The 57,123-nt window shown below is 71.3% G+C and carries 56 protein-coding genes and 4 tRNA genes (1 of these 60 only partly in view); 42 read left to right on the top strand and 18 right to left on the bottom strand.

Annotated features, from left to right (window positions below):
- Window positions 1-332, bottom strand: the 5' portion of a protein-coding gene (locus VFC33_17375) for a sulfotransferase (GenBank protein HZR15011.1). Its footprint begins 292 nt before the window's first position; only the first 332 of its 624 coding nucleotides appear in the window; it begins with the start codon at window positions 330-332; the stop codon falls past the left edge of the window.
- Window positions 333-492: 160 nt separating this feature from the next.
- Between VFC33_17375 and VFC33_17370 the strand changes: the two genes are divergently transcribed.
- The 4 genes from VFC33_17370 to VFC33_17355 all read left to right on the top strand — a co-directional run bounded on the left by VFC33_17370 (window position 493) and on the right by VFC33_17355 (window position 4,103).
- Window positions 493-1,215, top strand: coding sequence for an SDR family oxidoreductase (locus VFC33_17370; protein HZR15010.1), 723 nt, complete (start codon window positions 493-495; stop codon window positions 1,213-1,215).
- Window positions 1,212-2,276, top strand: coding sequence for an S-adenosylmethionine:tRNA ribosyltransferase-isomerase (locus tag VFC33_17365; protein ID HZR15009.1), 1,065 nt, complete (start codon window positions 1,212-1,214; stop codon window positions 2,274-2,276). Before VFC33_17370 ends, VFC33_17365 begins: the two co-directional genes overlap by 4 nt.
- 62 nt (window positions 2,277-2,338) lie before the next feature.
- Complete coding sequence (locus VFC33_17360; protein ID HZR15008.1) at window positions 2,339-2,965, top strand: helix-turn-helix domain-containing protein; 627 nt, start codon at window positions 2,339-2,341, stop codon at window positions 2,963-2,965.
- 160 nt (window positions 2,966-3,125) lie between these two features.
- Window positions 3,126-4,103, top strand: coding sequence for a sigma-70 family RNA polymerase sigma factor (locus tag VFC33_17355; protein HZR15007.1), 978 nt, complete (start codon window positions 3,126-3,128; stop codon window positions 4,101-4,103).
- Window positions 4,104-4,113: 10 nt separating this feature from the next.
- Here VFC33_17355 and VFC33_17350 read toward each other — a convergent pair whose 3' ends face one another.
- Window positions 4,114-4,431, bottom strand: a complete 318-nt coding sequence (locus tag VFC33_17350; GenBank protein HZR15006.1) for a hypothetical protein — start codon at window positions 4,429-4,431, stop codon at window positions 4,114-4,116.
- 9 nt (window positions 4,432-4,440) lie between these two features.
- Between VFC33_17350 and VFC33_17345 the strand changes: the two genes are divergently transcribed.
- From VFC33_17345 to VFC33_17330, 4 genes are all read left to right on the top strand, one after another.
- On the top strand, window positions 4,441-4,752 hold the full coding sequence (locus tag VFC33_17345; GenBank protein HZR15005.1) for a hypothetical protein: 312 nt from the start codon (window positions 4,441-4,443) through the stop codon (window positions 4,750-4,752).
- A gap of 69 nt (window positions 4,753-4,821) precedes the next feature.
- The gene (locus VFC33_17340; protein HZR15004.1) at window positions 4,822-5,424 is read left to right on the top strand and encodes a TetR/AcrR family transcriptional regulator; all 603 of its coding nucleotides are present in this window, start codon (window positions 4,822-4,824) and stop codon (window positions 5,422-5,424) included.
- Between the two features lie 33 nt (window positions 5,425-5,457).
- Window positions 5,458-6,312, top strand: coding sequence for an LLM class F420-dependent oxidoreductase (locus VFC33_17335; protein ID HZR15003.1), 855 nt, complete (start codon window positions 5,458-5,460; stop codon window positions 6,310-6,312).
- Between the two features lie 65 nt (window positions 6,313-6,377).
- On the top strand, window positions 6,378-7,298 hold the full coding sequence (locus tag VFC33_17330) for an SDR family oxidoreductase (protein ID HZR15002.1): 921 nt from the start codon (window positions 6,378-6,380) through the stop codon (window positions 7,296-7,298).
- Between the two features lie 12 nt (window positions 7,299-7,310).
- Here VFC33_17330 and VFC33_17325 read toward each other — a convergent pair whose 3' ends face one another.
- The gene (locus tag VFC33_17325) at window positions 7,311-7,706 is read right to left on the bottom strand and encodes a DUF1801 domain-containing protein (protein HZR15001.1); all 396 of its coding nucleotides are present in this window, start codon (window positions 7,704-7,706) and stop codon (window positions 7,311-7,313) included.
- Between the two features lie 19 nt (window positions 7,707-7,725).
- Window positions 7,726-7,799 (bottom strand) — tRNA-Gly (locus VFC33_17320).
- Between the two features lie 78 nt (window positions 7,800-7,877).
- On the opposite strand from VFC33_17320, the gene dcd reads away from it, so the two are divergent.
- Window positions 7,878-8,453, top strand: a complete 576-nt coding sequence (gene dcd / locus VFC33_17315; GenBank protein ID HZR15000.1) for a dCTP deaminase — start codon at window positions 7,878-7,880, stop codon at window positions 8,451-8,453.
- Window positions 8,440-9,024: a DNA-3-methyladenine glycosylase I gene (locus VFC33_17310; GenBank protein HZR14999.1), complete on the top strand. Its 585-nt coding sequence runs from the start codon at window positions 8,440-8,442 to the stop codon at window positions 9,022-9,024. The genes dcd and VFC33_17310 overlap by 14 nt, the downstream gene beginning before the upstream one ends.
- Before the next feature lie 52 nt (window positions 9,025-9,076).
- Here the strand turns inward: VFC33_17310 and VFC33_17305 are convergent, their stop codons facing one another.
- From VFC33_17305 to VFC33_17295, 3 genes are all read right to left on the bottom strand, one after another.
- On the bottom strand, window positions 9,077-10,228 hold the full coding sequence (locus VFC33_17305; protein HZR14998.1) for a hypothetical protein: 1,152 nt from the start codon (window positions 10,226-10,228) through the stop codon (window positions 9,077-9,079).
- A 122-nt stretch (window positions 10,229-10,350) separates the two neighbouring features.
- Window positions 10,351-12,579 (bottom strand): 4Fe-4S dicluster domain-containing protein, encoded by a 2,229-nt coding sequence (locus VFC33_17300; GenBank protein HZR14997.1) that lies wholly within the window; start codon window positions 12,577-12,579, stop codon window positions 10,351-10,353.
- A gap of 104 nt (window positions 12,580-12,683) precedes the next feature.
- Window positions 12,684-13,109 carry a cyclic nucleotide-binding domain-containing protein gene (locus tag VFC33_17295; GenBank protein HZR14996.1) on the bottom strand — a complete coding sequence of 142 codons (426 nt, stop codon included), beginning with the start codon at window positions 13,107-13,109 and terminating at the stop codon, window positions 12,684-12,686.
- Between the two features lie 216 nt (window positions 13,110-13,325).
- Here VFC33_17295 and dnaK point away from each other — a divergent pair, with 216 nt between their 5' ends.
- From dnaK to pyrE, 12 genes are all read left to right on the top strand, one after another.
- Window positions 13,326-15,191, top strand: coding sequence for a molecular chaperone DnaK (gene dnaK / locus VFC33_17290; protein HZR14995.1), 1,866 nt, complete (start codon window positions 13,326-13,328; stop codon window positions 15,189-15,191).
- Window positions 15,192-15,193: 2 nt separating this feature from the next.
- Window positions 15,194-15,757, top strand: coding sequence for a nucleotide exchange factor GrpE (locus VFC33_17285; GenBank protein ID HZR14994.1), 564 nt, complete (start codon window positions 15,194-15,196; stop codon window positions 15,755-15,757).
- Between the two features lie 153 nt (window positions 15,758-15,910).
- A complete protein-coding gene (dnaJ, locus tag VFC33_17280) occupies window positions 15,911-17,077 on the top strand; it encodes a molecular chaperone DnaJ (GenBank protein ID HZR14993.1) in 1,167 nt (388 codons plus the stop codon).
- A 78-nt stretch (window positions 17,078-17,155) separates the two neighbouring features.
- Complete coding sequence (locus tag VFC33_17275) at window positions 17,156-17,545, top strand: helix-turn-helix transcriptional regulator (GenBank protein HZR14992.1); 390 nt, start codon at window positions 17,156-17,158, stop codon at window positions 17,543-17,545.
- Window positions 17,546-17,663: 118 nt separating this feature from the next.
- Window positions 17,664-20,246 carry an ATP-dependent chaperone ClpB gene (gene clpB, locus VFC33_17270; GenBank protein HZR14991.1) on the top strand — a complete coding sequence of 861 codons (2,583 nt, stop codon included), beginning with the start codon at window positions 17,664-17,666 and terminating at the stop codon, window positions 20,244-20,246.
- A gap of 131 nt (window positions 20,247-20,377) precedes the next feature.
- Window positions 20,378-21,670, top strand: coding sequence for an adenylosuccinate synthase (locus VFC33_17265; protein ID HZR14990.1), 1,293 nt, complete (start codon window positions 20,378-20,380; stop codon window positions 21,668-21,670).
- A gap of 3 nt (window positions 21,671-21,673) precedes the next feature.
- A complete protein-coding gene (purD, locus tag VFC33_17260) occupies window positions 21,674-22,963 on the top strand; it encodes a phosphoribosylamine--glycine ligase (GenBank protein HZR14989.1) in 1,290 nt (429 codons plus the stop codon).
- Window positions 22,960-24,285 (top strand): adenylosuccinate lyase, encoded by a 1,326-nt coding sequence (gene purB, locus VFC33_17255; protein HZR14988.1) that lies wholly within the window; start codon window positions 22,960-22,962, stop codon window positions 24,283-24,285. Before purD ends, purB begins: the two co-directional genes overlap by 4 nt.
- Entirely contained in the window at window positions 24,282-25,166 is an 885-nt protein-coding gene (locus VFC33_17250; GenBank protein HZR14987.1) for a phosphoribosylaminoimidazolesuccinocarboxamide synthase, read from the top strand. Before purB ends, VFC33_17250 begins: the two co-directional genes overlap by 4 nt.
- A 53-nt stretch (window positions 25,167-25,219) precedes the next feature.
- The gene (purS, locus tag VFC33_17245; GenBank protein HZR14986.1) at window positions 25,220-25,486 is read left to right on the top strand and encodes a phosphoribosylformylglycinamidine synthase subunit PurS; all 267 of its coding nucleotides are present in this window, start codon (window positions 25,220-25,222) and stop codon (window positions 25,484-25,486) included.
- The gene (gene purQ, locus VFC33_17240; GenBank protein ID HZR14985.1) at window positions 25,483-26,169 is read left to right on the top strand and encodes a phosphoribosylformylglycinamidine synthase subunit PurQ; all 687 of its coding nucleotides are present in this window, start codon (window positions 25,483-25,485) and stop codon (window positions 26,167-26,169) included. The genes purS and purQ overlap by 4 nt, the downstream gene beginning before the upstream one ends.
- A complete protein-coding gene (pyrE, locus tag VFC33_17235; protein HZR14984.1) occupies window positions 26,166-26,714 on the top strand; it encodes an orotate phosphoribosyltransferase in 549 nt (182 codons plus the stop codon). The genes purQ and pyrE overlap by 4 nt, the downstream gene beginning before the upstream one ends.
- Before the next feature lie 17 nt (window positions 26,715-26,731).
- Here the strand turns inward: pyrE and VFC33_17230 are convergent, their stop codons facing one another.
- A complete protein-coding gene (locus VFC33_17230; GenBank protein ID HZR14983.1) occupies window positions 26,732-27,121 on the bottom strand; it encodes a hypothetical protein in 390 nt (129 codons plus the stop codon).
- A 113-nt stretch (window positions 27,122-27,234) separates the two neighbouring features.
- Here VFC33_17230 and purL point away from each other — a divergent pair, with 113 nt between their 5' ends.
- Entirely contained in the window at window positions 27,235-29,481 is a 2,247-nt protein-coding gene (gene purL, locus VFC33_17225; protein HZR14982.1) for a phosphoribosylformylglycinamidine synthase subunit PurL, read from the top strand.
- Between the two features lie 53 nt (window positions 29,482-29,534).
- Here the strand turns inward: purL and VFC33_17220 are convergent, their stop codons facing one another.
- Window positions 29,535-30,377 (bottom strand): PHP domain-containing protein, encoded by an 843-nt coding sequence (locus tag VFC33_17220; GenBank protein HZR14981.1) that lies wholly within the window; start codon window positions 30,375-30,377, stop codon window positions 29,535-29,537.
- Window positions 30,374-30,910 carry an adenylyl-sulfate kinase gene (gene cysC, locus VFC33_17215; protein ID HZR14980.1) on the bottom strand — a complete coding sequence of 179 codons (537 nt, stop codon included), beginning with the start codon at window positions 30,908-30,910 and terminating at the stop codon, window positions 30,374-30,376. The genes VFC33_17220 and cysC overlap by 4 nt, the downstream gene beginning before the upstream one ends.
- A gap of 90 nt (window positions 30,911-31,000) precedes the next feature.
- Here cysC and purF point away from each other — a divergent pair, with 90 nt between their 5' ends.
- The 6 genes from purF (at window position 31,001) to VFC33_17185 (ending at window position 38,026) form a co-directional block, all read left to right on the top strand.
- Window positions 31,001-32,464, top strand: coding sequence for an amidophosphoribosyltransferase (purF, locus tag VFC33_17210; GenBank protein ID HZR14979.1), 1,464 nt, complete (start codon window positions 31,001-31,003; stop codon window positions 32,462-32,464).
- A 1-nt stretch (window position 32,465) separates the two neighbouring features.
- Window positions 32,466-33,524: a phosphoribosylformylglycinamidine cyclo-ligase gene (gene purM, locus VFC33_17205; protein HZR14978.1), complete on the top strand. Its 1,059-nt coding sequence runs from the start codon at window positions 32,466-32,468 to the stop codon at window positions 33,522-33,524.
- 327 nt (window positions 33,525-33,851) lie between these two features.
- Entirely contained in the window at window positions 33,852-34,052 is a 201-nt protein-coding gene (locus VFC33_17200; protein ID HZR14977.1) for a BldC family transcriptional regulator, read from the top strand.
- A 513-nt stretch (window positions 34,053-34,565) separates the two neighbouring features.
- Window positions 34,566-37,100 carry an SEC-C metal-binding domain-containing protein gene (locus tag VFC33_17195; GenBank protein ID HZR14976.1) on the top strand — a complete coding sequence of 845 codons (2,535 nt, stop codon included), beginning with the start codon at window positions 34,566-34,568 and terminating at the stop codon, window positions 37,098-37,100.
- 132 nt (window positions 37,101-37,232) lie between these two features.
- Window positions 37,233-37,514: a DUF1778 domain-containing protein gene (locus tag VFC33_17190; GenBank protein HZR14975.1), complete on the top strand. Its 282-nt coding sequence runs from the start codon at window positions 37,233-37,235 to the stop codon at window positions 37,512-37,514.
- A gap of 188 nt (window positions 37,515-37,702) precedes the next feature.
- Entirely contained in the window at window positions 37,703-38,026 is a 324-nt protein-coding gene (locus VFC33_17185; GenBank protein HZR14974.1) for a GNAT family N-acetyltransferase, read from the top strand.
- A 242-nt stretch (window positions 38,027-38,268) separates the two neighbouring features.
- On the opposite strand, the gene VFC33_17180 is transcribed toward VFC33_17185, so the two are convergent.
- The 3 genes from VFC33_17180 to VFC33_17170 all read right to left on the bottom strand — a co-directional run bounded on the left by VFC33_17180 (window position 38,269) and on the right by VFC33_17170 (window position 38,610).
- Window positions 38,269-38,344 (bottom strand) — tRNA-Phe (locus VFC33_17180).
- A gap of 79 nt (window positions 38,345-38,423) precedes the next feature.
- Window positions 38,424-38,498: transfer RNA gene (locus VFC33_17175), tRNA-Asp, on the bottom strand.
- A gap of 39 nt (window positions 38,499-38,537) precedes the next feature.
- Window positions 38,538-38,610 (bottom strand) — tRNA-Glu (locus VFC33_17170).
- A 164-nt stretch (window positions 38,611-38,774) separates the two neighbouring features.
- On the opposite strand from VFC33_17170, the gene VFC33_17165 reads away from it, so the two are divergent.
- The 3 genes from VFC33_17165 (at window position 38,775) to VFC33_17155 (ending at window position 40,614) form a co-directional block, all read left to right on the top strand.
- Window positions 38,775-39,188, top strand: a complete 414-nt coding sequence (locus tag VFC33_17165; GenBank protein ID HZR14973.1) for a hypothetical protein — start codon at window positions 38,775-38,777, stop codon at window positions 39,186-39,188.
- Window positions 39,189-39,306: 118 nt separating this feature from the next.
- A complete protein-coding gene (locus tag VFC33_17160; protein ID HZR14972.1) occupies window positions 39,307-40,176 on the top strand; it encodes a mechanosensitive ion channel family protein in 870 nt (289 codons plus the stop codon).
- A gap of 81 nt (window positions 40,177-40,257) precedes the next feature.
- The gene (locus VFC33_17155; GenBank protein ID HZR14971.1) at window positions 40,258-40,614 is read left to right on the top strand and encodes a hypothetical protein; all 357 of its coding nucleotides are present in this window, start codon (window positions 40,258-40,260) and stop codon (window positions 40,612-40,614) included.
- Here VFC33_17155 and VFC33_17150 read toward each other — a convergent pair.
- From VFC33_17150 to VFC33_17140, 3 genes are all read right to left on the bottom strand, one after another.
- Window positions 40,575-42,236, bottom strand: coding sequence for a diguanylate cyclase (locus VFC33_17150; GenBank protein ID HZR14970.1), 1,662 nt, complete (start codon window positions 42,234-42,236; stop codon window positions 40,575-40,577). The genes VFC33_17155 and VFC33_17150 overlap by 40 nt on opposite strands.
- A gap of 63 nt (window positions 42,237-42,299) precedes the next feature.
- On the bottom strand, window positions 42,300-43,076 hold the full coding sequence (locus VFC33_17145; GenBank protein ID HZR14969.1) for an SDR family oxidoreductase: 777 nt from the start codon (window positions 43,074-43,076) through the stop codon (window positions 42,300-42,302).
- Between the two features lie 33 nt (window positions 43,077-43,109).
- Window positions 43,110-43,601 (bottom strand): pyridoxamine 5'-phosphate oxidase family protein, encoded by a 492-nt coding sequence (locus tag VFC33_17140; GenBank protein HZR14968.1) that lies wholly within the window; start codon window positions 43,599-43,601, stop codon window positions 43,110-43,112.
- 65 nt (window positions 43,602-43,666) lie between these two features.
- Between VFC33_17140 and VFC33_17135 the strand changes: the two genes are divergently transcribed.
- The gene (locus tag VFC33_17135; GenBank protein ID HZR14967.1) at window positions 43,667-44,644 is read left to right on the top strand and encodes a WYL domain-containing protein; all 978 of its coding nucleotides are present in this window, start codon (window positions 43,667-43,669) and stop codon (window positions 44,642-44,644) included.
- Window positions 44,641-45,567, top strand: coding sequence for an SDR family NAD(P)-dependent oxidoreductase (locus VFC33_17130; GenBank protein ID HZR14966.1), 927 nt, complete (start codon window positions 44,641-44,643; stop codon window positions 45,565-45,567). Before VFC33_17135 ends, VFC33_17130 begins: the two co-directional genes overlap by 4 nt.
- Before the next feature lie 18 nt (window positions 45,568-45,585).
- On the opposite strand, the gene VFC33_17125 is transcribed toward VFC33_17130, so the two are convergent.
- A complete protein-coding gene (locus tag VFC33_17125; GenBank protein HZR14965.1) occupies window positions 45,586-47,154 on the bottom strand; it encodes an MFS transporter in 1,569 nt (522 codons plus the stop codon).
- Window positions 47,155-47,356: 202 nt separating this feature from the next.
- Between VFC33_17125 and VFC33_17120 the strand changes: the two genes are divergently transcribed.
- The 7 genes from VFC33_17120 (at window position 47,357) to VFC33_17090 (ending at window position 55,348) form a co-directional block, all read left to right on the top strand.
- Window positions 47,357-47,917: an LPXTG cell wall anchor domain-containing protein gene (locus VFC33_17120; GenBank protein ID HZR14964.1), complete on the top strand. Its 561-nt coding sequence runs from the start codon at window positions 47,357-47,359 to the stop codon at window positions 47,915-47,917.
- Complete coding sequence (locus VFC33_17115; protein ID HZR14963.1) at window positions 47,914-49,611, top strand: serine/threonine-protein kinase; 1,698 nt, start codon at window positions 47,914-47,916, stop codon at window positions 49,609-49,611. Before VFC33_17120 ends, VFC33_17115 begins: the two co-directional genes overlap by 4 nt.
- An 84-nt stretch (window positions 49,612-49,695) precedes the next feature.
- On the top strand, window positions 49,696-50,577 hold the full coding sequence (locus VFC33_17110; protein HZR14962.1) for a hypothetical protein: 882 nt from the start codon (window positions 49,696-49,698) through the stop codon (window positions 50,575-50,577).
- 89 nt (window positions 50,578-50,666) lie between these two features.
- Complete coding sequence (locus VFC33_17105; protein HZR14961.1) at window positions 50,667-51,872, top strand: ABC transporter substrate-binding protein; 1,206 nt, start codon at window positions 50,667-50,669, stop codon at window positions 51,870-51,872.
- A 43-nt stretch (window positions 51,873-51,915) separates the two neighbouring features.
- Complete coding sequence (locus VFC33_17100; GenBank protein ID HZR14960.1) at window positions 51,916-52,800, top strand: branched-chain amino acid ABC transporter permease; 885 nt, start codon at window positions 51,916-51,918, stop codon at window positions 52,798-52,800.
- On the top strand, window positions 52,797-54,617 hold the full coding sequence (locus VFC33_17095) for a branched-chain amino acid ABC transporter ATP-binding protein/permease (protein HZR14959.1): 1,821 nt from the start codon (window positions 52,797-52,799) through the stop codon (window positions 54,615-54,617). The genes VFC33_17100 and VFC33_17095 overlap by 4 nt, the downstream gene beginning before the upstream one ends.
- Window positions 54,614-55,348 carry an ABC transporter ATP-binding protein gene (locus tag VFC33_17090; GenBank protein HZR14958.1) on the top strand — a complete coding sequence of 245 codons (735 nt, stop codon included), beginning with the start codon at window positions 54,614-54,616 and terminating at the stop codon, window positions 55,346-55,348. Before VFC33_17095 ends, VFC33_17090 begins: the two co-directional genes overlap by 4 nt.
- 5 nt (window positions 55,349-55,353) lie before the next feature.
- Here the strand turns inward: VFC33_17090 and VFC33_17085 are convergent, their stop codons facing one another.
- A complete protein-coding gene (locus VFC33_17085; protein HZR14957.1) occupies window positions 55,354-56,538 on the bottom strand; it encodes an HAD family hydrolase in 1,185 nt (394 codons plus the stop codon).
- A gap of 418 nt (window positions 56,539-56,956) precedes the next feature.
- Between VFC33_17085 and VFC33_17080 the strand changes: the two genes are divergently transcribed.
- Window positions 56,957-57,123, top strand: a 167-nt coding sequence (locus VFC33_17080; protein ID HZR14956.1) for a DNA cytosine methyltransferase, incomplete at its 3' end; no start/stop codon positions are given.

Here is a 57,123-nt window from a genome sequence, read left to right as displayed (position 1 = left end):
CGCATCACCTCGAAGATCGTGTTGTCCGCGCTGCGCCACCAGCCGTCGGCGTCGCGCGTCGACAGCAGCACGATCGCGTCAGGGTTCGCGGTTGCGAGCTCCGACCAGAACGACGCGGCGGGCCAGTCGACCGTCGCGCCGTACCCCGACGGGAACGCGTCCCAGTCCGGCGGTACGCCGTCGGCCGCGCCGTGCCACACCTCGATGTCCTCGGGGCGGCCGAACACCTCGATCATGTGGTAGCAGGGCTCGCCGAGGAGCCGCTCGAGCGCGAACTTCAGCGAGTTCGTCCCCGTCCGACCCAGACCGGCCCCGACGACGCGCAGCGCCACCTCGCACCCCCTGCCTCGACGGCTGCGAGCGGGGAGCCTCCCACAGTTCCCGGCCGCTCGCCGCCGCACGCCGGGCATAAGAACAAGTAGTACCTTGTTCTTTGCTCCACCCGGCGAAGACGGGACCAAGGCAAGGCGGGCAGAAGGCAAGGAGGGCGACATGGCAGGCTCCGATCGCACCCGACCGGTCGCGGTGATCACCGGTGGCTCCCAGGGCCTCGGCCTCGCGCTGGCAGACGCGCTCGCCGATCGGGGGTGGGCGCTCGTCGTCGACGCCCGCCGTTCCGACCGGCTCGACGCCGTAGTCGGGCAGCTCGCGACGCGCACCGCGGTCGTCGGCGTCGCGGGTGACGTCACCGATCCCGGCCACCGTGCCGCGCTCGTCGACGCGGCCACCCACCTCGGCGACGTGCGCGTCCTCGTCAACAACGCGAGCACGCTCGGCCAGAGCCCGCTTCCCGCGTTGAGCGACGTCGACGCGTCGGTGCTGCGGCGCGTGTACGACGTGAACGTCGTCGCTCCGATCGCGCTCGTGCACGATCTCGGTGACGCGCTCCGCGCCGGGGCCGCCGTGGTCAACATCACGTCCGATGCCGCGGTCGAGGCGTACGAGGGTTGGGGTGCGTACGGGTCGTCGAAGGCGGCGCTCGAGCACGCGAGTCGCGTGCTCACCGTCGAACGTCCCGACCTGCGCGTGCTCGTCGTCGATCCCGGCGACATGCGCACCGAGATGCACCAGGACGCGTTCCCGGGCGAGGACATCGGTGACCGTCCGCTCCCCGAGGTCAGCGTTCCCGGCATCGTCGCGCTCATCGAGGGCGAGCAGCCGAGCGGACGGTACGAGGCGCGCGCGGTCGCGCGGTCGTTGGAGACGGTCCGATGACGCCGGTCGCCGGCGCCCCCGCGGTCGCGTCGCTGCGGTTCACGCTCGATCCCGCGCACGAGGCCCACGAACCGCCGGAGGCGCGCGGCATCACACGCGACGCGGTGCGCCTCCTGGTGTCGGACGGCGACGCACCTCCGGTGCACACCTACTTCGCGAACCTCGCGTCGTACCTCCACGCGGGTGACGTGCTCGTCGTGAACACGTCGGCGACGATCCCGGCCGCGCTCGACGCGCGGCTCCCGGGCGGCGATCCGGTCGTCGTACACCTGTCGACCGAGATGCCGGGCGGTGTGTGGCTCGTCGAGGTGCGCCAACCCGATGCCGGCGCGACCGTCCCGTTGCGGCTCGACGCGGCCGTCGACGTCGCGCTCCTTGGGGGAGGCGACGCCCACCTGCTCGCTCGCTTCGACGGCTCGACGCGGCTGTGGCTCGCCGAGCTGCGCATCGGCGCTCCGGTGCTGGAGTACGTCAGCCGTCACGGTCGCGCGATCCGGTACGCGCACGTGGAGCGGGACTGGCCGATCAGCTCGTACCAGACCGCCTTCGCGCTCGAGCCCGGGAGCGCGGAGATGCCGAGCGCGAGCCGGCCGTTCACGGACCGGCTGGTCGCCGACCTCGTCCGGCGGGGCGTGCTCATCACGCCGCTGGTGCTGCACACGGGAGTGTCGTCGCTCGAAGGCGGGGAACGGCCGTATCCCGAGCGTTACCGCGTGCCCGGGACGACCGCTGACGTGATCAACGCGGCGCACGCGCGCGGCGGTCGCGTCGTCGCGGGCGGCACGACGGTCGTGCGCGCGCTCGCGACCGTGACCGACGAGCAGGGCACGGTGCACCCCGGGCACGGGTGGACCGACGTCGTCGTCACGCCCGACTCCGCGCTCCCGTCGATCGACGGCCTGCTGACGGGATGGCACGAGCCCGAGGCGTCGCACCTCTGGATGCTGCAGGCGATCGCGCCGGCGCACGTCCTCGACGACGCGTATGCCGCCGCGCTCGAACATGGTTACCTGTGGCACGAGTTCGGCGACAGCCACCTCCTGCTGCGTGCACGACGATGACGCCCAAGACGACCAGCCCGTCCTCGCGAACGTCTCCGACGCTGCCCGGCGGGCGTCGCGCCGTGCTGTACGCCGTGCGGCGCCGCGGCGAGGCGACCGCCGAGCAGGTCGCGGAGCAGCTCGGGATGACAGTGAGCGGCGCGCGCCAGCACCTGAGCGCGCTCGTGCGCGACGGCCTGGTCGCCGCGAACGACACCGGACCCCGTGAAGGCGCGCGCGGTCGCCGCGCGTTGCTGTACGCCACCACACCCGCCGCCGACGCGCTGTTCCCGAAGGCGTACGGCGAGCTCACCAACGAGCTCCTCGGCTATCTCTCCGACCGCGATCCGGCGATGGTCGACGGCCTGTTCGAGCGGCGACGCGAGCACCGCATCGAGAACGCCCGCGCCCGCCTCGCGAAGAAGCGCGGGCTCGCTGCGAAGGTCGCCGAGCTGACCGCGATCCTCGACGCCGACGGCTACCTCGCGACCTGGGAGAAGGCGGGCGCGGACCTCTATCGGGTCATCGAGCACAACTGCGCGATCTGGGCCGTCGCCCAGCGGTACGGGCAGGCGTGCACGAGCGAGATCGACTTCATCCGCGCCGTGCTGCCGGAAGCGGAGGTCGAGCGCGTCAAGCACATGGTGGCCGGCGCGCCGCACTGCGCGTACGAGATCCGGCGGCGCACGCGGGCACGCGCCACCGGCTGATCGGCTCGCGCCGACTGCCGGCACCGGCATCGCGCGGTTCGTCGTGGGCCGTGCACACCGCGGCGCACACGACTCACACGTCACCCTGAAGCGGCGCGATGAGTTCGCGACCGCGGGGCCGTCGTATCCGACGATGGGACTCCTCGTAGACTCGACGGTCATGCCCGCTCGCTCCGACGCCGCCACCCGCGAGATCGGCTTCGACGATCTCGAGCCGTACCGCCGGGAGCTGACCGGCTACTGCTACCGGATGCTCGGCTCGGGGTTCGAGGCCGACGACGCCGTCCAGGAGACGCTGGTGCGCGCGTGGCGCGCCATCGACGGCTTCGAGGGCCGGTCCACGGTCCGGTCGTGGCTGTACCGGATCGCGACGAACGTGTGTCTCGACATGCTGCGCGGCCGCCAGCGCCGCGCCCGGCCGATGGAGATCGGCCCCGCGTCGACGACGGACGCGTTCGACGGCGCGCGGCTTCCCGAGCACTCCTGGGTCGGCCCGATCGCGGACGACCGCGTGCTGGACCTCGACGACGATCCTGCCGAGGTCATGGCACAGCGCGAGACGATCCGCCTCGCGTTCGTCGCCGCGCTGCAGCATCTGCCGGCCCGCCAGCGCGCGGTGCTGATCCTGCGCGAGGTGTTGCGCTGGCAGGCGAGCGAGGTCGCGGAGCTGCTCGACACGAGCGTCGCGTCCGTCAACAGCGCGCTCCAGCGCGCCCGCGCCACCCTCGCGAACCACGACGCCGAGACGTCGCCGTCCGACCTCGTCGACGTCCAGCAGCGAGAGCTGCTGGCGCGTTACGTCGACGCCTTCGAGCGCTACGACGTCGAGCGACTTGTCACGCTGCTGCACGAGGACGCCGTCCAGTCGATGCCGCCGTACGTGCTCTGGCTGCAGGGTGCGGACGAGATCGGCCGCTGGCTGCTCGGCCCGGGCAGCGGCTGCGCCGGGTCGAAGCTCGTCCCGATCGTCGCCAACGGTTGCGCCGCGTTCGGCCAGTACCGCTCCGACGGCAAGGGTGGGCACACGCCCTGGTCGATCGTCCTCGTCGAGACGACCGGCGAGCGCATCACCGCGTTGCACAACTTCGTCGACGACCCGTCGCTCTTCGCGGCGTTCGGTCTGCCGCCGACCCTGTAGCGGCCGGTCGTCAGCGCTCCGCGTCGGTCAGGACGTCCGCGAGGCCTGCGAGCGTGATGAGCTCACGCAGGTCGTCGCAGACGTCGCGGAGCCGCAGGTCGCATCCGAGCGCGAGCGCGTGCAGGCGCAGGCGCGCGACCTCGTCCACGAGCGAGAGATCGATCGGTGCCACGCGGCAGAGCTCCCAGCGCGTCAGCTCCGCCCCGTCGCGCGTCATGACGACGGTCGCGAAGCGTGTCGGTTGGTACACGCAGCTACGACGACGGCCGCATCCGGGAATCATCGAGTCGTGGCGGAGCGGCGCGAACGGCGCGGCCGAATCGGTCATGCTCGGGACATGACGGACGTCGTGCACGGCGACCTGCTCGCGCGGATCGAGACCATCCCGGCCGGTGACGGGGCCGCCGACGAACGGCGCCGGCAGGTCGACGAGCTCGTCGAGTGGTCCCACGGTGACCGGGTCCCGCTCGAGCGGCTCGCCGACCGCTACCTCGCGCGTCTCTACCAGGACTCGGACGACTTCCGGGCGACCGAGGCACTGCGCGTGGTCAACGCCGCGCTCGCGCGGATCCCGCAGCCCGAGCGGCTGTTCGCCTGGCAGGGCCGGGAGCGCAGGCGGCGGGCGCCGCGACGCCGCTCGCGGCGGTAGCCTGATCCGCTATCCGACCGACCGTCGGTCGACGGGAGCCGTGGAGGGTCGCGGTCCAGGAGCGAGCCGGTGAGCAGGCGGGCCGAGCAGAGCCGTACGACGCGCGAGCACCTCGTCGAGGTCGCGACGGGCCTGTTCGCGGCCAGGGGCTACGAGGGCACGTCGATCGAGGCCGTCCTCGAGGAGGCCGGCGTCAGCCGCGGCGCGCTGTACCACCACTTCAAGGGCAAGGACGCGCTGTTCGACGCCGTACTCGCGAGCGTCGAGCTGCGCATCGCCGAGGAGACGCTCGCGGCCGTCGCGGACGTGACCGATCCCGCACACCCGGATCCCGTCGCGGGGCTGCGGGCCGGGTCGCTCGCGTGGATCCGTCTCGCCGGCGATCCCGTCGTCCGCCGCATCGTCCTGATCGACGCGCCCGCGGTGCTCGGCTGGGAGCGGTGGCGCGAGATCGAGGAGGAGAACGCGCTCGGCGGCGTGAAGGCGGTCATGCAGACGGCGGCCGACGCCGGGCTCGTCCCGGCCGAGCTCGCCGACCTCTTCGCGCACATGCTCCTCGCGAGCGTGAACGAGCTCGCGCTCGTCGTCGCGCGCTCGGACGACCGTGCGGCCGCCCAGGACACGGCGGAGAAGGCGGTCGACGCGCTGCTCGCGCGCCTGCTGCGCGGATGACGGTGTGTCACGGGTACCGGGCATGATGCACGGGTGAACCTGACGGGAACCGGTGTGTGGTCGCACGAGCTGCGCTACGGCGACCCGGGCGCGATCGCCGAGGCGGTCGAGGAGCTCGAGTCCGTCGGGTACAGCGCGGCGTGGATCCCCGACGTCGGCGGCGACGTCTTCACGTCGCTCGACCGCCTGCTCGCGTCGACGTCGACGTTGACGGTGGCGACCGGCATCCTCAACATCTGGATGCACACACCGGCCGACGTCGGCGCGTGGCACCGCGGGCTCGACGACGACCGGCGGTCCCGGTTGCTGCTCGGGCTCGGTGTGAGCCACGGTCCGTTGATCGACGCGCAGCCGGGCATGTCGTGGACGCGACCGGTCGCGACGATGCGCGCGTACCTCGACGGGCTCGACGACCACGGCGTCGCACCCGATGAGCGCTGCCTTGCCGCGCTCGGGCCTCGCATGTTGGAGCTCGCGCGTGACCGGTCGCTCGGTGCCCACCCGTACCTCGTCACGCCCGAGCACACGGGGTTCGCGCGTTCGATCCTCGGCGAGGATGCGAGGCTGCTCGTCGAGCAGGGAGTCGTGCTCGAGCGTGACGCAGGACCCGCGCGCGAGATCGCACGGCAGGCCCTCGAGGTCTACTGCAACCTGCCGAACTACGTGAACAACTGGAAGCGTCTCGGCTTCAGCGACGACGACGTCGACTCCCGCAGCGACCGCCTCGTCGACGCGCTGGTGGCATGGGGGGACGACGACGCGATCGCGGCGCGCGTTCGTGAGCACCGTGACGCGGGCGCGGACCACGTCTGCATCCAGGTGTTGCGCGCGGCGGGATCCGGGATGCCGCTCGACGCGTGGCGCGCGCTCGCACCCGCGGTCACGTGACGATCAGCGCGTGACGCGGAACCGTTGCCGTCCTCGTGCTCCTTCGACGTGCCAGAGTCCGCTCGATGCCTTGGTCACCGGATCCTGACGCGTTGCGCGGGCGCGTCGCGGTCGTCGCCGGTGCGACGCGGGGCGCGGGCCGCGGGATCGCGGCCGCGCTCGGGGAAGCGGGTGCGACCGTCGTCTGCACCGGCCGTACGACGCGGACCCGCCGCTCGGAGTACGACCGGCCCGAGACGATCGAGGAGACCGCGGACCTGGTGACCGCGCTCGGCGGCGTCGGGATCGCGATCCCGGTCGATCACCTCGACCGCGCGCGGGTGGCGGCGCTCGCGGAGCGGATCCGCGCCGAGCGCGGACACGTCGACGTCCTGGTGAACGACATCTGGGGTGCCGAGCGTCTCAAGGGCGGTCCCGCCGAGTGGAACACGCCCATCTGGGAGCACGACCTCGACACCGGGCTGCGCATCCTGCGCCTGGGCGTCGAGACACACCTCGTCACGTCGCATCATCTCTTGCCGCTGGTGATCGACGCGCCCGGTGGGTTGGTGGTCGAGATCACGGACGGCACGACGGAGTACAACGCGTCGAACTACCGCATCTCGGTGTTCTACGACCTCGCCAAGGTCGCGGTGAACCGGCTCGCGTTCTCGCAGGGCCACGAGCTCGCGCCCTTCGGCGGTGCTGCGGTCGCCGTCACGCCCGGCTGGTTGCGGTCGGAGATGATGCTCGAAGGCTTCGGCGTCACCGAGGAGACCTGGCGCGACGCGCTCCGCGCCGATCGCGGGGGCCTTCGGCCGACGGCGCCGCCCGGGTTCGCCGCGTCCGAGTCACCGCGTTACGTCGGGCGGGGGATCGCGGCGCTGGCCGCGGATCCGGACCGCGCCAGATGGAACCAGCGGTCCGTCACCGCGGCGGACCTGGCCCGGGAGTACGGCTTCACGGACGTCGACGGGACGCAGCCCGACGCGTGGCGCGACCTCTGAAGCCTGGGCGCGCTACTTGCCCTTCGCGTTGAGCGCCACCGCTTCTCGGACGAGAGCCTTCAGCGCACGTGCGTCGATCTTGTCCGCTTCCTTGATGTCGATCGCCCGCCTGACCTTGCCCTGGAGACTGGAGTTGAACAGCCCCGACGGATCCTTCAGCGTCGCTCCCTTGAAGAACGTGAGCTTGACGACGTTCTTGTAGGTCTCGCCGGTGCAGATCCCGCCGTTGTGCGACCAGACCGGCGTACCGGGACTGGTGGCCTTGGCCCACTTCCACTCTTCGACGACGTCGGGGTCGGCGTCCTTGATGATCGCTCGCACCGCGCCGAGCGTCTCACCCCGCCAGTCGCCGAGCTCCCTGATCCGCTTGTCGATGAGCTTGGAAGCGTCGGTCTTCGGGTCGGCCATCGAGCAACACCTCACGTCGTGGAGCGGGTGACGGGAATCGAACCCGCGTTCTCAGCTTGGGAAGCTGATGTTCTGCCTCTGAACTACACCCGCGAGACAGCCGCGAACCCTAGCAACCGGCCCGTCGCGGCTTCGCGGCGCGCGTGAGCGCACCGCGTAGGCTCCGAGCCCGTGATCCTGTCGGACCGGACGATCAAGGAAGAGCTCGCGGCCGGCCGCGTCGTCATCGAGCCGCTCGCCGAGGGGTCGGTGCAGCCCAGCTCGGTGGACCTGCACGTCGACCGCTACTTCCGTGTGTTCCGCAACGACACGACGCCGTTCATCGACCCGAAGGAACCGCAGGAGGACCTGACCGAGCTCGTCGAGGTCCCCGACGGCCGCACGTTCATCCTCCATCCCAGCGAGTTCGTGCTCGGCTCGACGCTCGAACGCGTCGCGCTGCCCGACGACCTCGTCGCGCGCCTCGAGGGCAAGTCGAGCCTCGGCCGTCTCGGCCTCCTCATCCACAGCACCGCAGGATTCGTCGACGCAGGCTGGGACGGGCACCTGACCCTCGAGCTGTCGAACGTCGCCAACCTCCCGATCGCGATCTACCCGGGCATGAAGATCGGGCAGATCTCGTTCCTGCGCATGACGACGCCCGCCGACAGTCCGTACGGGTCGAAGCAGACGGGCTCGAAGTACCAGGGCCAGCGCGGTCCGACGCCGAGTCGCTACTACCTCAACTTCCCGCGTGGCGCGGGCTGAGGGCGGCGCCGCACGCTGCGCCTGGGCGGGCAGCGACCCGCTCATGGTCGCCTACCACGACGACGAGTGGGGCGTCCCACACCACGACGATCGCGCGCTGTTCGAGCTGCTCGTGCTGGAGGGCGCGCAGGCCGGGCTGTCGTGGTCGACCATCCTGCGCAAGCGCGCCGGGTACCGCGACGCGTTCGCCGACTTCGACGTCGTGCGAATCGCGCGCTTCGGCGACGACGACCGCGCCCGCCTGCTGTCCGACGCGCGCATCGTGCGCAACCGTCAGAAGATCGACGCCGCGATCACGAACGCGCGTGCCACGCTCGCGCTGCGCGACGAGACCGGCGACACGCTCGACGCCTACCTGTGGTCGTTCGTCGACGGCGCACCGATCGTGAACCGTCCACGCGACGAGCGTGACGTCCCGGCGGTCAGCGACATCTCGACGCGCCTGAGCAAGGACCTGCGCGCCCGCGGCTTCAAGTTCGTCGGCCCGACGATCGTCTACGCGTTCATGCAGGCGGCGGGTCTCGTCGACGACCACGTCGCCCGCTGCTTCAAGTCGCCCACCGTTCCGTGAAGCGTCATGCACATGGTGTGTGCATGACGCTTCACAAAAGGAACTCGTGGGCTCAGTCCTGACGCAGCAGGAAGGCCACGTTGTCGCCGAACAGGCCCGGCTCGCTCGTCGCGTCGACGTTCCCGTGCCCGAGCGCGCCGTACTCGTCGAGCGCGTGGTCGGTGCCCTCGGAGTGCGGCCAGTCGCTGCAGCACATGAACACGTCGCCGGCGGCGCGCGCGAGGTGGTGCGGCTGCTCGTACGAGAACGCGGCGATGCGCACCTGGCGGCGCACGTACTCGCTCGGTGCCATCTCGAGCTCGGCGTGCTCGCTGCCCGCGAGCCGCGACGTGAACCGGTAGCCGCCGTCCATGAACTGGAAGAACATCGGTACCCACACCGCGGCGAGCTCCATCACGCCGACGCGGAGGTCGGGATGGCGTGCAAGCACGCCGTTGAGCGCGAGGTCGGCGAGCGCGAGCGCGGGCGCGGCCCAGATGAACACCGACGTCAGCAGGAGGTTGTTCGGATCGGGGTCGCTCTCGTTCTCGTACCACGGCTCGGGGAACGGCCGGACGCTGCTCGCGATGTGGAACACCGGTGTGACGCCGTGGTCGGCGAACGCGGCCCACGCGCGGTCGAGATCGGGGTGCGACAGCGGCCGGCCGTCGACGAGGCCGGGCGGGATCATCGCGACGCGGATGCCGGCGCGTGACAGCGTGTCGAGCTGATCCTCGAGCCACGCGACGTCGCGCAACGTCAGGTGCGCGACGGGATGCAATCGCCCCTTCCCCTCGTGCGCGACGGTCGCGCACCAGCGGTTCCACGCGCCGAGGTTGACGAGCGTCGCGTGGAGGTCGCGCGCGAGCGCGTGCTCCCACACGAGCCCGTAGTTGGGGAAGAGCACCGCTGCGTCGAACCCGAGCGCGTCCACACGGTCGCGGCGAGCAACCGGGTCCCAGTAGTCACGGGGCAGGACGTCGTCGTAGTGGTGCTCCGGCGGGAGCCCGGCTCGCGCCCGGGCCTGCTGGCGCCCGACGTCGTCCGGATCACCCGGGGTCGTGACGTGCGCGAGCGAGATCCGCTCGCCCCGCCAGCTGACCCACGCGTTGCCGACCTCGTCGTCGACGATCGCCAGCGCGTCGTCGCGGTCCGCCGGGTCGGCGTGGTCACGCCACAGCGACCGCGACTCGAACAGGTGCTGATCGGCATCGATGATCGCCATGACGCGATTGTGCCCACAGCTGACACGCGTGTCACCCGGCTGCGGGTGCGGATCGCGTTGCGCGACTGGTCGTGGTGTTGGCAGGGGAGCGGCGAGCCTGCGAGCGCGACCGGAGGCGCAGCTCAGATCCCGGGCTGGAACGAGGGCGTCTCCGGGACGCTGCTCGGCGTGGCGACCGCCGCCGTGCCGTCACCTCGCTCGATCGCGTCGACGAGGATCTCGGCGATGTCCTGCACCTTGACGTCCTCGTCCGCGCTCTTGCCCTTCACGCCGTCGTCGAACATCACGTAGCAGAACGGGCACGCCACCGCGATCCGCTGCGCACCGGTGGCGAGCGCCTCCTCCGTGCGCTCGTCGTTGACCTTCTTGCCGATGCGCTCCTCCATCCACATGCGCGCACCGCCCGCGCCGCAGCACATCCCGCGCGTGCCGTTGCGCGGCATCTCGACGACGTCGATCCCCCCGAGCGAGCCGATGACCTTGCGCGGCGCGAGGTACACGTCGTTGTGCCGTCCCAGATAGCACGAGTCGTGGTACGTGACGCGCTCGTCGAGCGACGCGCCTGCGAGCGACAGCCGGCCCGTCTCGATGAGCTGCATCAGCAGCTGCGAGTGGTGGACGACCTCGTAGTCGCCGCCAAGCTGCGGGTACTCGTTCTTGAGCGTGTTGAAGCAGTGCGGGCACTGGGTGATGATCTTGCGCACGCCGAGCCCGTTCAGGGTCTCGACGTTCTGCATGGCGAGCATCTGGAAGATGTACTCGTTGCCCGATCGACGGGCCGGGTCACCGGTGCACAGCTCGCTCGGCCCGAGGATCGCGAAGTCGATCCCGGCCCGCTGCAGCAGGGTCGCGATCGCGCGGCTGGCCTTCTTGTTGCGGTCGTCGAAGCTGCCCGCGCACCCGACCCAGTACAGGTACTCGTGGTCGAGGGTGCCCGTCGGCTCGATGATGTCGACGCCGTCGAGACTCGCGGCCCAGTCGGCGCGGTCACCCTGGTTCATGCCGTAGACGTTGGAGCTGTTCTCCATCGAGCGGTAGGTGTTCCCGAGCTCGGTGGGGAAGTCGCTCTCCATCAGCGACTTGTACCGGCGCATGTCGAGGATCTTGTCGAGGATCTCGATGTTCACCGGGCAGATCTCGTCGCACGCCTTGCACGACGTGCACGCCCACAGCTCCTCGCTCGAGACGCGCTCGAACAACGAGTCCGCGGTGACGGTGATCTCGGGGACCGTACCGACGGGGGGTGACACCGCAGGCGTCCCCGTCGCCGCCATGACCTCGCCGACCTTCAACACGATCTCGCGGGGGTCGAGCGGCTTCCCGGTCTTGTGCGCGGGGCACACCGACGTGCACCGCCCGCAGATCGTGCACGCGTCGGTGTCGAACAGCTGCTTCCAGGTGAAGTCCTCGACGGTCGACGCGCCGAACGTCTCGAGCTCCGTCTCCATGAGGTTCGGCATGGGCTTCATCGCGCCCTTGGGCCGCTCACGGTCGCGCAGGTACATGTTCATCGGCGACGTGATCATGTGACGCAGCTTCGTCGTGGGCAGCACCAGCAGGAACCCGAGGAACAGCACGAAGTGCGCGCCCCACAACCACCGGTGCAGGTCGCTCAGCGTGTGCGCGTTCCATCCCGAGAACCAGCCCGAGATCGGGTAGCCGACGAGTGACCAGCGCTCGAAGCCGGGACGGCCGACGAGCGCGATCCGGAACGCCTCGACGAAGAAGCCGGTCACACCGATGAGCAGGAACGTGCCGAGGATGAACGCGTCCTCGGGCTTGGTCTTGATCCGGATGCGGTACGGCCGGATGACGTAGCGCCGCACGATCGCCCAGCCGATCCCGACGACGAACGCGACCCCCGCGAGGTCGGACACCGAGGAGTACGCCATGTAGGTATGGCCGTGGAGGAACTTCCACGAGCTCGGGAGCTGATGGTCGATCTCGAGGATCACCGTGGCCATGAACAGCCCGATGAAGCCGAAGTAGATGAGCGAGTGCATCACGCCCGCGGACGGGTCGCGCAGCAGGGTGCGCATCCAGACGCCCGCGCGGAAGTCCTCCATCCGCTGCTTGACGTTGCTTCGCCGCGTCCGCCGGTCGTCGGGTTGGCCCCGCTCGTAGTTCTGCACGCGCAGCGAGACGAGCCACGCGACGACGAACAGCATGATCGCGACCGCGAAGTAGAAGGCGACCTCGACCGGCCCCGGGATGTCGCCGAACACCCGGCGGGCGACGCGCGAGTGGTCCTCCCAGTGGGTCAGGTTCGGTACCAGTCCGGACGCGAGCGCGCCGAGCGCGGCGAGCACGCCGATCCACAGCACGACCTGATGGGGCTTGGGCCTCCGCACGCGCCGCCTCCGCACACTGTCCCGCTCCGGGAGCGCGAAAAGCTACCGCGGGGTCACCTCGCCATCCCGGTTCGACGCGGGCCCGATGCGCGGGCCCGATGCGCCTACTGGACGCTCTTGGCGTCGTACTCGCGCAGGCGATGGGCGAGGCCCGCGAGGAGCTTGCGCGAGAAGCCGGGGACCTCGTCGATGATCCCCGCGAACTCGCGCTGGCCGAGCACGACGACCTCCATCGGCGTCTCCGCGACGACCGTCGCGTTGCGGGGTGCCCGGTCGAGCAGGGCGAGCTCGCCGAAGGCGTCCCCGGGTCCGAGCGTCGCGACCTTGCGACCCTTGCGGGTGACCTTGGCGGTGCCGTCGACGATCACGAAGAACTCGGAGCCGGGCGCGCCCTCGCTCACGAGGACCTTGCCCGCGTTGACCTTCACGTCCTCGGCCCGCCGGGCGACGAGGCCGAGCTCCTTGCGGGACAGGGCGGAGAACAGGGACACCTGACGAAGGTGGTCCAGGAACACATCGCCTCGGGGCATGGCGGGAAATCTACCGACGGGGTGCCGCCTTGTCTCGGGGCATTCCGGCGCAGGTCGGGCCGGGCGGGAATGCGGCAGCGAGCAGCGAAGTTGACAGCACTGCACTCAAAGTTCTAGCGTGCGGCGCAGGCAACGCGGTCCCACGGGACCGGTGCGCCGCACCTTCCCCGAATCTCAGCCAACCAGATCTCACCCAACCACACGGAGGCAACCCCCATGCCCAAGGCCGTCGGCATCGACCTCGGCACCACCAACTCCGTCGTCTCGGTGCTCGAGGCGGGCGAGCCGGTGGTGATCCCCAACGCCGAGGGTTCCCGCACGACACCGTCCGTCGTCGCCTTCTCGAAGACCGGCGAGGTGCTGGTCGGCGAGGTGGCGAAGCGCCAGGCCATCACGAACCCCGATCGCACGGTCCGCTCGGTCAAGCGCCACATGGGCACGAGCTGGACGATCGACGTCGACGGCAAGGCGTACCGGGCCCAGGAGATCTCGGCCCGCATCCTGCAGAAGCTGAAGCGGGACGCGGAGTCGTACCTGGGCGACACCGTCAGCCAGGCGGTCATCACCGTTCCCGCGTACTTCGACGACGCGCAGCGCCAGGCCACCAAGGAGGCCGGCGAGATCGCGGGCCTCGAGGTGCTGCGCATCATCAACGAGCCGACCGCGGCGTCGCTCGCGTACGGGCTCGACAAGGAGAACGACCAGACGATCCTCGTGTTCGACCTCGGCGGCGGCACGTTCGACGTGTCCGTGCTCGAGATCGGCGAGGGCGTGTTCGAGGTCAAGTCGACCGCCGGCAACACCCACCTCGGCGGTGACGACTGGGACCAGCGCGTCATCGACTGGATGGTGACCGAGTTCAAGAACGCGCACGGCGTCGACCTGTCGGCGGACCGGATGGCGACGCAGCGTCTGAAGGAGGCCGCGGAGAAGGCGAAGATCGAGCTGTCCTCGCTCGCGGAGACGTCGATCAACCTGCCGTTCATCACCGCGACGAGCGACGGCCCGCTGCACCTCGAGCTCAGCCTGTCGCGCGCCAAGTTCCAGGAGCTGACGGCCGACCTGCTCGAGGCGTGCCGCGGTCCCTTCGAGCAGGCGATCCGCGACGCGGGGCTGAGCAAGGGCCACATCAATCACGTCGTGCTCGTCGGCGGCTCGACGCGCATGCCCGCCGTCCAGGAGCTCGTGCGCGAGCTGTCCGGTGGCGAGCCCGAGAAGGGTGTCAACCCGGACGAGGCCGTCGCGGTCGGCGCCGCGATCCAGGCCGGTGTCCTCAAGGGCGACGTGAAGGACATCCTCCTGCTCGACGTCACGCCGCTGTCCCTCGGCATCGAGACCAAGGGCCAGATCATGACGAAGCTCATCGAGCGCAACACGACGATCCCGACCAAGCGCTCCGAGGTCTTCACGACCGCGGAGGACAACCAGCCCAGCGTCGAGATCAAGGTGCTGCAGGGCGAGAGTGACATGGCGTACCGGAACAAGCTGCTCGGCACGTTCCAGCTCGTCGGCATCCCGCCCGCACCGCGTGGTGTCCCGCAGATCGAGGTGACGTTCGACATCGACGCGAACGGCATCGTGAACGTGTCCGCCAAGGATCTCGGCACGGGCCGCGAGCAGGCGATGACCATCACGGGCGGTACCGCGCTCGGCAAGGACGAGATCGACCGCATGGTCCGCGAGGCCGAGGCACATGCCGAGGAGGACCGGAAGCGGCGTGAGGAGGCCGAGACGCGCAACGCGGCCGACTCGCTCGTCTTCCAGACCGAGAAGCTGCTCAACGAGCAGGGCGACAAGGTCCAGCCCGAGGAACGCACCAAGATCGAGGACGCGCTCAAGGCGCTGAAGGACGCGCTGGCCGGTCCGGACGTCGAGGCCGTCCGCCGTGCCCACGAGGGCCTGATCACTGCGAGCCAGGAGTTCGCGCAGCGGCTGTACGCGGCCGCGCAGCAGGCCCAGGCGGGCGCGGGCGGACCCGGACCCGAGGGCGGGCCGACCACCGGCGCACCCGGCGGCGCGGGCCCGTCGTCCGACGACGAGGTCGCCGACGCGGAGATCGTCGACGACGAGCGGAGCGCGTGACGATGGACGGCAACGACGACGTCCGTCACGAGACGGGTGCGGCGGAGGACGCCGCACCCGTCGCCGCGGACGAGGAAGCGCGTGACGCGCGCGAAGAGGAAGCCGTGACGCTCGAACTCGACGAGCTGTCGCGCGCGCGTGCGGAGCGCGACGAGTACCTCGAGCTCGCGCGGCGCGTGCAGGCGGAGTTCGAGAACTACCGCAAGCGCATCACGCGCGAGCAGACGGCGTTGATCGAGCGTGCGACCGAGCGGCTCGTCGAGGAGCTGCTGCCCGTGCTCGACGCGTTCGAGCTCGCGCTGCTCAACCTCGAGGGCGACGAGCGCGTCCAGAAGGGCGTCGAGCTGGTCTACGCGGAGCTGCTCGGCGTGCTCGAGCGCAACGGGTTGAAGCGCATCGGCGAGCCGGGCGAGGAGTTCGACCCCAACGAGCACGAAGCGGTGATGCAGGAAGAGCGCGCTGCGGGTGCCGACGAGGGGCCGCCCGTGGTCGCGGACGTCATGCGCGCGGGCTACCGCGTGAAGGGACGCGTCCTGCGTCCCGCGATGGTGAAGGTCGCGAGGTGAGCGAGCGAGCCGCTAGGCGAGCGGAAGCGTGGCCCCGGGAGCGGCGAGCGTCTGCGAGCCGGGTATCCCGCGCGAGCAGCGAGCGCGACCACGGGGATCACCCGGCGCCGAAGGCGCCAAGAGCGAAGACGACGTAAGGCGGAGAGGTAGCGCGTGGCGCCACAGCGCGAATGGTTCGAGAAGGACTACTACGCGGAGCTCGGCGTGTCGAAGGACGCGTCCGAGAAGGACATCTCGCGCGCCTACCGCAAGCTCGCCAAGCAGTTCCACCCCGACGCGAACCAGGGGAACGCGCAGGCCGAGGAGCGCTTCAAGGAGGTGTCCGCGGCGTACGACGTCCTCGGCGACGCGGAGAAGCGCAAGGAGTACGACCAGGTCCGCGAGATGGTCGCGTCCGGGGTCGGCGGACCGGGCGGCTTCGGCGGCTTCGGCGGTGCGGGTGGCTTCCCGGGCGGCGGATTCGGTGCCGGCGGCCAGACGATCAACTTCGAGGACATCGGCGGGTTCTCGGACCTGCTCGGCGGCCTGTTCGGGCGCGCTGCGGGCCGGCGCGGCGGGCGCGGAGCGGCACGTGGGCCGCGGCGCGGGCAGGACCTCGAGGCCGAGCTGTACCTCGACTTCCTCGACGCGGTGCACGGCGTGACGACGACCGTGAGCTTCACCGCGGACGCGGTGTGCTCGACGTGCGGTGGCTCGGGTGCGAAGCCGGGGACGATGCCGGAGCGCTGCCCCGAGTGTGGCGGCGTCGGGATGATCGCCCGCGACCAGGGCCCGTTCTCCGTGTCCGAGGTGTGCCCGCGCTGCGGCGGCAGCGGCCAGCTGATCAAGGAGCGGTGCCCGACCTGCAAGGGCCACGGCATCGAGGTCCGTCACCGTGACGTGAAGGTGCGCATCCCCGCGGGTGTCGACGACGGACAGCGCATCCGCGTGAAGGGACGCGGCGGCGCGGGCGGGAACGGTGGCCCGCCGGGTGACCTGTACGTGATCGTGCACGTGCGCCCGCACGCCGTGTTCGGGCGCAAGGGCCACGACCTGACGGTGCGACTGCCGGTCACGTTCCCGGAGGCGGCGCTCGGCGCGCAGGTGAAGGTGCCGACGCTCGACGACCCGGTCACGGTGAAGGTCCCCGCGGGGACGCAGAGCGGCAAGACCGTGCGTGTGCGCGGCCGCGGCATCCCTCGTGCCAAGGGATCGCCCGGCGACCTGCTCGTCACCTTCGACGTGTCGGTCCCGACCGAGCTCGAGGACGGCGCGCGCGAGGCCGTCGAGAAGCTCGCGCAGGCGTTGCCCGGGAACCCGCGCGCGCACCTGGGAGTGTGAGTGTGACCATGAACGACGGAACGGCGAACGTCCCGAAGGGCAGCGGGCGGGTATCCCGCCCGCTGAGTGAGTGTGACCATGAATAACGACGAGCGCGCGCTCTACATCATCTCGGTCGCCGCCGAGCTCGCGGGCGTGCACCCGCAGACGCTGCGCATCTACGAGCGCAAGGGGCTGATCGAGCCGGCGCGCACGCAGGGGCGCAGCCGCCGGTACTCCGAGCGCGACGTCGCGCTGCTGCGTCGCATCCAGGAGCTGACCAACGACGGCGTGAGCCTCGCCGGCGTGAAGAAGATCCTCGAGCTCGAGGCCGAGCTCGACGACGCGCGCGCCGAGATCGAGCAGCTGCGCGACGACCTGCAGGCGGCCTACGACGAGGCCCGCGAGGCCGTCGACCGCGTCCACCGCCACTACCGCCGCGACCTCGTCCCCGTCAGCAAGGCCGTCGTCCGCCTGAGGCGCGGCTGACCCCCGCTCCGTCGGGACAGAGACTCGTCCCATGGTCGAGAAAACGTCCCCACGGGGAATGAAGTTGAGCGCGGGATTGTCAACTCTGGTGACATCCCACTCCGAGGTGACCTGACCCATGCCCCTGGACCCCAACCGCTTCACCCGCAAGACCGGCGAGGCCATCGGTGCCGCGCAAGCCCTCGCGCGCGACCGCAACCACTCGCAGGTCACGCCCGAGCACCTGCTCGCCGGCCTCCTCGGCCAGCCCGAGGGTGTCGTGCTGCCCGTGCTCGAGCGCATGGGCGTCGCGCCGAAGACGCTGCGCGACCGCGTCGACGAGGCGCTCGCGAAGCTCCCGCAGGTGTACGGCGCGCAGCAGCAACCCGCGTTGTCGCCCGACGCGTACCGCGTGCTCGAGTCGGCGGACGAGGAGCGCAGCGGCCTGAACGACGACTACCTGTCGACCGAGCACCTGCTGCTCGCGATGGCCGCCGTGCCGGGTGGCGTCGGCGACCTCCTGCGGTCGCTCGGTGTGACGCGCGAGGCCGTGCTCGACGCGTTGAAGGCCGTGCGCGGATCGCATCGCGTCACGAGCGAGAACCCCGAGGAGCAGTACCAGGCGCTCGAGAAGTACGGGCGCGACCTCACCGAGGAGGCCCGCAAGGGGAAGCTCGACCCGGTCATCGGTCGTGACGACGAGATCCGCCGCGTGATCCAGGTGCTGTCGCGGCGCACGAAGAACAACCCGGTGCTCATCGGCGAGCCGGGCGTCGGCAAGACCGCGATCGTCGAGGGGCTGGCGCGCCGCATCGTGGAGGGCGACGTCCCCGAGGGTCTGCGCGACAAGCGCCTCGTCGCGCTCGACATCGGCGCGATGGTCGCCGGCGCGAAGTACCGCGGTGAGTTCGAGGAGCGACTCAAGGCTGTCCTCAAGGAGATCACCGACGCCGAGGGCGAGATCATCAGCTTCGTCGACGAGCTGCACACGATCGTCGGCGCGGGCGGTGCCGAGGGCGCGGTCGACGCCGGCAACATGATCAAGCCGATGCTGGCGCGCGGCGAGCTGCGCCTCATCGGTGCGACGACGCTCGACGAGTACCGGAAGTACGTCGAGAAGGACCCCGCGCTCGAACGCCGTTTCCAGCAGGTGTACGTGGGCGAGCCGTCGGTCGACGACACGATCGCGATCCTGCGCGGCCTCAAGGAGCGCTACGAGGTCCACCACGGTGTGCGCATCCAGGACGCCGCGCTCGTCGCGGCCGCGATGCTGTCGCACCGCTACATCACCGGCCGTCAGCTGCCGGACAAGGCCATCGACCTCATCGACGAGGCGGCGTCGCGCCTGCGCATCGAGATCGACTCGATGCCGTTCGAGATCGACGTCGTCGAGCGGCGCATCCGCCAGCTCGAGATCGAGAAGGCCGCGCTCGGCAAGGAGACCGACGAGTCCTCGCGCCAGCGGCTCGAGGCGATCGAGGCCGAGCTCGCCGAGCTCGCCGAGGAGCGCGACGGGATGGTTGCGCACTGGCAGTCGGAGAAGGACGCGATCACTGAGATCCGTGAGCTGAAGGAGCGGCTCGAGTCGACGCGCACCGAGGCCGAGCGGGCCGAGCGCGACGGCGACCTCGAGCGCGCCGCGCAGCTGCGCTACGGCACGATGCGCGACGTCGAGAACGAGATCGCGCAGAAGACCGCGCGCCTCGAGGAGCTGCAGGGCGACCAGAAGATGCTGAAGGAGGAGGTCGACGCCGACGACGTCGCGGAGATCGTCTCCCGGTGGACCGGCATCCCGGTGTCGCGGCTCATGGAGGGCGAGGTGCAGAAGCTCGTCCGCATGGAGGACGTGCTGCACGAGCGCGTGATCGGCCAGGACTCGGCCGTGACCGCGGTCGCGAACGCGATCCGTCGTTCGCGTGCCGGCCTGTCCGACCCCAACCGGCCGATCGGGTCGTTCCTCTTCCTCGGTCCGACCGGCGTTGGCAAGACAGAGCTCGCGCGTGCGCTCGCCGAGTTCCTCTTCGACGACGAGCGGGCGATGGTGCGCATCGACATGTCGGAGTACATGGAGAAGCACACCGTGTCGCGCCTCGTGGGCGCGCCGCCCGGCTACGTCGGCTACGAGGAGGGCGGTCAGCTCACCGAGGCCATCCGTCGTCGTCCGTACGCGGTCGTGCTGCTCGACGAGATCGAGAAGGCCCACCCGGACGTGTTCAACGTGCTGTTGCAGCTGATGGACGACGGTCGCCTGACCGACGGCCAGGGCCGCACGGTCGACTTCACGAACGTCGTGCTCATCATGACGAGCAACCTCGGCGCGGGTGGCCCCGAGCCGGTCGTCATGGCCGCGGTGCAGAACCACTTCAAGCCCGAGTTCCTCAACCGCATCGACGAGATCGTGATGTTCCACCGTCTCGACGAGCGCCACATCGAGCAGATCGTCGCGTTGCAGGTCGGCCAGCTCGGCCGGAGGCTGCAGCAGCGCGGCCTGCGTCTCGAGCTCACGGAGGCGGCCCTCGAGCACGTGGCCCGGGTCGGCTACGACCCCGACTACGGCGCCCGGCCGCTCAAGCGGGTGCTCCAGCGGGAGGTCGCGGACCCGATCGCGCTCGCGGTGCTCCAGGGCGAGTACGCCGACGGCGACACCATCGTCGTCGACGCCGTCCCCGACGGCGGTCTCGTGTTCAACAAGAAGCAGGACACGCCCGTCGTCGTCGCGTAACCCCGCCCCGTTCTGGGAAGCGTCATGCACAACATGTGTGTCTGACGCTTCACAGAACACTGGGGTGGGGTGACCCGCTACCCTCTTGCCAACGTGAGCCTCGAATCACGTTCCTCCTGTCGGAGACCCACGTGCCCGGCACGGTGATCGTCGGCACCCAGTGGGGCGACGAGGGCAAGGGCCGCTTCACCGACTATCTCGCCAAGGAGAGCGAGCTGGTCGTGCGGTACCAGGGCGGTCACAACGCCGGCCACACGATCGTCGTCGACGGCGAGGTGTTCGCGCTCCAGCTCGTCCCGAGCGGTGTCCTCTACGACTGGGTCGTGCCCGTGATCGGCAACGGCGTGGTCGTCGATCCGGCCGTCCTGCTCGAGGAGATCGACATGCTCGCGACCAAGGGCATCGACGCGGCGCGGCTACGGCTCTCCGGGAACGCGCACCTGATCATGCCGTACCACCAGGAGCTCGACCGGGTGACCGAGCGATACCTGGGCAAGAACAAGCTCGGGACGACCAAGCGCGGCATCGGTCCCGCGTACGCCGACAAGGCCGCCCGGGTCGGCATCCGGGTGCAGGACCTCCTCGACCCGAAGATCTTCCGTGAGAAGCTCGACCTCGCGCTGCGCGAGAAGAACGGTGTGCTCGCGAAGGTCTACAACCGGCTCCCGCTCGACGCCGACGAGATCTGTGCGCGCTACCTCGCGATGGTCCCGCGGTTGGAGCCGATGATCTCGGACACCGTGCACCTCGTGCACGAGGCGCTCGACGCGGGGCAGCGCGTGCTGTTCGAGGGCGCGCAGGCCACGTACCTCGACCTCGACCAGGGCACCTATCCCTACGTCACCTCGAGCAACCCCGTTGCCGGCGGTGTGTGCCCGGGCGCGGGCGTCGGGCCGAACGCGATCGACCGGGTGATCGGCGTCGTGAAGGCGTACACGACCCGCGTCGGCGCGGGGCCCTTCCCGACGGAGCTGCACGAGGGCGACGCGATCGGCGACCTGCTCGTCGAGCGCGGTCACGAGTTCGGCACGAACACGGGCCGCCGCCGCCGTCCCGGATGGCTCGACGCCGTGATGCTGCGTCACGCGGTGCGGCTCAACGGTTGCACCGAGATCGCGATCACGAAGCTCGACGTGCTCGCGCCGCTGCACGAGCTGAAGGTGTGCGTCGCGTACGAAGGCGAGGACGGGACCCGCTACGACCACGTCCCGTACCACCAGAGCGTGCTGCACAAGGTGCGTCCGGTGTACGAGACGCTGCCGGGCTGGGGCGGCGAGATCGACGGCGCGGCGCGCGTCGACGACCTGCCCGCGGCCGCCCGTGAGTACGTGCGCTTCATCGAGGAGCAGGCCGGTGTGCCGGCCACGTTCGTCTCGGTCGGGCCGGGCCGGGAGCAGACCGTCGTGCTCCCGCGCGCGGCGTAACCGGTGCGGGTCCTCGTCGTCGGCTCCGGCGGTCGCGAGCACGCCCTCGCGTGGATGCTGGCCCGCTCGCCTGACGTCGAGACGCTCGTCTGCGCGCCCGGGAACCCGGGCATGGCGCCGCTCGGCCGCTGCGTCCCGCTCGACGTGAACGACGCTGCCGCCGTAGCGGCGCTCGCGGACGACGTCGACGCCGACCTGACCGTCGTCGGGCCCGAGGCGCCGCTCGTCGCCGGTGCCGTCGACGCGCTCGAAGCGCGCGGTCGCGCCGCGTTCGGCCCGCGCGCGGAGGCCGCCCGCCTCGAGGGCTCGAAGGCGTGGATGAAGGACGTGTTGGTCGACGCGGGCGTGCCGACGGCACGCCACGCGCGCTTCTCCACCGGCGACGAGCAGCGCGCGCTCGCGTTCCTCGACACGTTGCCGGGCCTCTACGTGGTGAAGACGGACGGGCTCGCCGCGGGGAAGGGTGTCGTGGTTACGGAGTCGCTCGCCGACGCGCGCGACGCCGTCTGCGCCTACCTGTCGGGCGAGGCGTTCGGTGACGCGGGGCGGACGTGCGTGATCGAGGAGGGTCTCACCGGTCCCGAGCTCTCCCTGCTCGTGCTGTGCGACGGCTCGTCGCGCGGTGTTCCGCTCGCGCCCGCTCAGGACTTCAAGCGCGCCGGGGATCGCGACACCGGGCCCAACACGGGCGGCATGGGCGCGTACTCGCCCGTCCCCGTCGCCGACCCCGTGCTCGTCGACGACGTGATGGCACGCGCGGTCGAGCCGACGCTCGCCACGCTCGCGGCGCGCGGGATCGCGTACCGAGGCGTGCTGTATGCCGGTCTCATGCTCACGGCCGACGGGCCGAAGGTGCTCGAGTACAACGTGCGCTTCGGCGACCCGGAGTGCCAGGTGGTCGTGCCCCGTCTCGCCAGCGACCTGGCGACGCACTGCGCCGAAGCCGCGCGCGGCGCGCTCACGACGCCGGTGAGGTTCCGGGACGACGCGTGCGTCACGGTCGTCATGGCGAGCGACGGCTACCCGGCATCGCCGCGCACCGGCGACCCGATCGACGGTCTCGACCGTGCGGCCGAGGTCGACGACGTCGTCGTGTTCCACGCGGGGACGAAGCGTGACGCCGACGGGCGCGTCGTCACCTCGGGCGGCCGCGTCCTCGACGTCACCGCGCTCGGCGACACGGTCGAGCGCGCGCGGGAGCGTGCGTACGAGGCCGCCTCGCGAATCTCGTGGCAAGGCGCGTGGTACCGACGCGACATCGCCGCGAGTCCGGTCACGGAAGGGTCCGCATGATCCCCCGCTACTCGTTGCCGCCGATGGCCGACCTCTTCACGGACGAGGCCAAGTACGGCACGTGGCTCGAGGTCGAGGTCCTCGCGACGGAGGCGTGGGCGACGCTCGGCGTCGTGCCGGAGGCCGACGCCCGAGCGGTGCGCGAGCGCGCGGGATTCGACGCGCGAGCCGTGGAGGAGCGCGAGCGCGTCACCGAGCACGACGTCGCGGCGTTCGTCGACGTCGTCCAGGAGCGCGTCGGGCAGCCCGCGGGTGCCTGGGTGCACTACGGGCTGACGTCGAGCGACGTCGTCGACACCGCGCTGTCGGTCACGCTGACGCGTGCTGTCGATCTGCTCCTCGACGCCGCCGGCACGCTGGAGTCCGTCATCGCGGGCCGTGCACGCGAGCTCCGCGACACCGCGATGGTCGGCCGCACGCACGGCGTCCACGCCGAGCCGACGACGTTCGGGGCCAAGCTCGCGCTGTGGGCGATGCAGGTCCGGCGTGACCGGGTCCGGCTGCTGCGCGCGCGTGACGCGATCGCGGTCGGGAAGCTGTCGGGTGCCGTCGGCACGTACTCGAACGTCGACCCGCGCGTCGAGGCGTACGTGTGCGACCACCTCGGCCTGCGGCCCGTCCCCGCCACGCAGGTGCTCGCCCGCGACCGCCACGCCGAGTTCCTGTACGCATGCGCGTCCGTGGCGGCGACCGTCGAGTCGTTCGCGCTCGAGATCCGGCACCTGCAGCGCACCGAGGTCCGCGAGGTCGAGGAGCCGTTCCGGGCCGGCGCGCAGAAGGGCTCGAGCGCCATGCCGCACAAGCGGAACCCGGTGAAGTGCGAGCAGCTCTGCGGGCTCGCGCGCGTCGTGCGCGCGAACCTGCAGGCCGGCCTCGAGGACGTCGCGCTGTGGCACGAGCGCGACATCTCGCACTCGTCCGTCGAGCGGATCGTCCTGGCCGACTCCGCCCTGCTCGCCTTCTACGAGCTCGTGAAGTTCGCGTCGATCGTCGAGGGGATGCACGTGTATCCCGAGCGGATGCTGGAGAACCTCGACGCGTCGTACGGCCTCGTGTTCAGCCAGCCCGTTCTCCTCGCGCTCGTCGAGTCCGGGCTCTCGCGCGACGACGCGTACCGCATCGTGCAGCGGAACGCGATGGCGACGTGGGAGCAACGGCGGCCGTTCCTCGACGTGCTGCGCGCGGACGCCGACGTCCGCGCGGCATTGCCCGGCGAGCGGCTGGCCGCGTGCTTCGACCTGAAGCGCGCGCTCGCGAACGTCGGGCGGGTGTTCGACGCGCTCGACGCGCAGGAGCAGCAACCGCTGGAGTCACCGGCATGACGAAGCTTCCGCTCGCACACGTCTACCGCGGGAAGGTCCGGGATCTGTACGAGGTCGACCACGACCGGCTGCTGATCGTCGCGTCGGACCGGATCTCGGTGTTCGACGTCGTGCTCGAGGACGAGATCCCCGACAAGGGCCGCGTTCTGACGGGCATCGCCTCGTTCTGGTTCGACGAGACCGCCGACGTCGTCCCGAACCACGTCATCTCGTGCGACCCGACCGACTTCCCCGAGACCGCGGGTCCCGACGTGGCGGGCCGGGCGATGCTCGTCCGCACGACGCGCCCGATCCGGCTCGAGTGCATCGCGCGTGGGTACCTGTTCGGCGGCGCGTGGAGCGAGTACCGGGAACGCGGGACGGTGCAGGGACGGCCGATGCCGGCAGGCATGCAGGAGGCCGAGCGCCTCCCCGAGCCGCTGTTCACGCCGACGACCAAGGCCGAGACCGGTCACGACCAGCCGCTGAGCGACCGCGAGGCCGCGGAGCTCGTCGGCGCGGACCGGTTCGAGCAGCTGCGCGACATGACGCTCGCGCTCTACCGGCTCGGCGCCGAGCGGGCGGCGGCGCGCGGCGTGATCCTCGCCGACACGAAGGTCGAGTTCGGTGAGGTCGACGGCGAGCTGCTGCTCATCGACGAGATCCTCACTCCCGACTCGTCGCGCTATTGGCCGGCGGACGAGTACCGCGTCGGCGCGTCGCCGCCGAGCTTCGACAAGCAATACGTCCGCGACTACTACCTGCGCACGGGCTGGGACCGGCAGACCACGCCCGCGCCCCGCCTGCCCGACGACGTGATCACCGGCACACGAGCGCGCTACGTCGAGGCCTACGAGCTGCTGACCGAGCGCAGCTTCGACGAGTGGTTCGCGCCCGAATGAGCGGGCGAGCCGGCCCGGAGTGACACACGCTCTCGGATAGCATCGGGCACGCGATGGCGACGTTCGAAGCGCGGATCGACATCACGCACCGGCCCGGCATCCTCGATCCCCAGGGGGCGAACATCGAGCGCGCGCTCCCCGCACTGGGCTACGACAACGTCGCCGACGTCACGGTCGGCAAGGTGATCACGCTCGTGCTCGAAGCCCGCGACGAGGCCGGCGCGCGCGCACAGGTCGACGAGATGTGCCGGCGCCTGCTCGCCAACCCCGTCATCGAGGACTACGCGGTCGCGCTGACGCAATTGGAGGGTGCGTCGTGACCGCCCGGGTCGGCGTCGTCGTCTTCCCGGGGACGAACTGCGAGCTCGACATCGTCGAGGCCGTCGAGCGCCTCGGCGGTGCTGCAGAGCTCGTGTGGCACGCGGACCGCGACCTGCGGGGTGCGGACGCACTCGTGATCCCGGGTGGCTTCGCGCACGGCGACTACCTCCGGACCGGCGCGATCGCGCGGTTCTCACCGGTGATGGACGTGGTGGCCGAGTTCGCGCGCGACGGCGGGCCGGTCGTCGGCATCTGCAACGGCTTCCAGGTGCTGACCGAGGCCGGCCTGCTGCCCGGCGCGCTGCAGAAGAACGTCGGGCTGAAGTTCGTGTGCACGACGGTCGGGCTGCGCGTCGAGACGACGGACAGCGCGCTGACCGGCCTCGCGCGCGTCGGCGAGGTGCTGCACATCCCCGTCAACCACTTCGAGGGCAACTACGTCTGCGACGACGAGACGCTCGCGCGACTGCGCGCCGACGATCGCGTCGTGCTGCGGTACGTCGACAACCCGAATGGCAGCCTCGACGACATCGCGGGCATCTGCAGCGAGGGTCGCAACGTCGTCGGGCTGATGCCGCACCCCGAGCGCGCGTCCGACCTCCTGCTCGGCTCGGACGACGGCGTCGTGCTGCTCCGTTCGCTGCTCGCGACCGCGGACGTCGGCGCGCCCGTCGCTCCATGAGGCGCGCGCAGCAGCAGCTCGTCGACGCGCTGCGCACCCACGCCATCCGCACCGGTGAGTTCACGCTCGCGTCGGGGCGGACGTCGAGCTGGTACGTCGACGGTCGGCTCCTCACGTTCCGGGGCGACTGCGTGCCACTCGTCGGCGAGGCGATCGTCGAGGCGCTCGACGCCGCCGGGATCGACGGGTTCGACGCGGTCGGCGGTCTCGCGATCGGCGCCGACCCCGTCACGATGGCGGTCGCGCTCGCGACCGGCGTACGGGGCTTCGCGGTCCGCAAGGAGGCCAAGGACCACGGTGTCGGCGGGCGCATCGCCGGCCCGCTCGAAGCGGGCGACCGCGTCCTCGTCGTCGACGACACGATCACGACCGGCGGCTCGTTGCTGCAGGCCGTGGACGCGATCGTCGACTACGGCGCGCGCGTCGTCGGCGCCGCGGCACTGCTCGACCGTGGTGGCGAGGTGGGCGCGGCGCTGGAGGAGCGCGGCGTGCCGTTCGTCCCGGTCGTGACCGCGCCGGATCTCGGCTTCGCGTACGGCTCGTGACCGCGACGTCGGATCGGTTACGAGCCGGATCGGGTGATGCCGGCCTTGCCGAGCACGTCGGCGGGGACGCCGAACTCGCGCCACGTCGCGTACGAGATGCCCTTCGCCTCGGCGTACGGCCGAGCCGCCTTCACGAACGCCTTCTCGAGCGCGCCGAGGTCGACGCTCGCGCTGCTCTGCTCGAGCTCGCTCTCGAGGTCACGACGCTCCTGGAGCATCTGCAGCCGCTGGATCGGCGATGCGTCCGGCAGCCCGGCCTCGATGGCCTGGAGCCGGCGCTTGATCGAGTCCGGCGTCCGCTTCCGACCTCGCCGGGGCCGGTTCTGCTCGAGCGCTTCGAGGTAATTCCGGACGGCTCGGCTCTGTTCACGACCCTGCGCGAGGGCCTGCTTGTGCTCGGCGGTCATCGTGGTGGCTTTGCGGCGGGGAGGCATCGCATCAGCTCCAAATCAGCCGGGGGGATTTCGGCGGTTCGCTGTTCTACCACGCCCGCGATACGTGGAAACAAGCGCGAGGGATCGTGAGCGAACCGGTGCACCTCCGCCTGGGAATGACGGACTCCGAATTCGACGCCGTCGTCGCCGAATTGGGCCGTGAACCGACGGAGCTCGAGCTCGCCATGTACTCGGTGATGTGGTCCGAGCACTGCTCGTACAAGTCGTCTCGCCGGTATCTCGGGCGGTTCCCGACCGAGGCACCCTGGGTGCTCGTCGGCCCGGGCGAGGGTGCGGGCGTGGTCGACGTCGGCGACGGGATGGCCGTCGCTGTGCGCATCGAGAGCCACAACCATCCGTCCGCCGTCGAGCCGTACCAGGGTGCCGCGACCGGTGTCGGCGGGATCATCCGCGACATCTTCAGCATGGGTGCGCGCCCGATCGCGCTCATGGACCCGCTGCGTTTCGGCGATCTGTCGGACGGGCGCACGCGGTATCTGTTCGAGGGCGTCGTCGCGGGGATCAGCGGATACGGCAACGCCGTCGGTGTGCCGACCGTCGGCGGCGAGGTCGTGTTCGACGACTGCTATCGCGACAACCCGTTGGTCAACGTGCTGTGCCTCGGTGTGCTGCCGAAGGAGCGCCTCGTCCTCGCCCGCGCGGAGGGCCTGGGCAACCTCGCGGTGCTGCTCGGGGCGTCGACCGGCCGGGACGGCATCGGCGGCGCGAGCGTCCTCGCGTCGGCGGGCTTCGAGCAGGGCTCCGAGGAGAAGCGCCCGTCGGTCCAGGTCGGGGATCCCTTCGAGGAGAAGAAGCTCATCGAGGCGTGCCTCGCGCTCCTCGACGCCGGGCTCGCGGTCGGCGTGCAGGACCTCGGGGCGGCGGGCCTGTCGTGTGCCGCCTCCGAGACCGCGGCGAAGGGATCCGTCGGCATGGACGTCGACGTCGCGCGCGTCGCGCACCGCGAGCCGGGGATGACGCCCGTCGAGGTGATGACGTCGGAGAGCCAGGAGCGGATGCTCGCGATCGTGCGTCCCGAGGACGTCGACGAGGTGCTCGCGCTGTGCCGGCGGTGGGAGATCCGCGCGTCGGTCGTCGGGCGCGTCACGGACACCGGCCGCTTCCGCGTCTACGACGGTCTGTTCGACGGCGGTTCCGACGCGCCCGCGCTCGCCGACGTGCCCGCGGGCAGCCTGGGCGACGGGCCGGTGTACGACCGGCCGGCCACGCGACCGGCACAGCTCGACACGGTGAACGCCGCGGATCCGTGGAACGAGCTCGGCGCGCGCTTCCCCGCCGGGCGCGACCTGTCGGACGAGCTCCTCGCGCTGCTCGCGACGCCGACGATCGCGGACAAGTCGTGGGTGTGGCGGCAGTACGACCACCAGCTCTTCCTCAACACGGTGGTCGGCCCGGGGGGCGACGCCGCCGTGCTCCGCTTGAAGGGCACTGCAAACAAGGGGCTCGCCCTCGCGACCGACGGCAAGGCGCGCTTCTGCGCGCTCGACCCGCGCACGGGCGGCCGCCTCGTCGTGCTCGAGGCCGCCCGCAACGTCGCGTGCGCGGGCGCGCGCCCGCTCGCGCTCGTCAACTGCCTCAACTTCGGGAACCCGGAGCATCCCGAGGTGATGTGGCAGTTCGCCGAGGTCGTCGACGGCATCGCCGAGGCGTGCCGCGCGCTCGGCATCCCCGTCATCGGCGGCAATGTCAGCTTCTACAACGAGTCGCGCGGCGCCGACATCGACCCGACACCCGTCGTCGGCGTGATCGGGCTGATCGACCCGCTCGTGTCCGTGCCGCCCGGTGTCGCGTTCCCGTCCGGCGACCGCGTCGTCGTGCTGGGCGCGACCGCGCCCGAGCTCGGTGGGTCGGAGTGGGCGTCGCGGCACGGCATGCGGACGGGCCGCGCGCCGTCGGCCGACGTCGATGCCGCGTCAGCGTTGCACGACCTCGTGCGCGCGCTCGTCGCCGAGCGGGTCGTCGACGCCGTCCACGACTGCGCCGACGGTGGGCTCGCCGTCGCGCTCGCGGAGATGGCGATCGCGGGCTCGACCGGCTTCGCGGTAAACCTCGACGACGTGCCCGGTGACGTCGCGCCCGCGGCCGCGTGCTTCAGCGAGTCGGCGTCACGCGTCGTCGTCGGCGTGTCGCCGGCGCGGGTCGGCGACGTCCTCGGGCGCGCGCGCGAAGCCGGCGTCCCCGCCGCCGACATCGGGGAGACGGGCGGCGACCGCCTCGTCGCGACGGGCGCGTTCGACGTGTCGCTCGCTGCCGCGACGCGCGCGTGGCGCGACGCGATCCCCAACGCGCTCGGCGTGACGACGAGTCACTGACGCTTCATCGAGCGCGGAGTCGGTTCTGGACCGACTCACGCTTCATCGAAGCATCAGCGCGGTCGGCGCGCCTCGAGCGCGTCGAGCCATTCGTCGGGGACATCGAGGTCGCCCCGGCCGACGCCGAGCCGCAGGTCCGGCTTGTAGGCGCCGTGGTAGTCGGACCCGCCGGTCGGGAGGAGCCCGTGACGGCCGGCGAGCGCGCGGTACTCGTCGCGCTCCTCCCGCGTGTAGCGCGCGTACTCGCACTCGAGCGCGTCGAGCCCGTCGTCGACGAGCGCGCCGACGAACCCGTCGAGCGCGTCGTCGTCGAGGTCGAGCGAACCCGGGTGCGCGAGCGACGTCACCGCGCCAGCGTCGTGCGCGAGGCGGATCGCGTCCCCGGGCGACAAGCGCGTGCGCTCGAGGTACGCGGGACGTCCGCGTGCGAGCCACGTGTCGAACGCCTCGTCGATCGAGTCGACGTAGCCCTTGTGCACCAAGGCCGCCGCGATGTGCGGGCGCCCGACCGTGCCGTCCCCCGTTTCGCGCAGCACGTCCGCCATCGTGATGTCGACGCCCGTCTCGCGCAGACGCTCGACGATCTGCATGTTGCGCTCGTCGCGCCCGCCTCGGAGAGCGAAGAGCGCGTCTTCGAGCGCGCCCTGCGCGGCCGGGAAGTAGACGAGCAGGTGCATGGTCCCGACGCCGGGTGGCGTCGTGCACGACAGCTCGCACGCCGGGACGACACGCACGCCGACCGCCGCGCCCGCGCGCACCGACTCGTCGACGTGGTCGAGCGTGTCGTGGTCCGTGATCGCGAGGGCATGCAGTCCGGCCGCTCGGGCGAGGTCGACGAGCGCGGTCGGGCTGTCGGTCCCGTCCGAGACGGTCGAGTGGCAGTGCAGGTCGATCACGCGAGCCCGCGCGACTCGAGATAGGCGAGCACGACCGCGGCCGACTGCTCGGGCGTCGCGCCCTCGGTGCGCACGTGGACCTCGGGTCGCAGCGGCGGCTCGTACGGGTCGGACACGCCGGTGAACGCCGCGACCTCGCCCGATCGCGCCCGCGCGTACAGGCCCTTGACGTCGCGTTCCTCGCAGCGTTCGAGGGGCGTGTCGACCCACACCTCGACGAAGTCGTCGATCCATCTGCGGACCTCGTCGCGCACTTCGCGGTAGGGGGAGATCGCGGCAGTGATCGCGACGACGCCGTTGCGGGCGAGCAACGACGCGACGAACCCGATGCGGCGGATGTTGGTGTCGCGGTCCTCCTTCGAGAACCCGAGTCCCTTCGAGAGGTGCTCGCGCACCTCGTCGCCGTCGAGGACCTCGACCCGGTGTCCCCGGTCGCGCAATCGGGCCGCGACGATGTCCGCGATCGTGCTCTTGCCCGCGCCGGAGAAGCCGGTGAACCAGAGGCAGAAGCCACGGTCGTTCGCGCCGCGCACGCCCGAGAACGTACCGGGCAACGCCGCGAGCGTGTGACCCGCGCCGCACGAGGTTCGGGCGCGCGCGGCGTGCGTGCGATACTCGTGGTGATGGACCCCCACATCGGCGAGGCGTGTGGCGTCTTCGGCGTGTACGCCCCCGGCGAGCCGGTCGCCAACCTCGTCTACCTCGGGCTGTACGCGCTGCAACACCGCGGCCAGGAGTCCGCGGGGATCGCGGCGAGCGACGGCGAGACGGTCACCGTCGTGAAGGACATGGGGCTCGTCACGCAGGTGTTCGACGAGCGCCGGCTCGCGCCGCTCGAGGGTCCGCTCGCGATCGGGCACGTCCGCTACTCGACGACCGGCTCGAGCGACTGGCGCAACGCGCAGCCCGTCTACCGGTCCGTCGGCGACGCGGGATTCGCGCTCGGGCACAACGGCAACCTGACGAACACCGCGGAGCTCGCCGGTGAGCTCGGGATGCTCCCGGGGCTCGAGGCCCGCATGTCGGACGCCGACTCCACGAGCGACAGCGACCTCGTCGCCGAGCTCGTCGCGCGCGAGTACGGCGCCGAGCTCCGCTCCGACGGTCGTGACCTCGAGGTCGCGCTCGAGCGGGTGCTCCCCCGGCTCGACGGCGCGTTCTCGTTCGTGCTGATGGACGAGGCGCACCTCGTCGGCGTGCGCGACCGGCACGGCTTCCGGCCGCTCGTGCTCGGCCGCATCGAGGACGGCTGGGTCGTCGCCAGCGAGACGGCCGCGCTCGACATCATCGGCGCGCACTTCGTCCGCGAGGTCGAGCCCGGTGAGATGGTCGTGATCGACGCGAACGGCGTGCGGTCGCACCGCTTCGCCGAGCCGGCGCCGAACCTCTGCTTGTTCGAGTTCGTGTACTTCGCCCGGCCCGACAGCGAGCTGTACGGCAACCGCGTGCACGCGGCGCGCCAGCGCATGGGTGAGGAGCTCGCACGGCAGGCGCCGGTCGCGGCCGACATGGTGATGCCCGTGCCCGAGTCGGGTGTGCCGGCCGCGCAGGGTTTCGCGCGCGCGTCCGGCATCCCTTACGGCGACGGGCTCGTGAAGAACCGCTACGTCGGGCGCACGTTCATCCAGCCGACGCAGCGCGAACGCGGGCTCGGCGTGCGCATGAAGCTCAACCCGATCCCCGAGAACATCCGCGGGAAGCGGCTCGTCGTGGTCGACGACTCGATCGTGCGCGGCACGACGACGCGCCAGGTGGTCGCCATGTTGCGCGAGGCGGGCGCGGCCGAGGTGCACTTCCGCGTGTCGTCGCCGCCGTACCGCTGGCCGTGCTTCTTCGGCATGGACACCGGGCGGCGCTCCGAGCTGCTGGCGGCGGACATGTCCGTCGGCGAGATCCGCGACTACATCAACGCCGACTCGCTGGCGTACCTCGAGCTCGACCGTCTCACCGCGGCGACGGGCGCGCCGCCGAGCGCGTTCTGCACGGCCTGCCTCACCGGCGAGTACCCGGTCGACGTGCCGGGCGCGGACGCGAAGCACGTGCTCGAGGTGGTCGACGTCGACCTCACCGAGCCCGCGTCCCGCTGAGTTGGGCGACGCCGGCGACACCGCACGCCCGCTGCGCTACGCCGACGCGGGCGTCGACATCGACGCGGGCGAGAAGGCCGTCGAGCTCATCAAGGCCCACGTGCGCTCCACCGCGCGTCCCGAAGTGGTCGGCGACATCGGCGGCTTCGGCGGCCTGTTCTCGCTCGCCCGGCTGAGCGCGCGCGACCCGTTGCTCGTCGCGTCGACCGACGGCGTCGGCACGAAGTCGGCGATCGCGCGCATCGTCGGGCGCTACGACACGATCGGCGTCGATGTCGTCGCCATGTGCGTCGACGACATCGCGACGACGGGCGCGGAGCCGCTGTTCTTCCTCGACTACGTGTCCGTCGGGCGGCTCGTCCCCGAGACCGTCGAGCAGATCGTGAGCGGCGTCGCGCGCGGGTGTCGCGAGGCGCGGTGCGCGCTGCTCGGTGGCGAGATGTCCGAGCACCCCGGCGTCATGGAGCCGGGCGAGTTCGACCTCGTCGGCTTCGCGGTCGGGGTCGTCGAGCGTGACCGTGTGCTCCCCGCCGGCGTCGGTCCCGGCGACACGGTCGTCGGCATCGCGAGCCCGGGCCTGCGCTCGAACGGCTACTCGCTGGCCCGGCGCGCGCTGCTCGAGGTCGCGCAACGGTCGCTCGATGAGCCCGCGTGGCCCGGCGCGGACCGCTCGCTCGGCGACGAGCTGCTCGTCCCGAGCGTCGTCTACGCGCCCGTCATGGCCGAGCTCCGGGCTCGGGTCGACGTGCACGCGTTCGCGCACGTCACCGGGGGCGGCATCCCGGGGAACCTCGCGCGGGTCCTTCCCCGTGAGTGCGACGCGGTCGTCGAGCGGGGAACCTGGACCGAGCCCCGGATCTTCGCCGAGGTCCAGCAGGCCGGTGCGGTCCCCGACGACGAGATGGCGCGCGTCTTCAACCTCGGTCTCGGGATGCTCGCGGTCGTCGAGCCCGCCGACGCCCCCGCAGCACTCGCCGCGATCCACGGACAGGGGCACGACGCCTGGGTCGTGGGCGAGATCCGGGCGGGGCACGGGACCGTGACCCTCGGGAGCCGCTGACCCCGGCCGGGCCGGAGATGTGTCCGAAACCGGAGGTGAACGGCGGTTTGCGAAAGCCTCTCCAGGTTCGGGGCTTCGCGGCCGATACAGGGCGTGCGAGGCCGTTCCACCCTCTCGGACCCGCTGGTCGCGGACGGACTCGTCGCCCCGAGGGGGTCGCATTGATACAATCACGCTGATCGAACCAGGGTTCGCCCAGACGATCCGCTCGCGGACGAATCGGACAGGCTGATTCTTCCGGGGGCGACCGTCGGCGATCTGCAGGGGGCTGGGGCGATCCGGTGCCGGCGCGGGGGGCGGCGGGACCAGATGACAACTGGAGGACCCATGCAGGGAACGCCCGACCAGGACGCGTTGCTCACGCCGTCGGAGGTGGCAGCGATGTTCCGGGTCAACCCGAAGACGGTCACCCGGTGGGCACGCGCGGGCAAGATCTCCGCGATCCGGACGCTCGGCGGCCACCGCCGCTTCCGGGCTTCGGAGATCCGGCGGTTCCTCGAGCAGGTCGAGGACAGCTCGCAGCTCTGAGCCTCCGAGCGCGACGCGCGCTCGACGTTCCGACGCGTCCGCATCACGCGGGCGCGTCGTTGCGCGTCCGCGCCCATTGCGCGCTCGACGTCCCCGGTCGTGCTCGATGTGGTGGCCGGGACCGGCGTCGATCCGGTGACCCCACGCTTTTCAGACCGCTGAGCCGTTTCGCGTCGCGCCTGGTCGGGGAGCGTTGCCGCTGGTCAGGCCGACTCTTGGCGGACCGCTGGTCGACCGTCAGGACACCTGGTTGCGCGTCGGAAGTGGCACGCACATGGCACGGGCTACGGCAGCCGGTGACGCGGACCGTAGGCGGCCGTCGAGATCGCGGTCACGCGGCGGGTTCCGCGCGCCCCTCGCCTTGCGGACGCCGTCTCATGAACACCTCGATGTTGCGCACCACGAGAGCGCAGTCACGGACCGGTACTGCGCGGTGCACAGCCTTCGCCGGCGGACGGCGTCGTCAGTTCGCGCGACCGTCGGTCGAGCGCGGCGATCGAGCATGATCGTGGCGTGGTCGGGGATGGCGGGCTGGCCGAGTCGATCGTCGGCGTGCTCGGGACGGGCGTGTTGGACCGGGATGCGATCACGGACGCGCTCGTCGCACGCGGCGTGGTGTCCGGATCGAGGTCGTCGGTGCGTGGCCGGATCGACCGGTTCTTGCAGTTCGACACGCGCTTCGCTGACGTCGCCGGTGGGACGATCTTCGTGCCGGCCGTCGTGGAAGGGACGACCTGGACGGTGTGGGTGGATCCCGGCGACGCGGCCGACGGGTTCGTCCGGATGCATCCGTGGTTGGCGCCGCTCGGCTGGTGGCTGGTCGCCGGTGGCGTCGATCTCGTAGATCGGTCGGGGACGGTTCTCGGACGGCTGGAGACCGACGGCCTCTGGTTGGATGATCGTGACACCGACGTCGTGTTCGGATCCGACGGTTGGCTCGATGACCTCGCGGGTGGTTGGGCCTCGGTCGCCGTGGTCGGTGGCGGGCTGTGTTGGTCGCCGTGTTCGGTTGCGCCGAGTCCCAGCGAACGCCAGACGGCGGCGCTGCGCGTTGGGTTCGGCCGTGCGGTGCGCTTCGAACGCGAGACGCTTCGCGATCGGGAGCCGACGACGCTGGTGTTCAGCTCGGGTGACGGTCCGCTGCACGAGGCGTTGGTCGCGGATCGAGACGCGTTCATCGGCGACCCTGTAGCGCCGTTGCCGGATCTGTACCGGTCGGCGGGCCTCGTGGAGCGCTCCGGGATCGTCGCCGCGGAGGGTTTCGACTGGGATGCGCTGCGGGCGTGGCAGGACCGGAACCGGCTCGGCGTGATCTACCAGCTCGGTGCCGATCAGGTCGAGCGCCTCGCTGCACTCCTCGACGCGGTGCTGGCCTCGCCGAACGAGGGGTCGGCAAGTTCCCGAGTCGACGATCGCGAGCTCGCTACCGCGCTCGACGACGGAGCGGTCGCCGCGGCGTTCTGGCGAGAACGCGCTACGCGTGAGATTCCACTCGAAAACGTGCGCGCCTTGGCGGCCGCGCTCGACGCTCGCGCCGGCGGCGTGCCGCATGTCGGTGTGCGCTGGCTGCAGGCGCGCTGCGCCGACTGGTCGGGCGACGCGGCAACCGCTGTTGCGCTGCTCTCCGAGGTCGACGCGTCCTGTCCGCACCTGCCGGCTCGGCTGGACGCGGCCGGGTTCGCGTCCGACCGCGGCGATGCAGCGACCGCCTGCTTGCTGTTGCGCGAATACGCCGACATTGACGACCCGCCCGATGACACCGAGGGAGACGGGAGCCGGAGCGACGCGGCATCGCTCAAGGAGGAAGTCGCGACCTTCGCCTTGCGACGGCCGCGTCCGGCCGCTCGACGCAACGATCCGTGCCCGTGCGGGTCGGGTCGCAAGTACAAGGCCTGCCACCTCGGTACCCAGCAACACACTCTCGCGGATCGTGCGAGCTGGCTCTACGACAAGGCGGTGCGCTTCCTGCGGAGTCGTCACCCTAGGAGCGTGCGCTCGCTCGCCGCGGCGATGGCCGAACCGTCCGAGTCGGCCACCCTCTACGACGAGCTCGTGGATGCACCGTTCCTGGCCGACGTCGCTCTGCACGAGGACGGCGTCTTCGCGGAGTTCGTCGCCGCTCGCAGTGCGCTGCTGCCCGACGACGAAGCGCTGCTCGCCGCGCAGTGGGCACTCGTCGATCGCGGCGTCTTCGAGATCCAGCGCGTCGACCGTGACCGGCTGGTGCTCCACGACATCGGTCACGGGGAATCGATCACGGTCGTCAACACCCATCGCGACCGGCATGCCCGCCCGGGGACACTCGTCGCCGGACGTCCGCTCCCCGTGGGCGACACCTACCGCGCCTTCAGCGGGTTCATCGAGGTCCCCCGCGCGGCCGCCACCGAGCTGGTCGAGGTCATCGACGGCGGTGACGCGGACGATCTCGTCGCGTTCCTCGGCGACCTGCTCCGACCGACGCGCCTGACGAACGCCGATGGGCACGATCTCGAACTGCACACGCTCCGCTGGAGCATCGGTGATCCGTCGACGGTCGAACGTGCGCTGCGCGACGCCGGGTACGAACGCGCCGACGACCAGTCGGTCTGGCACCTGACGCAACGCTCATCGGTCGGGGACCGCACCGTTGTCGCCCGGGTCGAGGTCGCCGGCGACGAGCTCATCGGCGAGGTCAACTCGCGGGAGCGTGCCGCGGCGCTGAAGGCGGCGATCGCGGCCGTGATTCCTGACGCGACCCTCATCGACGACGCCGCGCGGTCCCTCACCGACGCCCTCGCGGACCACGAACCCGACTCGTCGACCGCGGCGCCCGTGCGAGCGGACGATCCCGCGCTCCGAGACGCGCTCGCCGCGTTCATCGCCGATCAGGAACGCCGCTGGCTCGACGAACCGATTCCCGCGCTCGGCGGCCGCACACCACGTGAGGCGGCCGACGATCCCGTCGGGAGGGAGGAGCTCGCACATCTCCTCGACGAGTTCCCCGACCCCGACGACCCGGACGTCGCGGTCATGAACCCGCGACGGCTGCGTGCCGCGCTCGGGCTGTAGACGGTCGCGTCACACGAACGCCGTCCCGGTGGTCGCGTGCGACGTGCCCGACACGGCGCGACAGGGTTGCCGAAAGAGGCGTGTGGCCGTACAATGGCCGGACAGCCTAGGACAGCCGACAGGGAGTCGACGATGACCACGACGCGGCTGCGCCGGGAGCGGCTCGAGGTTCGAACCACCAAGGACGAGCGTGCGTTGATCGATCGTGCGGTGGCCGAGCAGGGGACGGATCTCACCGAGTTCGTGATCTCCAACCTCACCATCGCGGCTCGCCGTGTGCTCGCAGACCGAACCGAATTCACGCTCGACGCCGCGTCCGCGGCCGCGTGGGAGGCGGTCAATCGCCGTCGGGCGCGGGAGCTCCCGGGTTTGCGTCGGCTCATGGATCGCCCCGCGCCGTTCAGCACGGAGTGACGGGCGCCTATCGGCCACCCGCACTGCTCGCCACGGGACACGAACTCGATGGGTTCGAGTGCCGGTCACCGGAACAGACCGAGTGGCTGCGCCGGCACGCTCGCCAGTCCGCCAACTCCGGGACGACGCGCGTCCTCGTCGTCACTCCGATCGACTCCAACGCGGTGGTCGCCTACTACGCCTGGTGCATGGCGAGCGTCTCGCTGGCCGACGCGCCGCCGCGCGTGCGGAGAGGGGCGGGTCGGTACCCGCAACCCGTCGCGCTTCTCGCCCGCCTCGGCGTCGACTCCGCCCACGAGGGGCGCGGCCTCGGCGCCGCGCTCCTCCAGGACGTGATCGCCCGGACCTATGCCCTCGGTGAGGAGATCGGCTGCCGGGGTCTCCTCGTCCACGCCGAGACGCCCGACGCCAGGGACTTCTACCTGCACCTCGTGCCGGAGTTCGAGACGTCGCCCACCGACGATCTCCATCTCTTCCTGCTCGTGAAGGACATCCGCCGGACCCTGGGCTGACTCGCCTGCGAGGGATCGGTCGCTACCTTCCTGCGATCGCGGCGACCCTACGGGCCGCGACCCCATTCAAGCGCGTTCGTGTCGCGTCGATGTCAGCATGGTCGCTGGGTGCCGCGGCACGCACCTGAGGCCCGCGTCGAAGTGGCACGCGCGTGGCACGAGATCGACAATTCGGACAGCGAAGCACCGCCGCCGAACACGCCAGGAAGGAACCAATTCGGCCTATGATCAGCACTTTCGTGTGGTGGCCGGGACCGGCGTCGATCCGGTGACCCCACGCTTTTCAGGCGTGTGCTCTGCCGACTGAGCTACCCGGCCGTGCTTGCTGGGTCGACTCCGCTTCGGCCTCCCGGGCTCCGCCCAGGCTTCCGCTTCGTCTCCGTGCTTCCGTGGTGCGCGGTCCTGACGGGATTTGAACCCGCGGCCTCCGCCTTGACAGGGCGGCGTGCACTCCAAACTGCACCACAGGACCAGTCTGCGTTCCGGTGCCGCGTGACGCGGCGCCCGAACGTGCCCCCAGGGGAATTCGAATCCCCGCTACCGCCTTGAAAGGGCGGCGTCCTGGGCCGCTAGACGATGGGGGCCCGACTCCACCGGAGGTAGCGCATCGTACCAGCGTCGGCCCGTGAAGCGGCCAGGGGTTCCGGTCCGCGGGTTCGTCACGCGATGTGCTGCGACCGTTGCACCCCTACCACGCAGCGTGGCACTGTGCCCGGCGGCCCAGGGGCGGGTCACAGGGAGGCGCGGGATGAACCAGGGGCGAGACGCGCGCGTCGTCGACCTCGCGCGCGAGCGCTTCGTCGGTGTCGACGGGTATCACGCGCTCGTGTCGACGCAGGTGCTCGGACTCGTCGCGGGACTGCGTGAGCGGGCCGGGGACGAGCTGATGGGCGAGCTGACCGGCGCGCCGCCGAGCGTCCTCGACGACTGGTGCGAGGGCTGGCTGCCGCTGCCGCCCGAGATGGAGGCCAGGCTCCGGCTGATCGACACGCTGTTCGCGACGTTCGACGACCACCAGGTCCCCGACGACGTGGTCACGACCTGGTTCGCGACGCCGAACCTCTCGCTCGGCGGTCGCACGCCGCTGTGGGCGCTGCGCGAGCGCGCGCCGCGCGACATCGCGCCCGCCCTGCTCGTCGGCGCGCGCGCGTTCATCGACTGACCGGGCGCGGGTCCGCGTCTGAACGTGGTGGTGTCGCGCGTCCGCGGCGAGGGTACGCGCGCGCCCCGGTGCCGCAGACCCGCGTGGGTGTGTCGCGGCCGGCGCCCGGCAGGCATCGATGGACCTCAGCGACCTCTCCCGGTGGGCCCGCGGCGACGGGCTCGAGATCTGTCTCCTCGCGATCGGCTCGGTGCTGCTCGCGCGTCTCGTGCACTGGGGCGCGCAGCGTTACCTGGAGCGCCTGTACCACGACGGGCTCGCGCAGATCGACCGGTCCGGGGTCGCGTCGGAGCGCAACAAGCGCGTCCGCGCGCTCGTGCAGGCCGGCGAGCTCGGCGTGGTCGCGCTCGTCTACTTCGTCGCGGCGCTCCTGATCCTGGACAAGTTCGGGCTGCCGCTCACGAGCCTCGTGGCGCCGGCCACGGTCGCCGGTGTCGCGGTCGGCTTCGGCGCGCAGCAGGTCGTCGGTGACGTCCTCGCCGGCTTCTTCCTCCTGAGCGAGCACCAGTTCGGCGTCGGCGACGTCGTCCAGCTCTCCCAGCCCGGGCAGACGGCCGGCGTGCGCGGGACGGTCGAGGAGCTGACCTTGCGCGTGACCAAGCTGCGGACCGTGCAGGGCGAGCTCGTCTTCCTGCCCAACAGCGCGCTCCGCCAGGTCACGAACCTCTCGCGAGAGTGGTCGCGCGTCGTCGTCGACGTGCCGATCCCGGTCGACCAGGACCTCGACACCGCGACGCAGGTCGTGCGCGACGCAGCCGAGTCGGTGCGCGACGATCCCGCCTGGAGCGGCGCGATCGTCGGCGATCCTGTCGTCGCCGGGGTCGAGACCATCGAGGTCGACCACCTGCAGCTCCGCTTGGTCGCGCGCACGTTGCCGGGCAAGCAGTTCGACGTCGGACGCGTGCTCCGCCTGCGGATCGCCCGCGCGTTGCAGCGCGCCGGGGTGACCACCGCGACCACGGAGCCCGTCGCGCGCGCGGAGGGCTGACGTGCGTCGCTTCCGCTTCCGCCTGCCGGTGCGCCGCTCGACGGCGGCACTCGTCGTCGCGTTCCTCGGCGTGGGGGCGCTGTGGCTCGCCGTGCGTCCCGCGCCCCGACCGGCGCCGGTGTACGTGCCCGCGGTGACGCAGCCCCCGACGACGGCCACGACCCGCCCGCCGCCGACGTCGTCGCCGACCACGGCCACGACGCGCGCGCCCGCGGGTGCGACGACGACCACGACGACGCCCCCTGGTGCGAGCGGTACGACGACCTCGACGACGGGGCCGGCGTCGGCGACGAGCGCGACCACGTCGACGACGGTGTTGCCGCACTCGCAGTCCATCCCGCCGTCTTCGACGTCGTCGACGACGGTGCCGTGACGCGCGAGCGGGCGCCGCGCGCCGATCAGGCCGGGATGTCGGCGTCGCGCAGGCACGCGTCGTAGAGCACGGGGCGGCCTGCGCCCTCGCGCTTCGACGCGTACATCGCGGTGTCGGCCTCGGCGACGATCGCCTCGGCGCAACGCGGCGCGTCCGCGCACACGACGCCCGCGCGCGACCACGTCACGCCGATGCTCGCCCGGAGTCGCTGCTGGTGACCGGCGACGTCGACCGTCCCGCTCAGCGCCTCGGCGACGCGGTCACAGAGGCGCGTGACCTCGGCGAGCGAGGCAACGCGCGGGCACACGACGAGGAACTCGTCACCGCCGAGACGGCCGACGAGATCGGTGTCGCGCGTCGTGTCGCGCAGGCGCGACGCCACGATCCGCAGCAGGTCGTCGCCCGCCGCGTGCCCGAGCTCGTCGTTGACGGCCTTGAAGCCGTCGAGGTCGACGAACACGAGCGCGGTGCCGACCCGGGCGTTGTCCGACGCGAGCGTCGTCTCGAGCGCGGCGATGATCGACGCGCGGTTGTGACAGCCGGTGAGCGCGTCATAGGTCGCGCGGTGTTCGAGCTCGATGCGCAGGCGCGCGCTCTCGGTCACGTCCGCGACGCAGACGATCGCGCCCGTCACGACGTCGTCGTCGCCGGTGAGCGCGCGCATCGTGATCCGGCACAGTCGTCCGGCCGGGGCACCGGGCACGTCGATGCGGACCTCGAGGTCGGCGTCGCGCCCGTCGACGAGGACGTCGTCGAGCGCGTGCTGCAGGACGGCGCGGTCCTCGGCCACGACGGTGCAGAGCTGGGCGTCGACCGTCGTCGCGGGGCCCGTGCACGTGATCTCGGCGAGCCGCTCGTTCGCGTAGACGATCGAACGGTCGCTGTCGACCTGGAACACGCCGAGCGGGAGCGCCTCGGCGAGCCGGTGGAGGAGCTGCTCACGCGCGCGCAGCGCCTCCTGCGCCGCCATCTCGTCGGAGATGTCGACCATCTCCGCGACGACGTCCCCGTGCTCCGGATCGTCGAGCCGGTTGCGGTTGGTGATCTCCATCCACACCCACGACCCGTCACGGCGTTGGTGGCGGCCGCGCCACCGGTGGTCGCCACCGGGCGCACCGAGCATCTCGATCCAGTTCTCGATCGCGCGGTCGTGATCGTCGGGGTGGATGAGCTCAAGGGAGCGCCGGCCGACGATATCGTCGGGCTCCCACCCGAGGACGCGCGTCGTCGCGTCGTCGATCGCGCTGATGACGGCGAGCCCGTCCTTGTGCACACGACAGACGCGCGGCGGCATCTTCGGGGCCGACTTGAGCTGCTCGCCGATGGCTTCGCCACCACCGTCCGCGAGGAGCACGCCGACGTAGACGCCGTAGAGGTGCCGCGCGTCGACGAAGTAGAAGGCGCCGGTCCCCGAGTCGGCCGCGAGCCTGACGACCGCGCGCGCGATCCCCGTCGCGTGGGTCTCGCCCCACGCCGTGATGACCACGACCCGGTCGGCGGGGACGACGAGGTCGAGCGCGGAGCGTCCCTCGAGCACGGGATGCGCACCGACGGGCAGGGACGGCGGCACGTCGACGAACAAGCCGTCGTGACCGATCGCGGCGATGGGCGCGTCCGGGTACTCCGCGAGGAGGTTGGACAGGACCGTCTCCAGCGTCGACTCGTCGACCGCGCGCTCACCTGCCACGGCATCTGGTCGTCCACCGCGCCACCGAGTTGAGGACTTCGGGGCCGAAATGGTCCGAACGGCTCAGCCCGCGGTCAGGCCTCGGTCGGTGGACAGGATCGCCCCGTGGATGCTGGCGGCCTCGTCGGACGCGACGAACGCGAGCAGCGCGGCGACGTCCTCGGCCGTGCCCATCCCGCGGAACCCCGTGTAGGGGGCCATCAGCTCGAAGTCGACGTCCTCGGGGATCTGGAACCCGGCCGTCAGGTTGGTCACCGTGCCGCCGGGCGCGATCGCGTTCACGCGCAACGGCGTCTTCACGAACTCCATCGCGAGCGCGCGCGTCATCTGCACGACCGCGCCCTTCGAGGTGCAGTAGGCGACCGTGTACGCCTGCCCCATCAGCCCCGCGTTGGACGCGATGTTCACGATCGTCCCCGCCCGCTCGAGCAGGTGCGGGACCGCGGCCTGCGCCATGAAGAAGCAGCCGTCGACGTTGACGCCCATCATCGTGCGGTACTGGGCCTCGGTGACGTCGACGAAGTGCTCCGCGCGCGCGATGCCGGCGATGTTGCCCAGTACGTCGAGGCCGCCGAACGCGTCGACGCACGCGGCGACGGCGTCGAAGCAAGACGCGCGCTGTGAGACGTCGCCCGGGCGGGTGCGCATCGTGCCGCCCGCTCCGGTGACGAGCTGCTCCGTCTCCGCCAGGCCGTCGCCGTCGAGATCGAAGCCGAACACCTGCGCGCCTTCACGCGCGAGCCGCAGCGCGCTCGCGCGACCGATGCCCGAGGCCGCGCCGGTCAACAGCGCGACCTTGCCGGTGAAGCGGTGCGGGACGTCGACGTCGGTGGCTTCCACGTGCGGTTCCTCCTGTGCGGACGGACGAGGAACCTAGTGCCGATCGACGTGACGAAGACCGGCTCCCTCGCTCCACCAGTCGATGTCGAGGTGGTCGCCGGCCGGCTTCAGGAACGACATCTCGCGCACGTCGGCGCGGAACAGGTGGAACGCGCCACCGGGCAGCCGTTCGCCGGTGCGCTCCTCGAACGCGTCGACGAACCGGCCGAACGTCGCGTCGTCGTGCTCGTCGACCGGTATCGCGCGCCCGCCGACCTTGGCGTCGCCCTCGACGACCTTCTTGTCGACCGTCGCGCTGTGCAGCGCGAAGCGCGGGTCGCGCAGGAGGTCGAGCGCCTTGCGCGACTGGGGCATCATCCCGAGCCAGAGCTCGTCGAGCGCGAACAAGGGCTCGAGCCCGGTGATGCGCGGTGACCCGTCGGCGCGCACGGTCGCGAGCAGGCCGAGGCCTGTAGCCTCGAAGCGGGCGCGGACGGCGGCGGCGAGATCGGGTGCGGAACGGGTGACGTCGGCCCAGGAGCTCACGGCGCTCAGTGTCGCGACGTCTCCCTGACACCTGCTGTCAGGGTCGTTCCGTACGATTGTGGGACATGCGGGCGAGCCGGCTGCTGGCGCTGCTCCTGTGGTTGCAGGAGCGGGGTGGGAGCGCGACCGCGCGTGAGCTCGCGGACGAGCTCGAGGTCTCGGTGCGCACCGTGTACCGGGACGTCGGCACGTTGCAGGCCGCCGGTGTGCCGTTGTGGACCGAGACCGGGCCGCGCGGCGGTGTGCGCCTGCTCGACGGCTGGCGCACCCGGCTCGACGGCCTGTCCGGCGACGAGGCCAGCTCGTTGTTCCTCGCCGGCGCCGGAACCGCGGCCGCCGAGCTCGGCCTGGGCGCGATCCTCGCGTCCGCGCAGACGAAGCTGCTCGCGACGCTCCCACCGGAGCTCCGCGGCCGCGCCGGCCGCGTCCGCGCGCGCTTCCTGTTCGACGCACCGCACTGGTTCCATCGCGACGAGCCGCTCGACGCGTTGCCGGTCGTGGCCGACGCGCTGTGGAGCGAGCAGCGCGTGGAGATCGCGTATCGGCGCGGCGACCGTCTCGTGACGCGCCGCGTGGACCCGCTCGGGCTCGTCCTCAAGGCGGGTGTGTGGTACGTCGTCGCGCGTGTGGACGGCACTGGCGACGTGCGGACGTATCGGGTCGGGCGGATCGCGTCCGCCGAGCCGACCGGCGAGCCGTTCGAACGGCCGGCCGGCTTCGATCTCGCGCGGTGGTGGGCGGCATCGGAGGCCGCGTTCAACGCCGACATCCTGCGCGACCGCGTCCGCATCCGCCTGTCGCCCCAGGCGCAGGCGCGACTGCCGCACGTGACCGACACGACGGCAGCCAACGCCGCGCTCGCCGCGGCCGCGACGTCCGACGGCGACGGCTGGAAGACGGTCGATCTTCCCGTCGAGTCGGAGCAGGTCGCACTGTCGCAGCTCGTCGCGCTCGGGGAGGACGTCGAGGTGCTGGAGCCCCGGTCGTTGCGCGCGTCGCTCGCGCGCGTCGGCGACGCGATCGCGCAGCGGAACCGCGTATGAGCAGGGAACGCGCGTGCGAAGGGCGCGTCGCGCTCGTCACCGGCGCGAGCCGCGGCGGCACGGGAACCGCGGTCGCGGTGCGACTCGCGGCCGAAGGCGCCGCGGTGGCGCTCACGTCACGGAACGTCGAAGGGCTGGAGGAGGCGGCCGCGCGCGTGCAGGAAGTCGGCGGGACGGCGCTCGTCCTGCCGTGCGACCTGCGCGACCCCGACGGCGGTCGCGGCACGCTCGTCGCACGCGCCGCGGCCGAGCTCGGACCCGTCGACATCCTCGTGAACAGCGCCGCGTCCAACGGCTACAAGCCGTTCGAGCAGTGGACCGCGCCCGAGCTCGACGCGATCCACCAGCTCGACGTGCGCGCGCCGTGGGACCTGATGGCGCAGGCAGTCGGGTCGATGCGCGAGCGCGGCGCGGGATGGATCGTGAACCTGACGAGCTTCTCCGGCGAGCTCCCACCCGGCCCGCCGTTCCCGCGCTTGCTCCCGGCAACCGGCGGATCCGCGTACGGGGCGAGCAAGGCGGCGCTCAACCGGCTCACGGTGTCGGTCGCGGCCGAGACCTACGGGCAGGGGATCGCCGTGAACGCGCTCACGCCCCAGGCCGCGATCGCGACGCCCGCGCTGCTCGCCGGTGGATGGATCGACCCCGCGCTCTACGAGCCGCTCGAGACGATCGCCGAGGCGACGCTGGCGCTGTGCACGTGCGACGCGACCGCGCTGACGGGCCGCATCGCGTACAGCCTGCAGCTCCTCGTCGAGCTCGACCGTCCCGTGCGCGATCTGCGCGGCGAGACGCTCGTGGACGGTTGGCAGCCCGACGATCTGCGCGCGGTCGTCGCCGAGCACACCCGGCGCCTCGAGCGCAACGGTTGGCCCCGACCGTTCGACCTCGGTCGCGTCCACAGCCCGCCGGCCGCGCTCTGAGCAGTCGGACGCGGCGACTCAGCTCCGCTTCCCCGCCGACGCGCGTGGGAGGTCGACGTCGCGCAGCTCGGCGGCCTCGGGACGGACCTGGCGAATCCAGACGAGCGCCGAGTTCAGGACGAGCACGGCCGCGCCGCCGAGCATGGCGATCCCGAACGCGCTCGAAAACGTCGACGTCGCGAGGTGCGCGACCTGGCCCGCGGTCGCGGCGGGAAGGTGCTTGGCGGCTTCGAGCGTCGTGAACACGGACGTCGACGCGCCGTGCGGGACACCGGGGATCGCAACGAGCTTCGGCGAGATCTTGTGCTGGTACGCGGTGGACAGCACGCTGCCGAGCACCGCGATGCCGAGCGCGCCACCCAGCTCGCGTGACAGGTCGTTCACCGCGGAACCGACACCGGACTTCGCGCGGGGGACCGAGGTCATGATCAACGTCGTCGAGGGCGCGGTCGTCTGACCGAGCCCCATGCCCATGAGTGCCGCCGCGACGAGGAGCAGGATCGCGTCCGTCTCGGGCGAGACCCAGCCGAGCAGCGTGAGGCCGGCGGCCGAGATGAGCAGCCCGACGCCGACGACCGTCCGCGGCCCGTACCGCTCGACGAACCGCGCGCTCAAGGGCGCGCCGATCATGCTGAACACGCCGACAGGGAGGGCGAGCAGCGCAGCGGTCAACGGCGAGTACCCGTGCGCGATCTGGAAGTACTGGACGCTGACGAAGAAGAACCCGTACCCCGCGAAGTACTCGAGCGTGATCGTCAGCGATCCCACGTTGAACTCGCGCACCCGGAAGAGCCGCACGTCGAGCATCGGGTGGTGGGCGTGCAGCTCCCACGCGGCGAACACCGCGAGAACGACCGCGCCCGCGGCGATCGTGATGATCGTGATCGGCGCGGACCATCCGTTCTCGGGTGCCTCGATGATCCCGTAGAGCACACCCGCGAGGCCGGCGACGGCGAGCGCCGCGCCCACCGGGTCGAGCTTCGCCTCGTGCGGGTCGGACGAGTTGGGCACGAGCACGAGGCCCGCCCCGATCGCGACCGCGCAGATCACGACGTTGATGAAGAACACCGAGCCCCACGCGAAGCTGCGCAGCAGGACACCGGACAGGACGGGGCCGAGCGCGCCGCCCAGCCCGGCACATCCGGCCCAGATCGCGATCGCGCGCTGCTTCTCGCGCAGGTCGTGGAACACGTTGTTCAGGACCGACAGCGTCCCCGGCATGATGAACGCCGCGCCCACGCCGGTCACCGCGCGCCACACGATGAGCTGCCACGTCGCGGTGGAGAAGCTCGCCGCGAGCGACGCGAGCAGGAACACGGCGAGCCCACCTTGCAGCGCCCACTTCCGACCGAAGCGGTCCGCGAGCGCGCCCGCGGGCAGGAGCAGGCCCGCGAACACGAGGCTGTAGACGTCGATCATCCACTGCAGCTGGCTCTGCGACGAGCCGAGCGCGCGCTGGATGGGTGGCAGCGCGACGTTGAGCGACGAGTTCCCGGCCACGATGAGCAGCAAGCTCAGGCACAGCACCGCGAGCGTGAACCAGCGGCGTTCGTGCACCTTCGGGTCGATCGGGACGGCGGTCGTCATCGGGCAGGTCCTCGATGGGGGGAGCGGGGTCGGGTGCGCCCGGTTCGACGCTACCCGGCCGACCGGCCGAACCCTCGGGGAGATCCTGCGTGCCGGGTCGGAACTTGACCGCGCGCGTCGGCGAGGCCAGGATGCCCGCCACAACCGGGCAGGGTCGGTACACGGAGACATGGCAATGGGCAGGCCGATGTCGACGGCGCGCGTGGCGCGACCGCTCGCCGCTCTTGGCGCCGTCACGATCGCGGTCTTCGTCCTCGCCGCTCCCGCGGGAGCGATGTCCCGCGCGCATCACCGCCCGCCGTCGACGACCGCGACGACCGCGACGACCGACGCGGAGAGCGGCCCGACCACGGTGCCGTCATCGCCGACCGCGGTTCGCGATCGACCGGACGATCCGCCGCACTCGACTGCCGGCGACGATCGCGACGACGAGCCGCATCATCGCGACACTGACTGCGATGGCGACGACGACTGCGACGAAAAGCCTCCGCGGCCGACGACTACCACGACCGCTGTTGTCCCGGTTGCCGTCGAAGGGGCAACTGAGAGCCCGGCGAAGATCCAGGTTCTCGGGGAGACGACGACCAACGACGAGCCGGGTATCTACGACGCGCCGCGGCCGGTCGCGTACCGATCACTCCCGAACACTGGCTCCCCGTCGACGCCTTTCGTGCTCACCGGCGTCTTCATGCTTGCGACCGGTGTCGCGCTGCTGGGGGCCACGCGGTTCACACGCGCCTCGTCCGCGCGTTCACGCACGTGAAGGAGACCGAGCAGCGGTCGCCGTTCCGGCTGTCGAACGACAGCGTGCCAGGTTTCGACGTTCTGGTGGAGGTCGCAGCCGGCGCGACCGGCACGGTCTATCGAGGTGTGCAGACCGAGCTCGCGCGCGAGGTCGCTGTGAAGGTGATCGACGCGTCGCCGGACAGCGAGGTGTGGCGACGGTTCGAGCGCGAGTGCCACGCGATCGGGTCGCTGTCCGACCACCCGAGCATCGTGACGGTGTACGAGGCGGGCAAGACGCTCGCCGGGCACCCGTACATCGTGATGGAGTACCTCAAGCGCGGGTCGCTTGCTGAGGTCGTCGCGCTCGACGGTGTGCGGCCATGGCGCGAGGTGTTGACGATCGGTGTCCGGATCGCCGACGCGCTCGAAGCCGCTCACCAGGCTGGGATCCTCCACCGCGACGTCAAGCCCGAGAACGTGCTCGTCTCGCGCTACGGCGAGCCCAAGCTCGGCGATTTCGGGATCGCCCGGCTGCAGGGTCACGTGAAGACGGAGACCGGCGTCGTGTCCGCGACCGTCGCGCACGCGGCACCCGAGATCCTCGACGGCTCCCCGGCGACGCCCGCGTCCGACGTCTACTCGCTCTGCTCCACGCTGTACGCGCTCCTCCTCGGCAAGGGACCGTTCGAGCCCCGGCCCGACGAGCCGCTCGCACGTGTCGTCGCGAGGATCGAGAACGAGCCGGCGCCTCCACTGCCCGTCGACATCGCGCCGTCAGCCCTCGCGCACGTCATCGCGCGGGGTCTCGCGAAGCGTCCCGCGAAGCGACCTGGGAGCGCGCTCGCACTCGCGCATGAGCTGCAGAAGGTCCAGCAGGCTGCCGGCGAGCCCGTCACCTCGGTCCACACGACGACAGCGGCCGGCTCGGTCAACGAAGCTGACTCCACGGGTCCGACGACTCGCGTGTCGCGTCCGACGCGTTCGCGTGGCCGCGTCCGCCGATCCGTCTCGTGGATGGTCATCCTCGCGTTCGTGCTCATCGTCGCGGGCGCCATCGCTGCCGTTGCCTCGTGGCCCTCTCGTGGCCGTCGCGTCGTCAAGGCGCGCTCGGCGCCGTCGGCCGTGATCTTCGAGGACCAGTTCGACGGCAACGCTGCTGGGTGGGCCACGGGACTCGACCAGGATGGTGGCGGGGCGCAGTTCGACAACGGTCGCTACCGCGTCTTCGTGAACAGCGCGAACCACACCGAGGTGTCCGACACCAACTTCATCGGCCGTCCGCACCACCCGGACCTGACGCACCTCACCGACGACGAGATCGACGTCGCGGGAAAGCTCACCTCTCCCGCTGGCGTCTACGGCCTCGCGTGCCGCCACACGACCGACGGCGGCTTCTACGAAGGCGTCGTCGGTGCAGACGGCGTCTACGGGATCTACAAGACAGCCCGCGCCGGCACGTCTCCCGTCCCGCTCATGAAGAGCACGCGCGCCGCGCCCTCAGGCGCGTGGACGAACGTTGCGTTCGTGTGCCGGACCGTCGATCGCGGTGCGGGCGTCGCGCTGACGCTGCGCCTCGACGGGAGCCAGCTGGCGACCCTCGTCGATCGTGAATCGCCGCTCGGTGCCGGCAGCGCGGGCGTCGCTGTCGGCGCACAGGACGTCGGCGCTGCGTCGGCCCTGTTCGACGACTTCGTGATCCGGTCGCTGCCCTCCGCGACCGCAGGCAGGTAGACCCGGTCGCCGGGCGCGCTCGCACCGGCTACAACTGCGGCGCGCATCCGCGGGCGGGGAGGACGGATGGAGACGCTGGGGTCCATGACCGGGCGGGGTGGGCCGTCGCGCTCGCTCGTGCACATCGGGATGCTGCTCGCGGGCCTCGCGTTCGCGTCGTGGTGGACGTCGCACACGATCCTCGACACCGCGCGCACGCGACGGGTGACCGACGCCGTGCTCAGCAGCGTCGAGGTGCGCCACTACGTGGCGAAGGCGATCGCGCCGATCGCGACGGACGCGGTCGGCGCGCCGACTCTCAACGCGGCGACCGCGACACCGCCCGCCGCCGGGCCGGCCGCAACGGTTGCCGCAACCGATGCGCTCGAGCAGCGGCTCAGCGCAGTGCTCGACCGTCCCGACGTCCGTGCGAAGCTCGACCAGTTCGTCGTGGACGCACACGAGCTGCTCATCGGTCAGACGACCGCACCTGCGGTGCTCGACCAGGCGACGGTCGCGACGCTCGTGCACGCGGCTGTACCGAACCTCGGTCTCGCGGACCTCGCGAAGCTGCCGCCCGTCCGCATCGCGGTGCCGCACTACGGCGCGCTGTCGACCGGCCGGAAGGCGTTGAAGGGCCGGACGCTGCTCTACGCGCTCGGTGCGATCGTGCTCCTCGCGATCGCCCTCGCGATCAGCCGCGATCGGCACTCGACGGTGAAGCTGATCGGCAAGTGGCTCCTCGGGATCAGCGTGGCGCACCTGCTCGTGTTGTGGGTGGTCCCCGTGCTCGTCGTCCCGCAGCTCAGCAACAGCCCGTGGGCGAGCCTGATCGGGTCCGTCGCGCGCGCGTTGAACGCGGGGATCGTCGTCGGGCTCGTGGTACTCGCCGCGGCCGGCGTCGCGTGCCTCTTCGTCGACCTGTTCGTCCCCGCTGCGCGCGAGACCGGCGCGTCGCTGCCGCGCGGCGCGTCGTCCGACAGCTGAGCCGCCGACCCGCGGCCGTCGATCGCACTTGGACGGTCTGGCGCGTGGGTACAGTTCCGCCGTCACTGCGTGTCGGGGGGTGCGTGATGATGAAGCGGGGCATCGTGTCGTCGGGGGCACGGTTCGCGGCGGTCGTGGCGGTGGCGGCGCTCGTCTTCTCGGCATGCGGGTCGAGCGGCGGCAAGAGCTCGTCATCGTCGAAGTCCTCGGGGATCCCGGCCGGCGACATCAAGATCGGCGCGCTCCTCACCCTGAACGGCCCGCTCGCGGCGATCGGCACGTCGCAGAAGGTGAACGACGCCGCGCTGGTCGACGCGCTGAACGCGACGGGCGGCATCGCCGGGCACCCGGTGAAGCTCATCGCGCTGAACGACCAGGGCGACCCGGCCACCGCGGTCGCGGCCGCGCAACAGCTCGTGAGCGACCACGTCGCCGGGGTCATCTACGCGGGGACGTCCGCGACCGTGACGCAGACGGTTCCCGTGTTCATGAAGAGCAAGGTCCCGGTGGTCATGCTCGACCCGCTCGACCAGTGGGACGACGGCGCGAAGTACCCGTACTTCTTCGACAACTACCCGCTGAACCAGGGCACGACCGACAAGATGGCGCAGTTCGCGGCGACGACGCTGAAGGCCACGAAGGTCGGCGTCCTCACGGATGGCTCGACGTTCGGCGACACGCTCCTGTCCGACCTGAAGAAGTCGGTCGGCAAGGAGGGCGTCCACATCACGGACACCGAGACGTACCAGCCGACGTCGCCGGACGTGACGACGCAGGTCCGCAAGCTGCAGTCGTCCGGGGCGGACGCGCTCGTGCTGTTCGCCGCCGCCGGCATGGGGCACGTCTACGACGCGATGCGCACGGTCGGCTGGAAGCCGCCGATCATCACGACCGCGGCGTCGTTCTTCGACGGGTACACGTCGCTCGGCGATCTCGGGCCGACCGCGTACTCGAACTGCGCCGTCGCGTTGCAGCAGGGCGAGCAGCCCGACACCGGGATGGCGGACGTGCTGAAGGTCGTCACCGCGAAGACGGGCGTGAACCCGAGCGTCGGCCAGGTCGTGCTCACCGCGGACGACTTCAAGATCCTGAAGAGCGCGATCGAGCAGACCAACTCGCTGGACCCCGACAAGATCAAGCACGCGATCGAGGGCTACAAGGACAAGTCGTTCACGACGCCGACGATCCGGTACACGTGGAGCGCGACGCACCACGGCGGATGGCCGAACTCGCAGATGCGCATGTGCAAGATGACGCCGCTCGGCCCGTACGACCTCCCGTACATCGCGGGGTAGTGACGGTCCGGACGTCGCGCCGTCGCCAGGGAGGCGACGCGGCTTGACGCTCTTCGTCAACGCGGTCATCACGGGCATCGCGGTCGGGGCCGTGTACGGCCTCATCACGATCGGCTACACGGTCGTGTTCAACGCGACGCGCGTGTTCAACCTCGCGCAGGGCGACCTCGTGATGGTCGGCGTGCTGCTGTCGTACTGGGTGCTGGACGTACAGCACTGGCCGCAGGTCGCCGCGGTCGTCGTCGTCCTGGTCGGCGTCGCGGCCGTCGCGCTCGTGGAGGAGCGGATCGCGGTCCGCCCGTTCCTCGGCCGTTCACGGGACAACATCGGCTGGTTCATCTCGACCCTCGCGTTCGGTCTCGTGATCGAGACCGTCGTCGTCCGCCTCTACGGGAACAACCCGCCGCGGCCGGTGCCAAGCCCACTCCCGTCGACGCGGCTGCACATCGGGAGCATCGCGACCCGCCCGCAGCTCCTGTTCGCGATCGGGGTGCTCGTCGTCGTCACGATCGCGGTCGAGGTCTTCTACCGGCGGACGTGGCTGGGGCAGGCGATGCGCGCGACGGCCGACGACCGCGACGTCGCCGCGCTGCGAGGGATCGACCCACGCCGCGTCAGCGTGATCGCGTTCCTCATCGGTGGGCTGCTGGCCGGCATCGGCGGGTACGTCGTCGCGCCGATCGTCTACGCCGACGTGACGATCGGCCTCACGTACAGCATCAAGGGATTCATCGCGCTGGCGATCGGCGGCTTCGGGAGCATCCGCGGCGGCATCATCGGCGCACTCGCGATCGGTGTCGCGGAACAGCTCTTCGACCTGTACATCGACCCGCGCTACGAGATCGTGGCGTCGCTCGCGTTGCTCATGATCATCCTCGCGGTCCGCCCGACCGGGCTGTTCCGCAACGCCGTGGTCCGCGAGGTATGAGGCGAGCGGCCGCGGCGCGGATCACGCCCGCGTGGGGTGTCGGCATCGTCGTCGTGCTCGCGCTCGTCGTCTGGCCGTACCTCGGCCATTCGCAGGCGTACCAGCTCACGCGGCTGGAGTACATCTTCACCGGGCTGATGGTCGCGATCGGGCTCAACATCGTGACCGGGTACGCGGGGCAGCTGTCGCTCGGACCAGGCGCGGTGTACGCAGTCGGCGGGTACGCGGCCGCGATCGTCGCCAACGACCACGCGTCGGTCGTCGGGCTGGCCGGGATGTGCGGCGTCGCGCTCGTGGCGTCCGCGGTGCTCGGGCTCGTGATCGGCGTGCCGTCCTTGCGCGTCGGCGGGTTCTATCTCGGCATGACGACGCTGTTCTTCGCGCTCGTCATCCCGACCGTGGTCGCCAACCTGAAGCTGACCGGCAAGGAGCAGGGGATCTCGCTCCTCGCGAACATCGACTTTCATCAGCACGTCAGCGGCGTGGCGCTGTACCAGGTCACGCTCGCGGCCGTGCTCGTGCTGCTCGTGCTGTCGTGGTTGCTGCTCGAGTCTCGTCTCGGGCACCGCTTCGTCACGCTCGCGACGAGCGAGGAGCTGGCGAGCTCGATCGGGATCCCGCCGTACCGCACCAAGCTGCTCGCGTTCCTGTTGTCGGCGCTGCCGGCCGGGATCGGCGGCGCGTTCTACGCGTACACGCAGCAGTTCATCTCGCCGGGGAGCGTCTCGCCGCAGCTGTCGATCTACCTGCTCGCCGCGTGCGTGGTGGGCGGGTTCGGCACGGTGCTCGGGCCGTTCGTCGGTGGCCTGATCGTCATCGGCCTGTCGCAGTACCTCGGCCGCTTCGAGCAGTACGAAGGGATCATCTTCGGCGTGCTGCTCGTGCTCTTCGCGGTCGGACTGCCCGAGGGGATCATGGGCTTCGAGCCGAGGCGCGTGCGGGTGCGGCCCGTGTGGCTCCGGGCGCTGCGCCTGCCCGGACTGGGCGGTCCGCGCGTCGAACCGGTCGTTCGGGCGGTGGAGCCCTCGGCGCCGCGGCCGGCGGCGGTCGGTGCGGTGGCCGAGCTCCTGTCCGGAGCACCTGCGGAGCGTCTCGAGGCGCGGAACGTGTCGCGCGCGTTCGGCGGCGTCCGCGCGCTCGACGACGTCGACGTCACCGTCCGTCCGGGCACGATCCACGGGCTCATCGGCTCGAACGGGTCGGGCAAGACGACGCTGCTGAACGTCGTCTCCGGCTACTACGCGATCGACCGCGGGCGGATCGCGCTCGGCGGGGCACGGATCGACGGCCGCTCGACGCACCGCATCGCCGCCGCGGGCGTCGCGCGGACGTTCCAGACGCCGAAGCTCGTCGAGCGGGGAACGCTCGTCGACAACGTGCTCGTCGCGGTGGAGCAGCGCGGCGAGGTGCGCGGACGGCGAGCCGCTGTCGACACCGCGCGGCGGTGTCTGGCCGCGGTCGGGCTCGCGGAGCGCGCTGACGAGCGCGCCGGCACGCAACCGCACGGCACGCGACGGCTCGTCGAGGTCGCGCGGGCCCTCGCGCTGCGGCCGGGTGTCGTGCTGCTCGACGAGCCGGGCGCGGGACTCTCCGCGCCCGAGGTCGACGTGCTGCGCGACGTGATCGTCGCAATCGCCCGTGCCGGAGCGGCTGTCCTCGTCGTCGAGCACAACGTGCCGCTCGTGCTCGAGATCGCCGACGAGGTGACCGCGCTGCACGAAGGCCGTGTCATCGCGACCGGGCTGCCGGGTGACGTCGCCGCGCATCCCGACGTCGTGGCGGCGTTCCTCGGCGCGAACGAGGGACTGGTGTCGTGAGCGCGCTCGTGGTGCGCGGATTGTCGACCGGGTACGGGTCGGTGCCGGTCGTGTCCGACGTGTCGCTCGAGGTCGACCGGGGCGAGCTCGTCGCGCTGCTCGGGCGCAACGGAGCGGGCAAGAGCACGACGTTGAGCGCGATCGCGGGTGAGCGGCACGGGCCGACGAGCGGCACCGTCGAGCTGTGCGGTCGTGACGTCTCGCGCGCCGGACCGGCCGCGCTGTACCTCGCCGGGCTCGCGCTGGTCCCCGAGGGCCACCGCGTGTTCCCGAGCCTGACCGTCGCCGAGAACGTCCGTCTCGGCGGGTTCCCGTGGCGGCGGAAGAAGGCCGACGCGATCGAGCAGGGCGTCGAACGTGTGATGGAGCTGTTCCCCGTCCTCGCCCGGTACGCGTCGCGCGAGGCGGGCGCGCTCAGCGGCGGTCAGCAGCAGATGGTCGCGATCGGGCAGGCCCTCGTCGCAAATCCGGTCGTGCTCTTGATCGACGAGCCGTCGTCGGGTCTCGCTCCCGCCGTCGTCGGGGACATCTACCGCGCGCTGACCGTCCTGCGCGACGAGGGCCGGGCGGTGCTGCTCGTCGAGCAGAGCATCGATCGCGCGCTGGCCGCGGCGTCACGCGCCTACGTGTTGGAGCGTGGCAGCGTGGTGCTGTCGGGCCCGACGGCGGAGCTCCGTGCGGACGACCGTGTCGCCGCGATCGTCCGCGGCGCTGCCGTCGTCGAGGGCTGACCGCCTCACGATCTCGACGTGTGCGTCGCGCGAAAGCTGTCGCGCTCGTCGCGGTCGTCGAACCAGACGATGACCCACGCGTCCGACTCGCCGGCGCGCTGCATCGCGGCATGGCGGTGGTTGCCGTCCTGCAGCAGGAGCTGACCGTCGTCGTACTGCGCGATCAGGGGCGGCGGTTCCCAGCCTTCGTCGAGATGGCGCTCCATGTGCTCGACGTCGCGCTCCCACTCGTCGGGGTCGACCTCGCACAGCACGTCGTCGCCCTCGGGACCGGCGAGCGTGACGAGATCGTCGACGGGAACGCGCACCGGGCCCGCCCACCAATGGCGATCCTGGGCCAGCCCCGACGCCAACGTCGCGTTGTCGCTCCCGCGACTCGCGAGGAACTCGCCCACCCATCGCGCCATGCCCTCGTCCCCGTCGCGCGCGGCCGCGAACGCGGATGCCAGGCTGAACCGGCGCCGACCGTCCGTCGTCCCCTCGTGGCGCGCGTCGTCGACGAGACGGGCAAGCTCGCGCAGCGATCCGACACGTTCGTAGTCCGCACCGTGGTGGAGCTCGAACGGGTCGAGCAGGAACGGTCGCAGACCCGCGCGTCGCGCACCGACGACGTCGATGCCCGGGATGTCGCCGACGTACCACGTGACGCCCGGGGTGAGGCGGAGCGCGTCGAGCGCGAGCTCGAAGATGCGCGGATCGGGCTTCATCACGCCGACCGCACCCGAGTCGATGACGCACGCGGCCTCGACGCCAACGCCCGGACCGACCTGCAGGAGCTCGAGCCGCCGCAGCCGCTCACCCATCACGCCGTCGGCGTTCGAGACGATGCCGAGCGCGACGCCCGTGCGCGCGAGGTCGGCAAGACCCTCACGCGCGCCGGGCGCGACCGCCGACCAGAGCGCGGCGTCCGCGAACTCGCTGTCGAGATGGCGGTGGACGTCCTCGCGTTCGTCGGCCGGTACGTCGCACGCGTCGACGTAGTCGTCGAGGTAGCGCTGCCAGCACCCGACCCAGTCGCCCAGCGCGTCCTTGTCGGTCGTGAACCCGGCCGCGGCCATGTAGTGCGCGCGATCGAGCGCGTCACGCGGTGCGACGCTGCCGGCACGCCGGAACGCGTCGCAGATGCGGTCGTGGTCGGGGAGCAGCAACACGCCACCGACGTCGAGCAGCACTGCCTCGGGTGGAGTCATCGCCGTGATCAATACCCGCAGCTGCCGATTGCCTGCGACCCCGCAGGTCACGCCGCCGATAGCCTCGCTCCCGGGTCGCTGGGACTTCCGCGAATGTGAAGTGACCAGGACTTTTCACTCCGTGAGGTTCGCCCCCCGTCGAGCCTCACCTGGAACGTCGGCACGGCCGTTCTGGAACGTCGTTTGTTCCCTCGTGCAGGTGAGGCATCGGGGCCGGGCCGTAGCGAGTTCACCGCACCCGAGGAGTTCTACACCCACTGGAGATCGTTCCCCTTCCGATCAGCCAGCAGGTGCAACGGCAGCCCGATTGGCTCATCCGCCAGCAGGAGGCGCGGATCGCCGAGCTCGAGCGACGCGGCAGCGGACTGTGAAGCGCAAATCCACCGTGAGTGTCCTGCCCACGGAACAGAATGTGGCCATGGCGGGAGAGTCGATCGGCCTAGCGATCAGCTTGTTCTCTGGCGCTGGTGGACTGGACCTAGGCGCGGAGCGCGCGGGTTTCGAGGTGCGTGCCGCGCTCGAGTTCAACGCGGACGCGGCGGCGACGATGGAGAAGAACTTCGATCATCTCGCGACGGAGGTGAT

The organism is Acidimicrobiia bacterium, from assembly GCA_035651955.1.
In the GTDB taxonomy this organism is placed as follows: domain Bacteria; phylum Actinomycetota; class Acidimicrobiia; order IMCC26256; family JAMXLJ01; genus JAMXLJ01.
Note: the sequence above shows the minus strand (reverse complement) of the source record. Positions and strands in the feature narration are given on the sequence as shown.

Coding starts and splice junctions, on each gene's coding strand:
- VFC33_17370 (HZR15010.1), top strand. CDS start 493: ATGGCAGGCTCCGATCGCACCCGACCGGTCGCGGTGATCACCGGTGGC.
- VFC33_17365 (HZR15009.1), top strand. CDS start 1,212: ATGACGCCGGTCGCCGGCGCCCCCGCGGTCGCGTCGCTGCGGTTCACG.
- VFC33_17355 (HZR15007.1), top strand. CDS start 3,126: ATGCCCGCTCGCTCCGACGCCGCCACCCGCGAGATCGGCTTCGACGAT.
- VFC33_17350 (HZR15006.1), bottom strand. CDS start 4,431: ATGACCGATTCGGCCGCGCCGTTCGCGCCGCTCCGCCACGACTCGATG.
- VFC33_17345 (HZR15005.1), top strand. CDS start 4,441: ATGACGGACGTCGTGCACGGCGACCTGCTCGCGCGGATCGAGACCATC.
- VFC33_17330 (HZR15002.1), top strand. CDS start 6,378: ATGCCTTGGTCACCGGATCCTGACGCGTTGCGCGGGCGCGTCGCGGTC.
- VFC33_17325 (HZR15001.1), bottom strand. CDS start 7,706: ATGGCCGACCCGAAGACCGACGCTTCCAAGCTCATCGACAAGCGGATC.
- VFC33_17305 (HZR14998.1), bottom strand. CDS start 10,228: ATGGCGATCATCGATGCCGATCAGCACCTGTTCGAGTCGCGGTCGCTG.
- VFC33_17295 (HZR14996.1), bottom strand. CDS start 13,109: ATGCCCCGAGGCGATGTGTTCCTGGACCACCTTCGTCAGGTGTCCCTG.
- dnaK (HZR14995.1), top strand. CDS start 13,326: ATGCCCAAGGCCGTCGGCATCGACCTCGGCACCACCAACTCCGTCGTC.
- VFC33_17285 (HZR14994.1), top strand. CDS start 15,194: ATGGACGGCAACGACGACGTCCGTCACGAGACGGGTGCGGCGGAGGAC.
- VFC33_17275 (HZR14992.1), top strand. CDS start 17,156: ATGAATAACGACGAGCGCGCGCTCTACATCATCTCGGTCGCCGCCGAG.
- clpB (HZR14991.1), top strand. CDS start 17,664: ATGCCCCTGGACCCCAACCGCTTCACCCGCAAGACCGGCGAGGCCATC.
- purB (HZR14988.1), top strand. CDS start 22,960: ATGATCCCCCGCTACTCGTTGCCGCCGATGGCCGACCTCTTCACGGAC.
- VFC33_17250 (HZR14987.1), top strand. CDS start 24,282: ATGACGAAGCTTCCGCTCGCACACGTCTACCGCGGGAAGGTCCGGGAT.
- purS (HZR14986.1), top strand. CDS start 25,220: ATGGCGACGTTCGAAGCGCGGATCGACATCACGCACCGGCCCGGCATC.
- pyrE (HZR14984.1), top strand. CDS start 26,166: ATGAGGCGCGCGCAGCAGCAGCTCGTCGACGCGCTGCGCACCCACGCC.
- VFC33_17230 (HZR14983.1), bottom strand. CDS start 27,121: ATGACCGCCGAGCACAAGCAGGCCCTCGCGCAGGGTCGTGAACAGAGC.
- purF (HZR14979.1), top strand. CDS start 31,001: ATGGACCCCCACATCGGCGAGGCGTGTGGCGTCTTCGGCGTGTACGCC.
- VFC33_17200 (HZR14977.1), top strand. CDS start 33,852: ATGCAGGGAACGCCCGACCAGGACGCGTTGCTCACGCCGTCGGAGGTG.
- VFC33_17190 (HZR14975.1), top strand. CDS start 37,233: ATGACCACGACGCGGCTGCGCCGGGAGCGGCTCGAGGTTCGAACCACC.
- VFC33_17185 (HZR14974.1), top strand. CDS start 37,703: ATGGCGAGCGTCTCGCTGGCCGACGCGCCGCCGCGCGTGCGGAGAGGG.
- VFC33_17165 (HZR14973.1), top strand. CDS start 38,775: ATGAACCAGGGGCGAGACGCGCGCGTCGTCGACCTCGCGCGCGAGCGC.
- VFC33_17160 (HZR14972.1), top strand. CDS start 39,307: ATGGACCTCAGCGACCTCTCCCGGTGGGCCCGCGGCGACGGGCTCGAG.
- VFC33_17135 (HZR14967.1), top strand. CDS start 43,667: ATGCGGGCGAGCCGGCTGCTGGCGCTGCTCCTGTGGTTGCAGGAGCGG.
- VFC33_17130 (HZR14966.1), top strand. CDS start 44,641: ATGAGCAGGGAACGCGCGTGCGAAGGGCGCGTCGCGCTCGTCACCGGC.
- VFC33_17125 (HZR14965.1), bottom strand. CDS start 47,154: ATGACGACCGCCGTCCCGATCGACCCGAAGGTGCACGAACGCCGCTGG.
- VFC33_17110 (HZR14962.1), top strand. CDS start 49,696: ATGACCGGGCGGGGTGGGCCGTCGCGCTCGCTCGTGCACATCGGGATG.
- VFC33_17105 (HZR14961.1), top strand. CDS start 50,667: ATGAAGCGGGGCATCGTGTCGTCGGGGGCACGGTTCGCGGCGGTCGTG.
- VFC33_17095 (HZR14959.1), top strand. CDS start 52,797: ATGAGGCGAGCGGCCGCGGCGCGGATCACGCCCGCGTGGGGTGTCGGC.
- VFC33_17085 (HZR14957.1), bottom strand. CDS start 56,538: ATGACTCCACCCGAGGCAGTGCTGCTCGACGTCGGTGGCGTGTTGCTG.